This window comes from Streptomyces sp. NPDC050504 (assembly GCF_044458065.1).
Taxonomy (GTDB): Bacteria; Actinomycetota; Actinomycetes; order Streptomycetales; family Streptomycetaceae; genus Streptomyces.
This window is the reverse complement of sequence record NZ_JBITHO010000012.1, coordinates 252,806-309,098: the sequence shown is the minus strand read 5'-3', so window position 1 is coordinate 309,098 and position 56,293 is coordinate 252,806. Positions and strand designations below refer to the sequence as shown.

The 56,293-nt window shown below is 73.0% G+C and carries 49 protein-coding genes (1 of these 49 only partly in view); 19 read left to right on the top strand and 30 right to left on the bottom strand.

The window, feature by feature from the left end; all coding sequences use genetic code 11:
* Window positions 1–1,069: the final stretch of a malto-oligosyltrehalose synthase gene (gene treY / locus ACIBNE_RS36090; RefSeq protein ID WP_399279340.1), read on the top strand. It extends 1,217 nt beyond the left edge of the window; 1,069 of the gene's 2,286 nt are visible here — the last part of the coding sequence; the start codon falls outside the window, past its left edge; it ends in the stop codon at window positions 1,067–1,069.
* 195 nt (window positions 1,070–1,264) lie between these two features.
* Here the strand turns inward: treY and ACIBNE_RS36085 are convergent, their stop codons facing one another.
* Window positions 1,265–2,044, bottom strand: coding sequence for a cytochrome (locus ACIBNE_RS36085; RefSeq protein WP_399279338.1), 780 nt, complete (start codon window positions 2,042–2,044; stop codon window positions 1,265–1,267).
* Window positions 2,045–2,147: 103 nt separating this feature from the next.
* Complete coding sequence (gene glgX, locus ACIBNE_RS36080) at window positions 2,148–4,271, bottom strand: glycogen debranching protein GlgX (RefSeq protein WP_399279336.1); 2,124 nt, start codon at window positions 4,269–4,271, stop codon at window positions 2,148–2,150.
* 207 nt (window positions 4,272–4,478) lie between these two features.
* Between glgX and ACIBNE_RS36075 the strand changes: the two genes are divergently transcribed.
* The 4 genes from ACIBNE_RS36075 (at window position 4,479) to ACIBNE_RS36060 (ending at window position 8,942) form a co-directional block, all read left to right on the top strand.
* Window positions 4,479–5,324 carry a Tat pathway signal sequence domain protein gene (locus ACIBNE_RS36075; protein WP_399279335.1) on the top strand — a complete coding sequence of 282 codons (846 nt, stop codon included), beginning with the start codon at window positions 4,479–4,481 and terminating at the stop codon, window positions 5,322–5,324.
* Window positions 5,325–5,371: 47 nt separating this feature from the next.
* On the top strand, window positions 5,372–6,760 hold the full coding sequence (locus ACIBNE_RS36070) for a copper amine oxidase (RefSeq protein ID WP_399279333.1): 1,389 nt from the start codon (window positions 5,372–5,374) through the stop codon (window positions 6,758–6,760).
* A gap of 123 nt (window positions 6,761–6,883) precedes the next feature.
* Entirely contained in the window at window positions 6,884–8,116 is a 1,233-nt protein-coding gene (locus ACIBNE_RS36065; protein ID WP_399279331.1) for an SAV2148 family HEPN domain-containing protein, read from the top strand.
* A 94-nt stretch (window positions 8,117–8,210) separates the two neighbouring features.
* On the top strand, window positions 8,211–8,942 hold the full coding sequence (locus tag ACIBNE_RS36060) for a 3'-5' exonuclease (RefSeq protein WP_399279329.1): 732 nt from the start codon (window positions 8,211–8,213) through the stop codon (window positions 8,940–8,942).
* 44 nt (window positions 8,943–8,986) lie between these two features.
* On the opposite strand, the gene ACIBNE_RS36055 is transcribed toward ACIBNE_RS36060, so the two are convergent.
* Together ACIBNE_RS36055 and ACIBNE_RS36050 are read right to left on the bottom strand one after the other, a co-directional pair.
* Window positions 8,987–9,814: an alpha/beta fold hydrolase gene (locus ACIBNE_RS36055; RefSeq protein ID WP_399279327.1), complete on the bottom strand. Its 828-nt coding sequence runs from the start codon at window positions 9,812–9,814 to the stop codon at window positions 8,987–8,989.
* Window positions 9,815–9,891: 77 nt separating this feature from the next.
* Entirely contained in the window at window positions 9,892–10,797 is a 906-nt protein-coding gene (locus ACIBNE_RS36050; RefSeq protein ID WP_399279325.1) for a phosphotransferase enzyme family protein, read from the bottom strand.
* A gap of 126 nt (window positions 10,798–10,923) precedes the next feature.
* On the opposite strand from ACIBNE_RS36050, the gene ACIBNE_RS36045 reads away from it, so the two are divergent.
* Genes ACIBNE_RS36045 through ACIBNE_RS36035 form a run of 3 tightly spaced genes read left to right on the top strand, consistent with a single transcriptional unit; the run spans window position 10,924 to window position 14,002 of the window.
* A complete protein-coding gene (locus tag ACIBNE_RS36045) occupies window positions 10,924–11,871 on the top strand; it encodes a carbohydrate ABC transporter permease (protein ID WP_399279323.1) in 948 nt (315 codons plus the stop codon).
* The gene (locus ACIBNE_RS36040; protein WP_399279321.1) at window positions 11,868–12,710 is read left to right on the top strand and encodes a carbohydrate ABC transporter permease; all 843 of its coding nucleotides are present in this window, start codon (window positions 11,868–11,870) and stop codon (window positions 12,708–12,710) included. The genes ACIBNE_RS36045 and ACIBNE_RS36040 overlap by 4 nt, the downstream gene beginning before the upstream one ends.
* Window positions 12,710–14,002: an ABC transporter substrate-binding protein gene (locus ACIBNE_RS36035; RefSeq protein ID WP_399279319.1), complete on the top strand. Its 1,293-nt coding sequence runs from the start codon at window positions 12,710–12,712 to the stop codon at window positions 14,000–14,002. The genes ACIBNE_RS36040 and ACIBNE_RS36035 overlap by 1 nt, the downstream gene beginning before the upstream one ends.
* A 76-nt stretch (window positions 14,003–14,078) precedes the next feature.
* On the opposite strand, the gene ACIBNE_RS36030 is transcribed toward ACIBNE_RS36035, so the two are convergent.
* Both ACIBNE_RS36030 and ACIBNE_RS36025 read right to left on the bottom strand, forming a co-directional pair.
* Window positions 14,079–14,684, bottom strand: a complete 606-nt coding sequence (locus ACIBNE_RS36030; protein WP_399279317.1) for an isochorismatase family protein — start codon at window positions 14,682–14,684, stop codon at window positions 14,079–14,081.
* A 74-nt stretch (window positions 14,685–14,758) separates the two neighbouring features.
* The gene (locus tag ACIBNE_RS36025; RefSeq protein WP_399279316.1) at window positions 14,759–15,709 is read right to left on the bottom strand and encodes an MBL fold metallo-hydrolase; all 951 of its coding nucleotides are present in this window, start codon (window positions 15,707–15,709) and stop codon (window positions 14,759–14,761) included.
* Between the two features lie 180 nt (window positions 15,710–15,889).
* On the opposite strand from ACIBNE_RS36025, the gene ACIBNE_RS36020 reads away from it, so the two are divergent.
* Window positions 15,890–16,603, top strand: a complete 714-nt coding sequence (locus tag ACIBNE_RS36020) for a TetR/AcrR family transcriptional regulator (protein ID WP_399279314.1) — start codon at window positions 15,890–15,892, stop codon at window positions 16,601–16,603.
* Window positions 16,604–16,705: 102 nt separating this feature from the next.
* Entirely contained in the window at window positions 16,706–17,920 is a 1,215-nt protein-coding gene (gene mgt, locus ACIBNE_RS36015) for a macrolide-inactivating glycosyltransferase (protein WP_399279312.1), read from the top strand.
* Window positions 17,921–18,023: 103 nt separating this feature from the next.
* Here the strand turns inward: mgt and ACIBNE_RS36010 are convergent, their stop codons facing one another.
* Window positions 18,024–20,336, bottom strand: a complete 2,313-nt coding sequence (locus ACIBNE_RS36010; RefSeq protein ID WP_399279310.1) for an MMPL family transporter — start codon at window positions 20,334–20,336, stop codon at window positions 18,024–18,026.
* Between the two features lie 383 nt (window positions 20,337–20,719).
* Between ACIBNE_RS36010 and ACIBNE_RS36005 the strand changes: the two genes are divergently transcribed.
* Both ACIBNE_RS36005 and ACIBNE_RS36000 read left to right on the top strand, forming a co-directional pair.
* Window positions 20,720–21,919 (top strand): S8 family peptidase, encoded by a 1,200-nt coding sequence (locus tag ACIBNE_RS36005; protein ID WP_399279308.1) that lies wholly within the window; start codon window positions 20,720–20,722, stop codon window positions 21,917–21,919.
* 117 nt (window positions 21,920–22,036) lie between these two features.
* Window positions 22,037–22,594 carry a DUF1697 domain-containing protein gene (locus ACIBNE_RS36000; RefSeq protein WP_399279306.1) on the top strand — a complete coding sequence of 186 codons (558 nt, stop codon included), beginning with the start codon at window positions 22,037–22,039 and terminating at the stop codon, window positions 22,592–22,594.
* Here ACIBNE_RS36000 and ACIBNE_RS35995 read toward each other — a convergent pair.
* Window positions 22,581–23,390, bottom strand: coding sequence for an aldo/keto reductase (locus tag ACIBNE_RS35995; RefSeq protein WP_399279304.1), 810 nt, complete (start codon window positions 23,388–23,390; stop codon window positions 22,581–22,583). The two genes, ACIBNE_RS36000 and ACIBNE_RS35995, sit on opposite strands and share 14 nt — an antisense overlap.
* 87 nt (window positions 23,391–23,477) lie before the next feature.
* On the opposite strand from ACIBNE_RS35995, the gene ACIBNE_RS35990 reads away from it, so the two are divergent.
* Together ACIBNE_RS35990 and ACIBNE_RS35985 are read left to right on the top strand one after the other, a co-directional pair.
* A complete protein-coding gene (locus ACIBNE_RS35990) occupies window positions 23,478–24,062 on the top strand; it encodes a TIGR03086 family metal-binding protein (RefSeq protein WP_399279302.1) in 585 nt (194 codons plus the stop codon).
* Between the two features lie 78 nt (window positions 24,063–24,140).
* The gene (locus ACIBNE_RS35985) at window positions 24,141–24,794 is read left to right on the top strand and encodes a DsbA family protein (RefSeq protein WP_399279300.1); all 654 of its coding nucleotides are present in this window, start codon (window positions 24,141–24,143) and stop codon (window positions 24,792–24,794) included.
* Window positions 24,795–24,799: 5 nt separating this feature from the next.
* Here the strand turns inward: ACIBNE_RS35985 and ACIBNE_RS35980 are convergent, their stop codons facing one another.
* The 15 genes from ACIBNE_RS35980 to ACIBNE_RS35910 form a co-directional block, all read right to left on the bottom strand.
* Window positions 24,800–25,576: a sirohydrochlorin chelatase gene (locus ACIBNE_RS35980; RefSeq protein ID WP_399279298.1), complete on the bottom strand. Its 777-nt coding sequence runs from the start codon at window positions 25,574–25,576 to the stop codon at window positions 24,800–24,802.
* Window positions 25,577–25,586: 10 nt separating this feature from the next.
* Window positions 25,587–26,486, bottom strand: coding sequence for an ABC transporter permease (locus ACIBNE_RS35975; protein ID WP_399279296.1), 900 nt, complete (start codon window positions 26,484–26,486; stop codon window positions 25,587–25,589).
* A complete protein-coding gene (locus ACIBNE_RS35970; protein ID WP_399279294.1) occupies window positions 26,473–27,273 on the bottom strand; it encodes an ABC transporter ATP-binding protein in 801 nt (266 codons plus the stop codon). Before ACIBNE_RS35970 ends, ACIBNE_RS35975 begins: the two co-directional genes overlap by 14 nt.
* 28 nt (window positions 27,274–27,301) lie before the next feature.
* Window positions 27,302–28,414 (bottom strand): aliphatic sulfonate ABC transporter substrate-binding protein, encoded by a 1,113-nt coding sequence (locus ACIBNE_RS35965; RefSeq protein WP_399279292.1) that lies wholly within the window; start codon window positions 28,412–28,414, stop codon window positions 27,302–27,304.
* A gap of 218 nt (window positions 28,415–28,632) precedes the next feature.
* The gene (locus ACIBNE_RS35960; RefSeq protein ID WP_399279290.1) at window positions 28,633–29,961 is read right to left on the bottom strand and encodes a sulfate adenylyltransferase subunit 1; all 1,329 of its coding nucleotides are present in this window, start codon (window positions 29,959–29,961) and stop codon (window positions 28,633–28,635) included.
* The gene (cysD, locus tag ACIBNE_RS35955; protein ID WP_399279288.1) at window positions 29,962–30,900 is read right to left on the bottom strand and encodes a sulfate adenylyltransferase subunit CysD; all 939 of its coding nucleotides are present in this window, start codon (window positions 30,898–30,900) and stop codon (window positions 29,962–29,964) included.
* Complete coding sequence (gene cysC / locus ACIBNE_RS35950; RefSeq protein ID WP_399279286.1) at window positions 30,897–31,454, bottom strand: adenylyl-sulfate kinase; 558 nt, start codon at window positions 31,452–31,454, stop codon at window positions 30,897–30,899. Before cysC ends, cysD begins: the two co-directional genes overlap by 4 nt.
* Window positions 31,454–32,152, bottom strand: a complete 699-nt coding sequence (locus ACIBNE_RS35945) for a phosphoadenylyl-sulfate reductase (RefSeq protein WP_399279284.1) — start codon at window positions 32,150–32,152, stop codon at window positions 31,454–31,456. Before ACIBNE_RS35945 ends, cysC begins: the two co-directional genes overlap by 1 nt.
* A complete protein-coding gene (locus ACIBNE_RS35940; RefSeq protein ID WP_399279282.1) occupies window positions 32,149–32,328 on the bottom strand; it encodes a hypothetical protein in 180 nt (59 codons plus the stop codon). Before ACIBNE_RS35940 ends, ACIBNE_RS35945 begins: the two co-directional genes overlap by 4 nt.
* Window positions 32,325–34,022, bottom strand: coding sequence for a nitrite/sulfite reductase (locus tag ACIBNE_RS35935; protein WP_399279280.1), 1,698 nt, complete (start codon window positions 34,020–34,022; stop codon window positions 32,325–32,327). The genes ACIBNE_RS35940 and ACIBNE_RS35935 overlap by 4 nt, the downstream gene beginning before the upstream one ends.
* Window positions 34,023–34,148: 126 nt before the next feature.
* Window positions 34,149–34,232 (bottom strand): putative leader peptide, encoded by an 84-nt coding sequence (locus ACIBNE_RS35930; RefSeq protein ID WP_399279402.1) that lies wholly within the window; start codon window positions 34,230–34,232, stop codon window positions 34,149–34,151.
* A 106-nt stretch (window positions 34,233–34,338) separates the two neighbouring features.
* On the bottom strand, window positions 34,339–34,920 hold the full coding sequence (locus ACIBNE_RS35925) for a GNAT family N-acetyltransferase (RefSeq protein WP_399279278.1): 582 nt from the start codon (window positions 34,918–34,920) through the stop codon (window positions 34,339–34,341).
* 13 nt (window positions 34,921–34,933) lie between these two features.
* Entirely contained in the window at window positions 34,934–38,845 is a 3,912-nt protein-coding gene (locus tag ACIBNE_RS35920) for an ATP-binding protein (protein WP_399279276.1), read from the bottom strand.
* Between the two features lie 93 nt (window positions 38,846–38,938).
* On the bottom strand, window positions 38,939–40,165 hold the full coding sequence (locus ACIBNE_RS35915) for a GAF domain-containing protein (protein WP_399279274.1): 1,227 nt from the start codon (window positions 40,163–40,165) through the stop codon (window positions 38,939–38,941).
* 174 nt (window positions 40,166–40,339) lie between these two features.
* Window positions 40,340–41,974 (bottom strand): acyl-CoA dehydrogenase family protein, encoded by a 1,635-nt coding sequence (locus tag ACIBNE_RS35910; protein ID WP_399279272.1) that lies wholly within the window; start codon window positions 41,972–41,974, stop codon window positions 40,340–40,342.
* A 17-nt stretch (window positions 41,975–41,991) separates the two neighbouring features.
* Between ACIBNE_RS35910 and ACIBNE_RS35905 the strand changes: the two genes are divergently transcribed.
* Window positions 41,992–43,140, top strand: a complete 1,149-nt coding sequence (locus ACIBNE_RS35905; protein ID WP_399279270.1) for a YihY/virulence factor BrkB family protein — start codon at window positions 41,992–41,994, stop codon at window positions 43,138–43,140.
* 101 nt (window positions 43,141–43,241) lie between these two features.
* A complete protein-coding gene (locus tag ACIBNE_RS35900; protein WP_399279400.1) occupies window positions 43,242–43,982 on the top strand; it encodes a helix-turn-helix domain-containing protein in 741 nt (246 codons plus the stop codon).
* Here ACIBNE_RS35900 and ACIBNE_RS35895 read toward each other — a convergent pair.
* The 7 genes from ACIBNE_RS35895 to ACIBNE_RS35865 all read right to left on the bottom strand — a co-directional run bounded on the left by ACIBNE_RS35895 (window position 43,865) and on the right by ACIBNE_RS35865 (window position 51,467).
* A complete protein-coding gene (locus ACIBNE_RS35895; protein ID WP_399279267.1) occupies window positions 43,865–44,314 on the bottom strand; it encodes a VOC family protein in 450 nt (149 codons plus the stop codon). The two genes, ACIBNE_RS35900 and ACIBNE_RS35895, sit on opposite strands and share 118 nt — an antisense overlap.
* A gap of 174 nt (window positions 44,315–44,488) precedes the next feature.
* A complete protein-coding gene (locus ACIBNE_RS35890; RefSeq protein ID WP_399279265.1) occupies window positions 44,489–46,222 on the bottom strand; it encodes a hypothetical protein in 1,734 nt (577 codons plus the stop codon).
* A gap of 14 nt (window positions 46,223–46,236) precedes the next feature.
* Window positions 46,237–46,776 carry a hypothetical protein gene (locus ACIBNE_RS35885; protein ID WP_399279263.1) on the bottom strand — a complete coding sequence of 180 codons (540 nt, stop codon included), beginning with the start codon at window positions 46,774–46,776 and terminating at the stop codon, window positions 46,237–46,239.
* A 214-nt stretch (window positions 46,777–46,990) separates the two neighbouring features.
* A complete protein-coding gene (locus ACIBNE_RS35880) occupies window positions 46,991–47,623 on the bottom strand; it encodes an isochorismatase family protein (RefSeq protein ID WP_399279261.1) in 633 nt (210 codons plus the stop codon).
* 19 nt (window positions 47,624–47,642) lie between these two features.
* Window positions 47,643–49,298, bottom strand: coding sequence for a (2,3-dihydroxybenzoyl)adenylate synthase (locus tag ACIBNE_RS35875; protein ID WP_399279259.1), 1,656 nt, complete (start codon window positions 49,296–49,298; stop codon window positions 47,643–47,645).
* Window positions 49,295–50,500, bottom strand: coding sequence for an isochorismate synthase DhbC (gene dhbC, locus ACIBNE_RS35870; RefSeq protein WP_399279257.1), 1,206 nt, complete (start codon window positions 50,498–50,500; stop codon window positions 49,295–49,297). The genes ACIBNE_RS35875 and dhbC overlap by 4 nt, the downstream gene beginning before the upstream one ends.
* A gap of 127 nt (window positions 50,501–50,627) precedes the next feature.
* Entirely contained in the window at window positions 50,628–51,467 is an 840-nt protein-coding gene (locus tag ACIBNE_RS35865) for a 2,3-dihydro-2,3-dihydroxybenzoate dehydrogenase (protein ID WP_399279255.1), read from the bottom strand.
* 224 nt (window positions 51,468–51,691) lie between these two features.
* Here ACIBNE_RS35865 and ACIBNE_RS35860 point away from each other — a divergent pair, with 224 nt between their 5' ends.
* The 3 genes from ACIBNE_RS35860 (at window position 51,692) to ACIBNE_RS35850 (ending at window position 56,135) form a co-directional block, all read left to right on the top strand.
* Entirely contained in the window at window positions 51,692–53,803 is a 2,112-nt protein-coding gene (locus tag ACIBNE_RS35860) for a reprolysin-like metallopeptidase (RefSeq protein WP_399279254.1), read from the top strand.
* 169 nt (window positions 53,804–53,972) lie between these two features.
* A complete protein-coding gene (locus ACIBNE_RS35855) occupies window positions 53,973–54,788 on the top strand; it encodes an ABC transporter ATP-binding protein (protein ID WP_399279252.1) in 816 nt (271 codons plus the stop codon).
* Window positions 54,789–54,791: 3 nt separating this feature from the next.
* Window positions 54,792–56,135 carry an FtsX-like permease family protein gene (locus tag ACIBNE_RS35850; RefSeq protein WP_399279250.1) on the top strand — a complete coding sequence of 448 codons (1,344 nt, stop codon included), beginning with the start codon at window positions 54,792–54,794 and terminating at the stop codon, window positions 56,133–56,135.
* Window positions 56,136–56,293: the final 158 nt, after the last annotated feature.

The following is a 56,293-nucleotide window of genomic DNA, read 5'->3' as shown; positions in this document are numbered from 1 at the left end:
GGTCGACGTGGTCCGCGAACTGGCCCTGACCCACGAGGAGTTCCAGGCGCGCTTCGCGCAGGTGTCGTCGGCGCTGCGGGCGAAGGCGGTGGAGGACACGGCCTTCTACCGGTACGTCCCGCTGGTCTCCGCGACGGAGGTCGGCGGCGATCCCGGGGCTCCCGCGGTGCCCCCCACCGCGTTCCACGCGCACTGCGAGCGGATCGCCAGGGACTGGCCCGCCACCGGGACCGTGCTGTCCACGCACGACACCAAGCGCAGCGCGGACGTCCGGGCGCGGATCTCCGTGCTGTCGCAGTGCCCGGGGCGGTGGGCGAAGGCGCTGCGGGAGCTGGCCGACGTGCCGTCGCCCGATCCCCATCTGGCGTGGTTCGGCTGGCAGACCGCGTTCGGCTTCGGCCTTCCCGATGCCGGGCGGCTGGGGGGCGCGCTGCTGAAGGCCGTGCGGGAGGCGGGGCTGCACACCGGCTGGACCGAGCGGGATCCGGTGTACGAGAGGGCCGTGTCGGACTTCGTCGCGGCGGGGCCCGCGGGGGCGGCGGCGGGTCGATTGGCCGCGCTGGCAAGGGAGTTGGCGCCGCACGTGCGGGCGAACGTCCTGGGGGCGGCGCTGCTGCACCTGACGATGCCGGGGGTGCCTGACCTGTACCAGGGGACAGAGGACGAGTACGCGGCGCTGGTCGACCCGGACAACCGCCGGCCGTTCAGGCCGGGCGACGGCTCCGGCGAGAAGCACCGGCTCACGGTGGCGGCGCTGCGGCTGCGGCGCGAGCGCCCGGGGGCCTTCGGGCCGTCGGGGACGTACGCGCCCCTGTACGCGGAGGGCCCCGCGGCGGGGCACCTGCTCGCGTTCTGCCGCTCGGGGGAGGTGGTGACGGCGGTGACCCGGCTGTCGTTGCGGCTGGCGGAGGCGGGGGGCTGGCGCGGGACGGAGCTGGGGCTGCCGCCGGGGGTGTGGCGCGACGTGCTGGACCCCGGGCGGGAGCTGGCGGGGGGTGCGCGGGTGGGGGCGGAAGAGCTGTTCGGGGGGCGTCCGGTGGCGCTGCTCGGGAGGGTCGCGGAGAGCTAGGGGGGGCGGGCGCAGGCGGGGCGGCGGGGAGCCAGAGGGGCGCGGCGGGGCGGCGGGAGCCAGGGGGCTGGCGCGGCGGGGTGCCGGGGAGCCCCGGGCGCGGCGGGGCGGCGGGGGCCTCGGGCGCGGCGGGGCGGCGGGAGCCCCGGGCGGTGCCGGGTGGCCCGGGGGCCGTGGTTCAGCGGGCGCCGCGGTTCAAGCGGGCGCGGCCCCCGGGCGCACCACCAGCCCCCCGCGCCCCAGCAGCCGCAGCCCCGGCATCGCCTCCAGCAGTGCCCGCAGCCCATGCGCCGCCTCCAGCCTCGCCAGGAGCGCCGCCGGGCAGTCCGCGGGTCCCGCCGGGTGGAAGCGGTACGGGTCCAGGTGGCACGCCACGAAGGCCCCGGCGGGCAGCGTCGCCCCCGCCAGCCGTATCTCCGCCGTGGTGCGCCGCAGCACGTGCCGCACCGGCGGGTCCCTGCGCAGCACGTCGGTCCAGGCCCGGTCCACCAGCGCGGGGTCGGCCCGCAGCGCGCCCCACCGGTGGGGCGCCGCCAGCACCGCGCGGAGGAACGCGGCGAGCGCGCGCTCCCTGGGCGCGGTGCGGGCCGCGCAAGGACCCGCCGCGTCCAGCCTCGCCTGCGCCAGCTCCGCGTAGCCGAGCCCGCAGGCACTGGCCACGGCCCCCGCGGGCAGCCAGCGGCAGAACTCCTCGACGAGGTCGGCGCGCGGGCGGGCCGCGATGCGGCGGGCCAGTACGTACGCCGTCCGCTCGACGGCGGGCGCGAGGCGCTCGGCGGCGGCGCCCGCCGGGTCCGCGCGGTGTCCCTCGCCCCGGCAGAAGCCCCAGGTCGCGGCGGGCCCGCCGGAGAAGCGCGGGTCGGTGAGGGCGAGGGCCACGTCGGCGGGGCGGCTCAGCGTCCAGGCGCCCAGGCGGTGGTCGAAGCGGGGCGGCGCGGGCGGGGCATGGGCCAGGGGCGGCGGTTGCGGGGGCATGCTCCCAGCGGACCACCGGCCGCGGGGCGCCGCAGGAGGCGTACGCCCGAACGGGTGATACGGGTCGGTGGCGGCCCGCTCGCGCGGCGGACGGCCCACGGCGTCACGTCGGGCGTTGCAGCACCGTCAAGGAGCGCGGCACCAGCCGCAGCTCGGTGCCCGCCGCGGCCTTGTGCGGAGTGCCGTCGGGGACGCCCGCCTCCGCGGCCGTGTCCACCACCACCTCCCACTCCCGCCCGTGGTTCATCGGCACCGTGAACCCGATCTCCTCCCCGCTCGCGTTGAACATCAGCAGGAACGAGTCGTCCGTGATCCGCTCCCCCCGCGTCCCCGGCTCCGAGATCGCCCTGCCGTTCAGGAACACCGTCAGGGCCTTCGCGTGGGCGGCCTCCCAGTCCTCCTCCGCCATCTCCTCGCCCTCGGGCGTGAACCACGCGATGTCGGACAGCTCGTCGCGGGTGCCCGCGACCGGGCGGCCGTGGAAGAAGCGGCGGCGCCGGAAGACCGGGTGCTCGGCCCGCAGCCGCACCATCGCGCGCGTGAACTCCAGCAGCTGCCGCGCCCCTTCGTCGTCCTCGTCCGGCCAGTGGACCCAGGAGACCTCGTTGTCCTGGCAGTACGCGTTGTTGTTGCCGCCCTGGGTGCGCCCGAACTCGTCGCCGTGGCCGAGCATCGGCACGCCCTGCGACAGCAGCAGCGTCGCGATGAAGTTGCGCGTCTGGCGGGCCCGCAGGGCCAGTACCCCGGGGTCGTCGCTCTCGCCCTCGGCCCCGCAGTTCCACGACCGGTTGTGGCTCTCGCCGTCCCGGTTGTCCTCGCCGTTGGCCGCGTTGTGCTTCTCGTCGTACGAGACGAGGTCGCGCAGCGTGAAGCCGTCGTGGCACGTCACGAAGTTGATGGAGGCGAGCGGGCGCCGCCCGTCGTCCTGGTAGAGGTCGGAGGAGCCGGTGAGCCGCGAGGCGAACTCCGCGAGCGTGGCGGGCTCGCCGCGCCACAGGTCCCGTACGGTGTCGCGGTACTTGCCGTTCCACTCCGTCCACAGCGGCGGGAAGTTGCCCACCTGGTAGCCGCCCTCGCCGACGTCCCAGGGCTCGGCGATCAGCTTCACCTGGCTCACCACCGGATCCTGCTGCACCAGGTCGAAGAACGACGACAGCCGGTCCACCTCGTGGAACTGCCGGGCCAGCGTGGCCGCCAGGTCGAAGCGGAAGCCGTCGACCCGCATCTCCGTCACCCAGTACCGCAGCGAGTCCATGATCAGCTGGAGGACGTGCGGGGAGCGCATCAGCAGGCTGTTGCCGGTGCCTGTGGTGTCCATGTAGTAGCGCTGGTCGTCCGGCACCAGCCGGTAGTACGAGGCGTTGTCGAGCCCCCGGAAGGAGAGCGTGGGGCCCAGGTGGCTGCCCTCGGCCGTGTGGTTGTAGACCACGTCGAGGATCACCTCGATGCCCGCCTCGTGCAGCGCCCGCACCGCCTGCTTGAACTCCAGCACCTGCTCGCCCCGGTCGCCCCAGGAGGCGTACGCGTTGTGCGGGGCGAAGAAGCCGATGGTGTTGTAGCCCCAGTAGTTGGCGAGCCCGGCGTCGGCCAGCCGGTGGTCGTCGACGAACTGGTGGACGGGCATCAGCTCCAGCGCCGTCACGCCCAGCTCCACCAGGTGCTCGATCACCGCCGGGTGCGCGAGGCCCGCGTACGTGCCGCGCAGTTCGTCGGGCAGACCGGGGTGCAGCATGGTCAGGCCCTTCACGTGGGCCTCGTAGAGCACCGTGTGGTGGTACGGGGTGCGCGGCGGCCGGTCGTCGCCCCAGTCGAAGTACGGGTTGACCACCACCGACGTCATCGTGTGCGGCGCCGAGTCGAAGTCGTTGCGCGCGTCGGGGCGGCCGAAGCGGTACCCGTAGACCGCCTCGCCCCAGTCGACGGTCCCGCTGACGGCGCGCGCGTACGGATCCAGCAGCAGCTTCGACGAGTTGCAGCGGTGGCCGTTCGCCGGGTCGTACTCCCGGTGCGCCCTGAAGCCGTACCGCTGCCCCGGCATGGTCCCGGGCAGATAGGCGTGCCGGACGAACGCGTCGGACTCCCGCAGCTCCACGTTCGTCTCGGAGCCGTCGTCGTGCAGGAGGCAGAGCTCGATTCTGTCGGCGGCCTCGGAGAAGACCGCGAAGTTGGTGCCCGCACCGTCGTAGGTGGCACCGAGGGGGTACGCCTGACCCGGCCAGACCTGCATAGGGAGGACTCTTCCACTTCGCATCCGGGGGAAGGGGGACGTGTGGGGGAAAACGGCGGGTTGGGGACCGGTTGGGGGCTGAGACGGATCGGTATTGATCGACTGGTTTACGGGGAGGGTCCTTGTAGGAGATCCTCCCCGAAAGTGGGGCAACCTCATAGGACTTCGACCCGTCCTACCGAGTGACCACACAGGAGGGGGTTGAACGTGCGCGAACTGATGCGCCGGCACCTGGGGAAGCTGGTGGCGGGCGCGGCCGTCGCGGTGACGGGGACCGCGGCCATGGTGGCGATCACCCTGCCGGGCACGGCAGGAGCCGACGACAACGCCGACGGCCGCCGCGCGGCGGCCGGTTCGGCGCGGGAGGCGGGCCGCGACGCGGGCTCGGACCCCGCGGGGCAGGGCGGGCGGGACGGGAGCGGCGCTCCGCCGCCGCCCGGCACCTTCGCCGCCGCACCCGCCGACGGCGAGGTCGGGACGGGCAGCGATCCGCTCACCGACGGCGAACTGCGCAGGGCCGACCAGATCGCCTTCACGCCCGACGCGCGCACCGCCGCACGCGACGTGGAGGGACAGCGGGGGCCGCAGCGGCTCGGCGTGAACCTCGCCGATCCCGTCGAGGGCGAAGCGGCCACCGTGCGCCGCGCGGACGTCTCGTACTACGACTACGGGACCGACCGGCTCATCACCAAGACGGTCAACCTGACGACCGGCAAGGTCGAGCGGACCGGAAGCCAGAGCGGCGTCCAGCCGTCGGCGCACCGCGACGAGCTGCGCGAGGCCGTCGAACTGATCCTGGCGAGCCCGCTGGGCAAGGGGCTGAAGCAGGACTACCAGGACGCCACCGACAAGCCGCTGACCACACCCGACCAGCTGTGGTTCAACGGCGACATCTACCGCACCTACCGGGAGAAGAACGTGCCGGACCAGCTCGCCAAGTGCGGCGAGCACCGCTGCGTACGGCTGGTCACGAAGGTCAAGAACGGCCCCTGGATCAACGCCAGGAGCCTGATCGTCGACCTCAGTGCCAGGACCGTCGTCCACGTCGGCTGATCCGTTCCCGTTCCCGTTCCTTCCTCGCACAAGGGAGCCTTCCTCTCATGCACGTGAAAAGGGTTTCGCGCGCCCGCAGACGCGGCGCGTTCCTCACGGCGGCGGTCCTGCTGGCCACGGCGGCGGCCGCGTCGGGCGCCACGGCCACGCCCCCGTCCGCCCCCACGCCCCCGACCGCCCCCGCCGCCACGCCCGTCCCGCGGCCCGTGGGCGACGCCGACGCGGCGGAGCGGGCCGCGGCCGCCCGGCAGGCCGCCCTCCCGCCGCCGTGCAGCGCCGCGTACCGCATCCAGCAGACCCTCGACGGCGGCACCACCTGGCGCATGTGCTGGCGCTACGACACCGACTCCGGGCTCGTCCTCGACAACATCACGTACCAGCCCAAGGGCGAGGCCGTCCCGATCCGCGTCCTGAAGAACGCCAGGCTCGGCCAGATCCACGTCCCGTACGACGACGGCAACGCCGAGTACGACGACCTCACCGGCGCAGGGTTCGGCTGGGGCCTGGAGAACCTCGCGCCCGCCGAGTGCCCCGGCGGCACCATCAGGACCGTCAAGGTCCCGGAGCTGGGCAGCGTCAAGGGGCTGTGCGCGACGACCAGGGCGCGCGGCCACGCCTACCGGCTGGCGAGCGACGAGGGCACCAAGGTCTGGCAGTCGCAGGGCAAGGACCTGCTGCTCTACACCGTCAACAAGGTCGCCTGGTACGAGTACATCACCGAGTGGCGGTTCTCCTCCGACGGCACCGTGTCGGCCAACGTCGGCGCCACCGGCAGCCTCGCGCCCGGCGACTACAACGCGGGGGACGGCCGCGGCTGGCCCATCGGCAACGACGGCGCCCGCTCGACGGCCACCAGCCACAGCCACAACGTCTTCTGGCGGCTGAACTTCGCGCTGGACGGCACCCCGAGGGACCGGATCGAGCAGTACGACTCGGTGGTCAGCCCGCCGACCGGCCGGGGCGGGCCCACGACCAGGACGACCCGCACGCCGATCACCAAGGAGGCCGTGGGCGACGCCAAGACCATGCGGTGGTGGCGCGTGGTGAGCGCGACCGGCAAGAACAAGGACGGCCACCGGCGCTCGTACGAACTGGTGCCGGGCGCCTCCAACAAGCACGCGGGCCGCGGCTTCAGCAAGCACGACGTGTTCTTCACCCGCAACCGCGCCTGCGAGAAGTTCGCCTCGAACAACATCGTGGACTGCGGCAGGGGCGCACCGGACAGTGTCGACAAATGGGTCAACGGCGAGGCGCTCGTCGACCCGGTCGTCTGGGTCAACATCGGCTTCCACCACATCGCGCGGGACGAGGACCAGCAGCCCATGCCGGTCCACTGGCAGGGCTTCCAGCTGGCCCCCAGGGACGTCACGCATATGAGCCCGCTCACTCCGCGGGACCTCGCCGGAGAGAACGGGGCGCCGCGCGACCGGAGTTGACCGAGGGAGCCTGTCCAACCTGCTGCACCGCCTCCCGCTCGCGGAGTACCCTTCCTTGATCGTTGATCGGACAGGGTGTCCGAGGGCTTCAAGGGTGTTCCAGACGACGGAGGCGGTGCGCGGGTGAGCTCGGGAGGGCTTGAACTGCCCCCAGGTGACCCGGGTCACGAGGGGGAGTCCGGCGACATCCCGCCCGGAGCGGTCTCCCTCGCGCGACCCATGGAGATCGGGGCGGAGCTGGACTGGAGTGCGGACGCCTGGAGCGAGGTGCGTACGCGCGCCCAACGGGCCGGGCGGGCCTACATCTGGCTGAACCTGGTCGAACAGCGGCTGCGCGCCGTCGTCGCGGCCGTGCTGCGGCCCGTGTACGAGCCGGTGCACGGCGACGACTGGGTGGTCGCGGCCGCGGGCCCCGCGGGGCAGGAGTGGGTGCAGCGCGCGGTGGCCGTGCGCGAGGTGTCCCGCCGCAAGGGCTACCTGCTCGACCCGGCCGACGACAACGTGCTGTCGTTCCTGACGCTGCCGCAGCTGCGCGAGCTGATGGTGCAGCACTGGCCGTGCTTCGAGCCGTACTTCGACGACCGGCGCGAGGTCGAGCTGGCCCTGGACGAGCTGGAGGTCGCGCGGAACGTCGTGTCCCGCAACCGCGCCCTGTCGCAGGCCGTGCTCGACCAGGCCGAGCGGGCGTCGGCCAGGCTCCTGGAGATACTCGGCGGCGGCTCGGGGCCGCCGTCGGGCCACCGGCTGCCCGTCGACGCGGTCGAGGACCTGGTGGGCGACCGGTACGCCGACGTGGTCTCCGTCCACTCCGACCGGGTCAGGCTCCAGCGGCAGCTGCCCGCGGAGGACCTGTTCGGCGGGGCGCGGCGGCTCGACGCGATCGGCATAGGCCTGAACCTGCTGGTGCAGAACTTCTCCGGGCGCAGGCTGGTGCGGCTCGCCGAGTCCGGATGCCGGGTGCGGCTGCTGTTCCTCAACCCGGCGAGCAGCGCCGTGAAGCGGCGGGAGCGGGAGCTGGGCCTGAAGAAGGGCGAGCTGAGCCGCTCGGTGGAGATGAACATCCTGCACACGCGCCGGGTCCGCACGGCGCTGCGCGACCCGGGCGCCTTCGAGATCCACGTCTTCGACGAGACGCCGCGCTTCACCGCGTACCTGGTGGACGGCGACGGCTCGGACGCGGTCGGTGTCGTCCAGTCCTACCTGCGCAGGGCCCGGGGGATGGAGGCCCCCGTACTGGTGCTGCGGGGGGCCAGGCGCGGCGCGCTCCGGCCCGACCAGGGCAGCGAGGTGGGGCTCTTCGAGACGTACCGCGAGGAGTTCGAGTCGGTCTGGACGGACTCGCGGCCGGTGTCGTGAGCCCGGGGCCCGGGGGAGCGGCGGGCCGTGCTGTCAGTGGGGCGTGGGAGGGTGGTCACCACTGGGGGAGAGCACAGAGAAAAGGGGGCCCGGGATGGGCTGGCACGAGGAACCGCTGGTCGGCTTCGACCTGGAGACGACGGGCACGGAGCCGTTGGAGGCGCGCATCGTCACCGCCGCCGTCATCGGCGTCGAGGGCGGTGAGCCCGTGCGGCACCGCGCGTGGCTGGCGGACCCCGGCATAAGGATCCCGGCCCAGGCGTCCGCGATCCACGGCATCAGCAGCGAGCGGGCGGCGGCGGAGGGCCGCCCGGTGCGCGAGGTGGCCGACGAGATCGCCGACGCCCTGGTCGGGTACTGGCGGCAGGGCGTCCCGGTCGTGGCCTACAACGCGGCCTTCGACCTGACGCTGCTCTCCGCCGAGCTGCGCCGGCACGGCCTGCCCTCGCTCGCCGAGCGCCTGGGCGGCGCGGGGACGGGCCCGGTGATCGACCCGTACACCATCGACCGCGCCGTCGACCGGTACCGCAAGGGCAAGCGGACCCTGGAGGCGGTCTGCGGGGAGTACGGCGTGGTGCTCGACGGGGCCCACGAGGCGGGCGCGGACGCCCTGGCCGCGGTCCGCGTCGCCCGCGCGATAGCCGCCCGGCACCCGGAGGTCGCCGCCCTCGCCCCGGGCGAACTGCATGACCGGCAGATCGACTGGTACGCCCAGTGGGCCGAGAACTTCCAGAGCTTCCTGCGGAAGAAGGGCGACCCGGAAGCCGTGGTCGACCCGAGGTGGCCGCTGCGCGCCCTCGCCCCCCGGGTCCCCAGCGCGAGCTGAGTGCCCGTGTCCCGGCCCCGGGAGGGACGTCAGGGGGCCTAGGCCTACTCCGCTCCCACGCCCGCCATGAAGTCCAGCAGCAGGGCGTTCACGCGCTCCGGCTGGTCCAGCGGGAGCCAGTGGCCGGCGTCCGCCACGCGCTCGTAGCGCCACGCGCCCTCGACGTGCTTGCCCGTGCCCGACATGGACTGCTCCGTCAGGAAGCGGTCGTCGGTGCCCCACAGGCCGAGCACCGGGCCCGGCAGCGGCGGCAGGGGCGGGACGTCGCCGAACAGGGCCTCCGCCGGGACGCCCGCGCGGTAGACCGACAGGGCCGAGGTCAGGGCCCCCGGCTCGCGCAGCCGCTCCGTGATCTCGGCCGCGTCCGGGTGCTCGGCCAGCATCTCGCGCAGGTGCGCGAAGTCGTTGCGCGACAGCCAGTCCTCGGCGAGGCCCACGTGCTGGAAGAGGAGCATGTACCAGGACAGCTTGCGCTGCTCCCAGCCCGCCTCCTCCAGCGCCGCCATGTGTCCCACCGACAGGATGCTCAGGGACAGCACCCGCTCGCGCGCCGCGCCCGCGAGCCCCTGGGCGATGCCCGAGCCCCAGTCGTGGCCGACCAGGTGGAACCGGTCGACCCCGAGGTGGCCGAGGAGCTGGAACAGGTCGCCCACGTGCTTGCCCGGGTGGTGCTCCGCGATGCCTTCGGGCTTGTCGGACGCGCCGAAGCCCCGCAGGTCGGGGGCGATCGTGCGGTACCCGGCGGCGTTCAGCGCGGCCACCTGGTGGCGCCACAGCGTGTGGGAGTCGGGGAAGCCGTGCAGCAGCAGTACGGTCGGCCCCTCGCCGCTGACCTGTACCTCCAGCGCCACCTCGGCCAGTTGAACGCGCATTTCAACACCCCATTCGTGACAGGAACGTTCGGGAACGATCTGGCGGGATCGTGAACGTTCAGGACCGTACACGGAGGTCAGAAGGGGTACCAGCGCACCGTGGCGTCACCGTCCCGCAGCGAGGCCACCCTGCGCCGGAACTCCGCCAGGGCCTTGGGGTTCGCGGGCGCGTGCTGGGCCACCCAGGCGCAGCTCGCCGTCTCGCGCGCCCCGCGCAGCACGGCGCACCCCTCCCACTCGCGGACGTCCCAGCCGTACGCGCGGACGAAGGAGTCGTACGCCCTGGGGTCGAGGCCGTAGCGGTCCCGGGAGAGCGCCAGCACCACCAGGTCGTGCTCGCGGAAGTCGGCGGAGAAGGTCTCCAGGTCGACCAGGACCGGGCCGTCGGGGCCGACGTGGACGTTGCGCGGCAGCGCGTCGCCGTGGATCGGGCCGGGCGCCAGGTGCGGGGCGAGCGCGGCGGCGGCCGCCTCGAAGCCGTCCCTGCGCGCCCGCAGGTACTCCGCGTCGGCCGGGTCGATCGCGTCGCCCGCCAGCCGCAGCCAGCGCTCGACCCCGCCGAGCAGTTCCCTGCGCGGCAGTCCGAACGCCGGGGCGGGCAGCGCGTGCACCCGCTTCAACGGCTCCGCCAGATCGCTCGGTTCGGCCGGGCGCACCGCGTCCGGCAGCCGGTGCCAGAGCGTCACCGGGTGCCCGTCGACCAGCCGGGGCGCGGGCTCGGCCGCCCGTACGGCGGGGACGCCGTGCTCCGCGAGCCAGCCCGCGACGGCCAGTTCGCGCTCGGCGCGCGCCAGCAGCTCCCGGCTCCGGCCGACCTTCACGACCAGACCCGAGGCACCGGGGACGCCGGCGGATCCGGTCAGTTTGAACACGGCGTTCTCGCCGAAGGAGAGAAGCGGAGCGTCGGCCGGGAGCCCGGCCGCGGCCAGCACCGCGCGCGCCCGCGCCTCGTCGAAGGGAGCTGGGGCATTCACGTCGTTCATGGGCACAAATTCTTGCATCCGTGCAGGTTGGCTTGACGAACCGGCGGGCCCTCAGCACGATGACGGAGGCCATCGGGGCGGCCAGACCCGCACAGACAGGTCGAACTAAATAAAGGGGTCGTATCCGTGACATTGGAGACTGCGGCGACGCGGTCCGGCGAGCGGGACGGACGGCACGCCGGACGGCGGCCGGGGCGGCGGGGCCGGGCGGACCACGGAGCCTGGTTCCTGGTGCTGCCCGCGCTGATCCCGATCCTGGTGCTCAGCGTCGGCCCGCTGCTGTACGGCATCGCACTGTCCTTCACCGACTCCCAGGCGGGCCGCACCGAGCCCACCGAATGGATCGGCACCCTCAACTTCCAGGACCTGGCCCACGACTCCCTCTTCTGGGAGTCGTTCAGGATCGGCCTGCTCTGGGCGGTCGGCGTGACCGCGCCGCAGTTCCTGCTGGCGCTGGGCCTCGCGCTCCTGCTGAACCAGAACCTCCGCTTCCGCTGGCTGGCCAGGGCGCTCGCGATCGTCCCCTGGGCCATGCCCGAGGTGGTCGTCGGCATCATGTGGCGGCTCGTCTACCACCCCGACGCGGGCGTCCTCAACGAGACCATCAGGGACTTCGGCCTCGGCGAAGGACGCGACTGGCTCACCGGACCGGCCACCGCGCTGTCCGCCGTCATCGTCGTCGGCATCTGGGCCGGAATGCCGCAGACCACCGTCACCCTGCTCGCCGGGCTCCAGAACACCCCGCACGAACTCCACGAGGCCGCGGCCCTCGACGGCGCGGGCGCCTGGCGCCGCTTCCGCACCGTCACCTGGCCCGCGATCAGGCCCGTCGCGCTGGCCGTCACCGCGCTCAACTTCATCTGGAACTTCAACTCCTTCGCCCTGGTGTACGTGCTCACCAACGGCGGACCGGGCGGCCGCACCCGGCTGCCCATGCTCTTCGCGTACGAGGAGGCCTTCCGCTACGGCCAGTTCGGCTACGCCGCCGCGATGGGCTGCGTCATGGTCGCGGTGGTCTCCGTCTTCTTCGCCTTCTTCCTCGTCGGACGCATCAAGGGAGGCGACGGACGATGAGCGCGCTGCGCACCAGCCGGGCCGGACGCGCGGGCCAGTACCTCGCGCTCCTGGGCTACCTGGTCTTCCTGGCCTTCCCCTTCGTCTGGCTGGTCTCCACGGCCTTCAAACCCGCCCGCGAACTGGGCTCGCTGCACCCCACCTGGATCCCGAAGGACCCGACGCTCGACAACTTCCGCCAGGCCTTCGACGAGCAGCCGCTCCTCGAAGCCGCGGGCAACTCCCTGCTCGTGGCGGCCTCCGCGGCCCTGATCGCCGTCGCCGTCGCGACCCCGATGGCGTACGTCATGGCGCGGCACCGCAGCAGGCTCTCGACGGCGGCGACGGGCTGGGTGGTGGTCAGCCAGGCGTTCCCGTTCGTGCTGGTGATCATCCCGCTGTTCCTGGTCCTGAAGAACCTCCACCTCATCAACACGCTGTTCGGCCTGGTCCTGGTGTACGTCGTGTGGTCGCTGCCGTTCGCGCTGTGGATGCTCGTGGGGTACGTGAAGGCCGTGCCGGCCGAACTGGAGGAGGCCGCTGCCGTGGACGGCGCGAGCCAGCTCCGTACGCTCGTCTCCGTCACGGCCCCGCTGCTGGCCCCCGGCATCGTCGCCACCGCGCTCTTCGCCTTCATCACCGCGTGGAACGAGTTCTTCTTCGCGCTCGTCCTGCTCAAGACCCCGGAGAAGCAGACCTTGCCCGTCGTCCTCACCCACTTCATCGGGGCGGAGGGCGTCGCCGACCTCGGACCGCTCGCCGCGGCCGCGTTCCTGGCGACCCTCCCCTCCCTGGTGATCTTCGCGGTCATCCAGAAGCGGATCACCGGCGGGATGCTGGCGGGGGCGGTGAAGAACTGATGCGCAAACAATTCCTCGCGCTGCTCGCGGCGGGCGCGCTGCTGCTCACCGGCTGCTCGGGCGACGACGGCGGGGACGGCGGAGGGAAGGTCGTGCTGCGCTTCCAGTCGCTCGCCTGGCAGAAGGAGTCCGTCGAGGTCAACAAACGGCTGGTGGCGGAGTGGAACGCGGCCAACCCCGACGTCCGGGTCGAGTACGTCCAGGGCAGCTGGGACAGCGTCCACGACCAGCTCCTCACCTCCTTCGAGGGCGGCGAGGCGCCCGACGTCATCCACGACGCGTCCGACGACCTCGCCGACTTCGCGTACGGCGGCTACCTCGCCGACCTGCGCGAACTGCTGCCCGCCCGGCTCAAGAACGACATCCCGGCGCGCAGTTGGGAGACCGCGACCTTCAAGGAGGGCGTGTACGGCGTGCCGTTCCTCCAGGAACCGCGCGTGATCATGGCGAACCGCAAGGTGCTCGGGGAGTCGGGCGTACGGGTCCCCACGGCCGCGGAGCCGTGGAGCTGGGAGGAGTTCCGGCAGGTCGCCAAGGACCTCACGGGCAGGATGGGCAAGGGGAAGCACGCGGTGGCCTGGCCGCTCAAGGAGCCGGTCTCGGTCACCCTCAACCTCGGGCTCTCGGCGGGCGGCAAGCTCTTCCACCGGGGCGGGGACGGCAAGGTGAGGGTGGAGTTCACCGACGCGGACGCGGTCGTGCCCGGCACGGTCCACGACCTGGTGAACACGGACGGCTCGGCGTCCCGCTCCACGCTCGGCATGGGCGGCTCCGACACGCTGCCCGGCTTCTTCGGCGGCAAGTACGCGATGGTGCCGCTCGGCTTCTCGTACCGCCAGCAGATCGTCGAGCAGGCCCCGAAGGGCTTCGACTGGACGGTCCTGCCCGCCCCCGCGGGGAGCGAGGGCCTCGCGCAGGGCGTCAGTCCGCAGACCCTCTCGGTCGCCGAGGACAGCCCGCACAAGGCGGAGGCGGTGCGGTTCATCGACTTCCTGCTCCGGCCCGCGAACATGGTGCGCCTGGCGAAGGGCGACTGGATGCTGCCGACCGGGCGGGCGGCGCTGGAGGACCCGGCGCTGCACACCGAGGAGCTCGGCTGGTCGACGGGCGTGGCGCTGGCCGGTGACCTGCGCCCGGCGCCCGCGCAGTCGGTGCGGGGCTATCCGGAGTGGAAGGACAAGGTGGCGACGCCCGCGCTCCAGGAGTACTACAGCGGGGCGATCGGCCGGGACGAGCTGGAGAAACGGCTGGTGAAGGACGGGAACCGGGTGCTGGCGCGCTACCAGCGCTGAGCGGACGGGCAGGGGACGGTGCCGCGGCCCCCGGAAGGGCCGCGGCACCGTCATCCGCCGTTCAGGGCGGTGGTGTTCACGCCTTCAGGTCGTCGACCTTCGCGGCGACCGTGCCGAACAGGTCGGAGACCGTGGTCAGACCGGCGGTGTGCAGCGCGCTCGCCGGGACGACGGTGCCGTCCGGGCCCTCCAGCGAGCGGGTCGCGGACGCCTCGGCGACGACCGTGGGGCGGTAGCCGAGGTTGAAGGCGCCCTGCGCGGTGAAGAGCACGCACATGTGCGTCATGAAACCGGCGATGATCACGTCGCCGCCGTCGGCGCCGAGGCCCTTGAGGGTCTCTTCGAGGTCCGTGCCGTGGAAGGCGTTCGGGACCTGCTTGACGACGACCTTCTCGCCCTCGATCGGGGCGACCTCGTCGCTGATCGCGCCGATCTCGGCACGGATGTCGTACGGGGTGTCGACGCCGCCGTCGTTCACGACGTGCACGACCGGGGTGCCGGCGGCACGGGCGGCGGCGAGCAGCCGGGCGCCCGCGGCCAGGGCCTCCTCGGCGCCTTCGAGCCGCATGACGCCGGTGCGGTAGGTGTTCTGGTAGTCGACCAGGACGAGCGCCGACTCGCTGAGGCGCGGCAGCTCGTTGGAGAGGCCGATCACGTTGCGCAGGGTGGTGGATGCTGCCATGGGTGGAACCTTCTCAATCGTGGTGGGGCGGGCCCCGGTTGGTGGTGGAACGCCGTGTACGGGCCTGGTGGCCGTTACGACAGGGGCTTGGTGCTGCCGTCGGGGGCCAGGTCGACGAGCTTGTCGGCGACGCCCTGCTCCTCGAACGCCTTGACCAGGGACTTCAGGTCCTCGGAGTAGATGTTCCAGCTGTCGGTGTGGACCGCGACCACCTTGCGGGGGTTGAGGTCCTTGACCACCAGCGCGGCGTTCTTGGAGGTGAGGGTCAGCGGGGCGTTCTTGAGGATCGCCGGGGTGCGGGCGGCGCCGGCGAAGACCACGGCGGTGTCGATGGGCCCGATCTCCTTCTTGACCCGGTCGCCCACCTCCTTGGCGACCTTCACCGACGCGTTGTCGCCGGAGACGTACGTGGTGGGGACGCCCTTGCCGCTGAGCACGAAGCCGGTGACCTCGCCGTCCGCGCCGCGGGACACGCCGTCGGGGCCGTGCAGGGCGGGCACGGCGGTGACCGTGATGGAGCCGGTGGCGGTCTTCAGCTCCCGGGTCTCCCAGTTCTTCATGCCCGTGATGTGGTCGCCGAGCTTCTTCTGGGCGCCGGGCGTGGAGTAGACGGCGGGGATGTCCTTGAGGAGCGCGCGGCCCGAGTCGTCGAGGTTGTCGTCGTGCTGGTGGTGCGAGAGGAGTACGGCGTCGATCTTGCCGATCTTGTCCACGCCGAACGCGGGCGCCTGGATCTTCTCCAGACCGCTCTTGTACTTCTTGGGCTGGTCGAAGGTCGGGTCGAGCAGGATGCGGGCGCCGCCGATCTCCAGGATCGTGGTCGGCCCGCCGACGTGCGTGGCGGTGAACGCGGCGTCCGCGGCCCCGGCCGCCTTCGGGGCGTCCGACGCGGGGGTCTTCTCCGCCCCGGCGGGTGCGGCCTTGTCACCGTCGTCGGAGTCCCCGCCGCAGGCGGCGAGGAGGGCCACGCTCGCGGTGACTGCGACGGCGGCGGAAGCGGCGCGGCGGAACGTCGAACGGTTCATGAGGGTCATACCAGCTCTCTCGCTTGCGGACAACGGTCGGGCAGCTGGGAGGTGGCCTGCCCCCGAGCTGTTTGCAACGCTAACACAATTCGTAAGCGTTGATAACGGCGCTCTGTGATTGCGCGGCCCAGCTCCGGAAAGATCCAGTTCTGATCTGTTAGCGCTGATATCGTGGAAGGCATGTCAACGGCACGAGAGCGCATCCTGGAAGCCACGGCCGAGATGCTCGCCACCAAGGACGCGCTGGCGATCTCGACCCGGGCCATCTGCGACCGGGCCAAGGTCGGCATGCCCGAGATCTACCGCCAGTTCGGCGACAAGGCGGGGCTGCTGACGGCCGTCGCCGACATCGGCTTCGAGCGGTTCCTCGCCAACAAGCGGCGCAACCCCGCCACCGACGACCCGGTCGCCGACCTCCGTACGGCCTGGGACAGCCACGTCGCGTTCGCGCTGCGCAACCCCCACCTCTACCGGCTGATGTTCACGCCGACAGGGGAGTCCAAGCCGCAGGCCATCAAGGAGGCGCAGGCGCTGCTCCACGCGGCCGTCGAGCGCTGCCGCGAGGTCGGCAGGCTGCGGACGACCCCGGAGCTGGCCGGCCAGTCGATCCTCTCCGCGAACGTCGGGGTGTGCCTGATGGCGCTCTCCTTCCCCGAGCTCTTCGGCGGGCTCGACATCTCCCAGTCGGTACGGGACGCGGTGATCGGCAAGGTCACCGGCGACGTGGGGGAGGACGCCAGGATCGGCACCGCCGCCGTCCTCGCCCAGGCGCTGGTCGCCACCCTCGCGGGCACGGGGTCCGTCGACCCGGCCGCCGTCGACCGGCTGGCCCGCGCGCTGCGGCCCGCGGCGGAGGTCCCGGCGGAGGTCCTGGAGGGCGGCCCGGAGTCGTAGCGGCGTTTCCTCCGCGGTGGCGGCGGGCGACGGAATCCCGTCGCCCGCTTCTTTTCGCCCCACTCATTGCACGAGACGTCTCGTCTCGTCTAAGGTGTGATCATGACCGCAACGCCGCGCCCCGCCCACATAGCCATGTTCTCCATCGCCGCCCACGGCCATGTGAACCCCAGCCTCGACCTGATCAGGGAGCTCGTCGCCCGCGGCCACCGCGTCAGCTACGCGATCCCCGCCTCCTTCGCCGAGAAGGTCGCGGCGACCGGCGCGACGCCGGTCGTCTACACCTCCACGCTCCCCACCGACGACGACCCGGACGCCTGGGGCACCGAGCTCATCGACAACATCGAGCCCTTCCTGAAGGACGCGATCCAGGTCCTGCCCCAGCTCGCCGCCGCCTTCGCCGACGACGTCCCCGACCTCGTCCTGCACGACATCACCGCCTACCCCGCGCCCGTCCTCGCGCACCGCTGGGGCGTCCCCGCCCTCTCGCTCTGGCCCAACCTCGTGCCCTGGGAGGGGTACGAGGAGGAGGTCGCCGACCCGATGTACGCCGACCTCAAGGCGTCCGAGCGCGGCAAGGCGTACTACGCGCGCTTCACCGCGTGGCTCACCGGGAACGGCATCGACACCCACCCCGACCCGTTCGTCGGCCGGCCCCGCAAGGCCGTCGTCCTCATCCCCAGGGCGCTCCAGCCCCACGCCGACCGGGTGGACGAGTCCGTGTACCGGTTCGTCGGCGCCTGCCAGGGCGACCGCGCCGAGCAGGGCGAATGGCAGCGGCCCGCCGAGGCCGAGGGCAAGAAGGTGCTGCTGGTCTCCTTCGGCTCCGCCGTCACCAAGCAGCCCGACTTCTACCGGACGTGCATCAAGGCGTTCGGGGGCCTGCCCGACTGGCACGTCGTGCTGAACATCGGCAAGTTCGTCGACCCGGCCGAACTGGGGGAGGTGCCGGGCAACTTCGAGCTGCACGGCTGGCTGCCCCAGGTGTCCGTGCTGAAGCAGGCCGACGCCTTCGTCACGCACGCGGGGGCGGGCGGCAGCCAGGAGGGCCTGGCCACGGCGACGCCCATGGTGGCCGTGCCCGTCATGACCGACGGGTTCGGCAACGCGGACGCGCTCGTCGGGCACGGCGTCGCGCGCCGCGTGGAGCTGACCGGGGTCACCGCCGAGGAACTGCGCACCGCCGTCGTCGAGTTGTCCGCCGACCCCGAGGTGGCGCGCAGGCTCGCGGAGATCCGGGACGCGATGGCGGGGGAGGGCGGCACGCGGCGGGCCGCCGACCTCGTCGAGGCCGAACTGCCCGCCCGTACCGGCTGATCCACCGGCGGTACGCCCTCGGTCACGTACCGCCGCCGTCCGTCCGTACGGCTTCGTACGGACGGACGGCAGCGGTGGGGAGGAGGGTTCCCGCGGGACGGGCTCAGACGCCGATCCGCTGCGGCTCGCCCGTGGCGGGCGGCGCGGGCGGCGCGGTGCGCGGCGCGGGCGACGACTCGTCGTGCGTCATGTCGGGCAGCCACCGCAGCCACTTCGGCAGGTACCAGTTGCGCTCGCCGAGCAGGGCCATCACGGCGGGCAGCAGCACGCCCCTGATGATCGTGGCGTCGATCAGCACGGCCGCCGCCAGGCCCACGCCCATCTGCTTCATGGACTGCATCGACAGCGTGCCGAAGATCGCGAAGACCGCCACCATGATGACCGCGGCGCTGGTCACCACGCCCGCGGTGGTGACGACGCCGTGCGCGACGGCGTCCTTGGTCGTACGGCCCTGGAGCTTGGCCTCGCGGATCCGGGACACCACGAACACGTGGTAGTCCATGCTCAGCCCGAAGAGGATCACGAAGAGGAAGAGCGGCAGCCAGGCGACGATCGCCCCGACGCCCTCGGCCCCGACGAGCGAGGCGCCCCAGCCGTGCTGGAAGACGGCCGTCAGGATGCCGTAGGCGGCGCCCACGGACAGCAGGTTGAGCACGATCGACGTCACCGCGATCGTCAGGGAGCGGAACGAGAGCAGCATCAGCACGAAGGCGAAGACGACCACGAACGCGGCCACCGGCAGCACGGACCTGCTGATCTGGTCGTTGAAGTCCTTGGAGCCCGCGACCTGTCCGCCGATCGGCGCCTCGACCCCCGACACCTTGCCGAGCGTCGCGGGCCGCACCTCGTCGCGCAGCAGTGCCAGGCTCTTCTCCGCCCGCTTCTGGTCGGAGCCGCCGACCAGCGGCACGTCGATGGTCGCGATGTTCTGCGCGGCGTGGACGTGCACGTCGACCGGGCCGCGCGAGGCGCCCGAACCGATCGCCCGCGCCTTGAAGTCGGCGATCGCCCCGGTGACCTCGGGGGACCTGATGTCGTCCGCCTTGACGACCACCTCGGCCGGGTCGGCGCCGCCGGGGAAGGCCTCGTTGAGCCGCTCGTAGGTGCGCACGATCGGCAGCGAGTCCCCGAACTCCTGGTCCAGGGTGAGCTCCTGGGTGTTCATCCCCGCGGCGGGCAGCGCGATCGCGACGAGCGCGCCCGCGGCCACCGCGAGGTACGCCTTCGGCCTGCGCAGCACGCTGCGGAGCACGGCGCCCCAGAGGCGGCTCTCGCCGTTCCCGGAGCCGTTCCCGGAGCTGTTCCCGGAGCCGTTGCGGGCCTTCTTCAGGCGGTTGAGGAACGGCACCCGGCCCTTCTCCACGCGCTCCCCGAGCAGCGAGAGCAGCGCGGGCAGCACGGTCACCGAGCCGACCATGGCCACCGCGACCACCACCAGCGAGGCCAGGCCCATCGCCTCGAACTCCGCGATCCCGGTGAAGAGCATCCCGGCCATCGCCACGCACACCGTCACGCCCGACACGATGATCGCCCGGCCGCTGGTGGCCGCCGCGATCCGCAGCGCGGTCCCCGCGTCGTGCCCCGCGGCCCGCTCCTCGCGCTCGCGCCGCAGGTAGAAGAGGCAGTAGTCGACGCCGACCGCGAGGCCCACCAGCAGCATCACGGAGTTGGCGGTGTCGCTCATCGGCTGGAAGTGGCTGACGACGGCCATCAGACCCATCGTCGCCATGATCGCCGTGAGGGCGAGCGCGACCGGCAGCAGCGCGGCGACCAGCGCGCCGAAGGCGATGAGCAGGATGCCGAACGCGACGGGCACGGCGGAGAACTCGGCCTGCTGGAAGTCGTCGCCGAACGCCTCGTCGAAGGTTTTGTTCATGCTGGCGCTGCCGATCTCCTCGATCCGCAGCCCTGGGTGGCCCTGCTGGACCTTCTCCACGGCCTTCAGGACCGGCTCGATGCGGTCGCCCGCCGTGTCGGGGTCACCGCGCACGTTGAACTGCACCAGCGCGCTCAGCCCGTCCTTGGAGACGGACTTGCTGTCGTAGGGCGACACCACGTCGGAGACCTCGCCGGTCGCCCGCACGGCCGTCATCACGTCGTCGACCGCGTCGCGGAAGTCCGCGGAGTCGGCGCCGGTGCGCGCCCCCTTCCCCTGGATCAGCACCGTCTCGGACGCGGGGTCCGCGAGACCGGCGTCCTCGATGAGCTTCATGGAACGGCTGACCTCGCCGCCCATCTGCTCGCTGTCCTTGACGTCCTGGCGCCCCGCCACCTGGCCGAGGGCCATCGTCACGACGACGAACAGCACCCAGATGCCGACCGCCGCCCAGCGGTGGCGCGCGCTCCAGCCCCCCGCCCTGGCCGCTATGCCCCGGACCTTCCCGTCCGGTGCACCCGACTTGCCCCGATTCCCCATGGCGACCCTGCCCCCTCCGGCGGGACCGCGGCACCGCGCCGCCGTCTCCGTATCGAAGTCTGGGGGCGCGTTCGAGCCATCTCGTCGTGCTCGCCGGTGAACCGGCGGGGTGCCGTCTCCTCCCTGCGTACCGGTGCGGCATCCGGGCGATCACCGGGAAGGAGGAGCGAAGCCCCTTACACGTAAAGCGAGTTGATCACGGTGTCCGAGATGTGAGGCGCTGGCCGATTTCTTATTACGCAGCATTGTTGCGTAAGTCACAGCTGCATGGATCCCTTGATCTGGGCGCGTCAATCGGTCAGGGTTTCGAACCAGTCCCACCGGAGGTTTTCCGCCGGTCGGGCATTCCCCCCACAAAAACAATGACGAGGAGACCCCTCTTCATGGCAACTCACAAGCGTCGCAACCGGATCAAGCTGACCGCCGCGATCACCGCGGTGGCCGCCGCCGCCGGAGTGACCGTCCTCAACACCTCGTTCGCCGGTGCGGCCCCCACGCCGCAGGGCAAGATCTACGGGGCGAACGCCGAAGGCGCCGTCGCTGGCAGCTACATCGTCATGCTCGACGAGAAGGCCGACAAGGCCGAACTGGCGAAGGAGTACGGCGGCAAGCTCCAGCGCACCTACACCTCGGCCATCAACGGCTTCTCCGCCAGCGGCCTCACCGCCGACGAGGCGAAGAAGCTCTCCACCGACCCGGCCGTCGCCAAGGTGGTGCAGAACAAGAAGTTCACCATCGACGCGACCCAGGACGACCCGCCCTCGTGGGGCCTGGACCGCATCGACCAGGCCGACACCGCGGGCGACAAGAAGTACACCTACCCGGACGGCGGCGGCGAGGGCGTCACCGCCTACGTCATCGACACCGGCGTCCGCGTCTCGCACGAGGACTTCGAGGGCCGCGCGGTCTCCGGCTTCGACGCCATCGACAACGACGACGACGCGAACGACGGCAACGGCCACGGCACGCACGTCGCCGGGACCATCGCGGGCGCCGCCCACGGCGTCGCCAAGAAGGCGAAGATCGTCGCGGTGCGCGTGCTGGACGACGGCGGCTCGGGCACCACCGAGCAGGTCGTCGCGGGCATCGACTGGGTCACCAAGAACCACCAGGGCCCCTCCGTCGCCAACATGAGCCTCGGCGGCGGCGTCGACGAGGCCCTGGACGAGGCCGTCCGCAAGGCCATCGCCTCGGGCGTCACCTTCGGCATCGCGGCGGGCAACGAGTCGTCCGACGCCTCCCAGAGCTCGCCCGCGCGCGTCGAGGAGGCCATCACGGTCGCCGCGTCCACCGACGCGGACGCCCAGGCCGACTTCTCCAACTACGGCCCGCTCGTGGACATCTACGCCCCGGGCCAGGACATCACCTCGTCCTGGAACGACAGCGACGGCGGCACCAAGACCATCTCCGGTACGTCGATGGCGACCCCGCACGTCGTCGGCGCCGCGGCGGTCTACCTCGCGGGACACCAGGACGCCACCCCGGACCAGGTCGCCCAGGCCCTGACCGACGGTGCCACGCCCGACAAGATAGGCAACCCGAGCGAGGGCACCCCCAACAAGCTCCTCAAGGTCGTCGAGTAGCACCCGGCCCGCCGGAGCGGCCCGCCAGGGCCTCCTCAGGAACGGCGGCCGCCGCGCCCTCCCCCACGGGGCGCGGCGGCCGCGCCCGTGTTCGACCCGCCCTCTAAGGTGACGGCCATGACGACCACGTACGCGCTGCTGCTGCGCGGCATCAACGTCGGCGGCCACCGCAAGGTGCCCATGGCCGAGCTGCGTTCACTGCTCACCGGGCTCGGGTACGGCGACGTCCGCACCCACCTCCAGAGCGGCAACGCCGCCTTCACCACGGGCCGCGCGGACGAGGCCGGTCTGGAGGCCGCGATCGGCCGGGCGGTCGAGGAGCACTTCGGCTTCGCCGTCGACTGCCTCGTCAGGGACGGGGCGTACCTGCGGGCCGTCGTCGACGCCTGCCCGTTCCCGGCCGCCGACCTGGAGCCCAAGCAGCTCCACGTCACCTACTTCTCCCGGCCCGTCACCGCCGACAGGTTCGCCGCCGTGGACCGCGGGGCCTTCCTGCCCGAGGACTTCGCCCTCGGCGACCGGGCGCTCTACCTCTACGCCCCCGAAGGGCTCGGCCGCTCCAAGCTCGCCGAAGTCCTCGCCCGCCCCGCCCTCAACAAGGGCGTCGTCGCCACCACGCGCAACTGGAACACCGTCACCAAGCTCGTCGAACTGACGGCCGTCAGCCCCGCGTGACCCCGTCGGCCGCGTCCAGCGCCTCGACCTCCTCGGCGGAGAGCCGCAGGCCGGCGGCCGACAGGTTCTCCGCCAGGTGCGCGAGCGAGCCCGTGCCCGGGGTCGGGCAGAGCACGGGGGAGCGGTGCAGCAGCCAGGCCAGGGCCCGGCGCGGATCGTCCAACGCGCCGTTGGCCAGCGGAAACCACGGCAGGAACGCCAGGCCCCTGGCCTCGCACAGCTCCAGCACCGGCTCCGAAGCGCGGTCGACGAGGTTGAACCGGTTCTGCACCGAGGCGACGTCGGTCAGGGCCAGCGCCCGCGTCAACTGGTCCGCGTCGACCGTGTCGAGACCGACGTGCCGGATCTTGCCCTCGCGCCGCAGCTCGTCCAGCGCGCCCAACTGCTCGGCCATCGGCACCCCGGGGTCCAGCCGGTGCAGCTGGTACAGGTCGATCCGGTCCGTGCGCAGCCTGCGCAGGCTGGCCTCGCACATCGCCCGCAGCTGCTCGGGGCGGCCCGCGACGTGCCAGGCGTCGGCGCCGGTCCGCACGACCCCGCCCTTCGTCGCGATCACCAGGTCGGCCGGGTACGGGTGCAGCGCTTCGGCGACCAGCTCCTCCGCGATGCCGGGGCCGTAGTTGTCCGCCGTGTCGATCAGGTTCACGCCCCGCTCCACCGCGCGCCGCAGCACCGCGACCGCGTCCGCGCGCTCCCCGCGCGGACCCCAGTAGCCGGGCCCGGTGAGCTGGGCCGTGCCGAAACCGAGGCGGCGCACGGGCAGGTCGCCGCCGAGCAGAAAGGTCTCCGAGATCATGGAGGGACCGTACAGCTGTTCGTGACGGGGGTCCGCTGTCGCGTTTCTTCAAGCCGGTCCCGCACCTCCGTACCTACGCTGATCAGCATGGAAACCACGCACAAGCACATGGTCGAATGCGCCGCCGAAGCCGCCAGGGTCGCCCGGGGCGTCACGGCGGAGCACCTCGCGGGCACGGCCACGCCCTGCGCCGACTGGGACGTGCGGACCCTGGTGAACCACTGGGTCCTCTACACCTCGTACGGCCTGGAGCGCCGCGCCGCCCGTGTCCAGCTCCCCGACGAGCTGACCGCGCGGGACTTCACCGCGGAGCCCGACTGGGCCGGGGCGTACGCGGCGCAGCTGGACCGTGCCGTCGCCGCCTGGGCCGACCCGGCGGTGTGGGAGGGCGACGTCGACTTCGGCGGCGGGAGCGCGCCGGCCGCGGACGTGGCGGCGATGGTCACCAAGGAGATGGCGGTGCACGGCTGGGACGTCGCGCGGGCGACGGGCCAGGACTTCCACGTGTCGCAGGACGCGGGCGCGTTCGTGCTCGGCGTCGTCCGCGAGCACGGCGACCTCTACCGGCAGTACGGCGGCTTCGCCGCGGAGCGGCCGGCGGGCGAGGGCGCCACGGACTTCGAGCGGGCGCTGGCGGAGTCGGGGCGCGACCTGGGGTGGCGGGCGGCCTGAACGCCACCTGATTGGCCCAGCCGTACACGCGCCCAATGGCCCGTACCCACCGGCCATTGGGGCACTAGCCTCACGGCCATGAGCAACGAAACACCGGCCCCCGCCCCTGCCTCCGCCCCCGCCCCGGCCCCCGCCTCCGTCGACTTCTACTTCGACCCCGCCTGCCCCTTCGCCTGGATCACCTCCCGCTGGATCCTGGAGGTCGAACGGCAGACCGGCCTCGACCTGCGCTTCCGGGTGATGAGCCTGTACCTGCACAACGAGGGCAACGAACTCCCCGACTGGTACCGCGAACTCGTCGACAAGTCGATCGGTCCGGTGCGCGTCGCCGTCGCGGCCGCCCAGCAGCACGGCGACGCGGTCCTGCGCGACCTCTACACCGCGTTCGGCACCCGCATCCACGAACGGGCGGCGACCGACTTCGACCAGGTCGTCGTCGAGGCCCTGGCCGAGCTCGGCCTGCCCGCCGAACTCGCGGGGGCCGCGCACTCCGACGCGTACGACGGACTCCTGCGCCGCAGCCACGAGTCGGGCCAGGACCCGGAGGCGGGCGGCTACGTGGGCACACCGACGATCCACGTGGACGGCACCGTCTGGTTCGGGCCGGTGCTCAATTCCATTCCGCGTGGCGCGGAGGCGGTCCGGCTCTTCGAGAGCTTCCGGGTGCTGGCGAACCACGGCGACTTCTTCGAGCTGAAGCGGACCAGGACGGGGAAGCTCGACTTCGCCTGATCGACTCAGGCGACGGTGACCGTCGACAGCCGCGCCGCCGCGCGCTCCTCGGTCGCCTCGGCGTAGCGCGTCAGGACCAGGCGGGCCAGCTCGGGGGCCGGGCCGATGACGTCCGCGAGGACATCGGCCCCGCCCTCCGCCGCGCCGCGCGCGATGCGGTCCGGCAGGAAACCGGGCGCGATGACGTACGGGGCGACCGCGACGCGCTCCGCGCCCTCGGCGCGCAGCGCCCGTACCGCCTCGTCCGTCCTGGGCAGAGCCGCGGAGGCGAACGCAGGCCGCACGGCGCACCAACCGGTGTGCCGCAGCTCCCGCGCGATTTCAGCGATCACTGCGATCGCCTCCGGGTCGGTGGAGCCCGCCGAGGCCAGGACGAGCCCGGTCCCGCGGCGGTCGGCGGGGGTGAGCCCCGCTCCCGCTTCGGCGAGCCGCCGCTGGAGCGCGGCGAGCAGCAGCGGCGAAGGGCCCAGCACCCCGGCCGTGCCGATGCGCAGCCGGGGCAGGCGCGCCGCCGCCTCGTGGAGCACGGCCGGGATGTCGGCCTTGGCGTGGAAGGCGCGGGTCAGCAGCAGGGGGAGGGCGATGACGTCCTGCTCTCCCTCCGCCGCCAAGCGCTCCAACACCCTCGGTACGGAGGGGGCGTTGAAGTCCAGGAACCCCGTCTCCACGCGCAGTCCGGGGCGCAGCGCCCGCACGCGCCGCACGAGGGCGTGCACGGTCGCGGCGTGCCGCGGGTCGCGGCTGCCGTGGGCGATGACGAGAAGTACGGGGCCTTGGTTCATCGTGGCGCGCTCAGCTCTTCACCAGGAGACCGCGGCTGCGCAGGATCCACCGCTCCAGCGGACTGAAGATCAGCAGATCGATGGCGATGCCGACGATCAGGATGAGGAAGATGGCGAGGAAGACGCCCGCCATGTCGAAGTTGTTCCGGCCGTTCTCCAGCAACTGCCCGAGTCCCAGGCCCAGATCGGGTGAGGACGCGATGATCTCGGCGGCCATCAGCGAGCGCCAGGAGAACGCCCAGCCCTGCTTGAGCCCCGCCACGTAGCCGGGCAGCGCGGCCGGCATCACGATGTGCCAGGTGCCCCGCAGCCCGGTCGCGCCGAGCGTGCGGCCCGCCCGCAGGAAGAGCGGTGGCACCTGGTCGACGCCGGACACCAGGCCGTTGGCGATCGAGGGGACCGCGCCCAGCAGGATGACCGCGTACATCATCGAGTTGTTGAGGCCGAGCCAGATCACCGCGGGCGGCACCCAGGCCACCGAGGGCAGCGACTGGAGCCCGGAGAGGATCGGTCCGATCGCCGCCCGGACGAACGGCACCCGGGCCACCAGCAGCCCCAGCGGCGTGCCGATCGCGAGCGCCAGCAGGAAGCCGAGCAGACCGCGCGAGACGCTGGTCCAGACGACTTCGATCAGGGTGCCCTGCATCCACATCTCGGACAGGCTGTCCCACACCGCGGACGGTGAGGGCAGCTTGCTCGGGTCGGTGACCTCCGCCCAGACCAGCACCTGCCAGACGGCGAGCACCAGTGCGACGGCGGTCAGCGGCGGCAGGACCTTCTTGAGCAGCACCTCGCGGACCGGGGTGCGGTGCGACTGCACCGCGTCCAGCGCGTCGAGCCCGGCTTCGAGCCCCGCGAGGTCCTCGGCACCACCGGTCTTGCGTACTTCGGTGGTCTCAGTGCTGGCCATGTCGGCGGATCTCCCCACGCAGTTGTTCGGTGATCTCGACGGAGAGTTCCGCCACGGCGGAGTCCTCGATCCGGCGCGGCTGCGGGATGTCCACCCGCCACTCGTGCGCCACCCGGCCGGGCCGCGAGGAGAGCAGCACGACCCGCTCGGCGAGCCGCACCGCCTCGCGGACGTTGTGGGTGACGAACAGGACGGAGACGTTCGTCTCGGCCCAGATCCGGGTCAGCTCGCCGTGCAGCACGTCCCGGGTGATGGCGTCCAGCGCCGCGAACGGCTCGTCCATCAGCAGCAGTTGGCTGTCCTGGGCGAGCGCGCGGGCCAGCGCCACGCGCTGGCGCATGCCGCCCGACAGCTCGTGCACCCGCTTGCCGTACGAGCCGCCGAGCCGCACCAGTTCGAGCAGCCGCTCCGCCTCGCCGCGCCGCTCGGCCTTCGCCACGCCGCGCAGCCGCAGCGCCAGCTCGATGTTCTTGCCCGCGGTGAGCCACGGGAACAGCGCGTGCTCCTGGAACATCAGGGCGGGCCGCCCGCCGGGGGTCTCGATGGACCCCGCGGACGGGCGGTCGAGCCCGGCGACCAGGTTGAGCAGCGTGGACTTTCCGCAGCCCGATGCGCCCAGGAGGGTGACGAACTCACCGGGCGCGACATCGAGCGAGATGTCGTCCAGGACGAGCTGCGACCCGGCGGGGCCGGGGAAGGACTTGGAGACGTGCGCGATGCGGGCGGCGTGGCCGGTCCCGGACGCCGCGCTCCCCTCGATCTGGTCCTCGGTCAGGGTGGAAGCCATGATCGTCACCTCCTGGGATCCGGGACGGTTACTTGACGCCGAGACCGGCGTCGGCGACCGCGGGCTTGTTCTCGGCCTTCAGCACCTTGTTGAGCGGCTTCAGGTCGTAGATGCCGTTCAGGTCGGGCTCCTTGAGCAGCCCGGCCTTGACCGCGTGGTCGGCCTGCGCCTGGAGCGTGGCCGCCAGCGGGTCGTCGGTGAACTGGATGGACTTCCACGCCGGGTCGATGATCTCCGGCTTCAGCTCCTTGCCGGTCAGCGCCTTCAGCTTGGCGTTGGCCGAGGCCTTCGCCCTGTCGGGGTTGGCGTTGATCCACGCGTTGGTCTTCACCGAGCCGCGCAGCACCGCCTCGACGACGTCCGGGTGCTCCTTGAGGAACTTCTGCGACACGATGATGTTGGTGATCACGAACTTCTTGTCGGGCCACAGGTCCGACTCGTTCAGCAGCACCTTGGCGCCCTCGCTGACCAGCTTGGACGCGGTCGGCTCCGGCACCCACGCGCCGTCCAGGGAACCGGACTTGTAGGCGTCGGGCGTCACCTTGTTGTCCGAGCGGACCACCGAGACGTCGCCCTTGCCGGACTGGGAGTCGACCTTCCAGCCCTTCTCCGCGATCCAGTTGAGGAACGCGACGTCCTGGGTGTTGCCGAGCTGCGGGGTGGCGATCTTCTTGCCCTTGAGGTCGTCCAGGGTCTTGATCTTGTCCGGGTTGACCACGAGCCGCACGCCGCCCGACGCCGAACCGGCCAGGATGCGCAGGCTCTTGCCCTGGGACTTGGTGTAGCCGTTGATCGAGGGGGAGGGGCCGATGAAGCCGATGTCGATCGACCCGGCGTTCAGCGCCTCGATCTCGGAGGGGCCCGCGTTGAAGGTGGTGGACTTCAGCTGGGTGCCGCCCAGCTCCTTCTGGATGAGGCCCTCCTGGTCGCCGACGAGCGCGGTGGCGTGCGTCAGGTTGGGGAAGTAGCCGAGCCTGACGGTGTCGGCGGAGAGCTTCTTGCCCTCGGCGGCCACCTTGCCCTTCTCGTCGTCCTTCTTCTCCGAGCCGTAGCCGCAGGCGGCGAGGGCACCGACGAGCAGGGGCAGTGCGGCGGCCGCGGCGACGGAGCGGCGCAGGGTGGCGCGGGGCGTGGCAGGCACGGGAGGTGTTCCTCTCGGTGGCCCGGCTCTCACGCCGTCAGGGCGTGGCCGGGGGAGCGTCGGGTCTTCGGCGGTACGGGGTGCGGGGGGTGTGGGCGCGCGAGCGGTGCGCGTACGTCAGCGCGCACATCGCGCCACCCCTCCGTTGCCCGCGCCGAGGAAGCCGCTGCCGATGCGGCCGCCCTCCTTGGCGAAGGTCGCGTAGACGTCGAAGGCCATCAGAAGTCCCAGCCTTCCTCGTCCTCGACGGTCGTGGTCTTCGTGGTGGCGAAGGACTCGCCCGCCATGCCGGCCGCCAGCGTGGTGCCGTCCGCCGGGTCGATCAGCAGGAAGGAGCCGGTGCGCCGCGAGTCGGCGTACGCGTCGAGCGCCAGCGGCTCGGCGGTGCGGACCTTCACCCGGCCGATGTCGTTGGCCACCAGCCGCCCCGGCTCGGGGTGCTGCGAGAGGTCGTCCAGCGTGAGCCGGGACGGGATCTCCTTCACGATCGCCTTGACCGTGCGGGTGGTGTGCTTCAGCAGCACCCGCTGGCCGACGGTGAGCGGCGTGTCGGCCACGTGGCAGACCGTCGCCTCGACGTCCTGGCTGGTCGCGGGCGCGTCGCCGCTCGGCACGAGCAGGTCGCCGCGCGAGACGTCGACGTCGTCCTCCAGCAGGAGCGTCACCGACTGCGGGGTCCAGGCGACGTCCACGGACTCGCCCAGCGCGTCGATCCCGGCGATCTTCGAGGTACGGCCCGACGGCAGCACCGTCACGGACTCGCCGACCCGGAACGTGCCCGCCGCGATCTGCCCCGCGTAGCCCCGGTAGTCGGGGTGCTCGGCGCTCTGCGGGCGGATCACGTACTGGACGGGGAAGCGCGCGTGGCAGGTCGCCAGGTCGTGGCTGACCGGCACGGTCTCCAGGTGTTCGAGCACGGTGGGGCCGCCGTACCAGTCCATGTTGGCGGACGGGTCGACCACGTTGTCCCCGGCGAGCGCCGAGATCGGGATCGCGGTGATCTCCGGCACGCCCAACTCGGAAGCGTACGTGGTGAATTCCTCGGCGATCTCCGCGAAGACCGACTCGCGGTAGTCCACCAGGTCCATCTTGTTGACCGCGAGCACCACGTGCGGCACGCGCAGCAGCGCGGCCACCGCGGCGTGCCTGCGGGTCTGCTCGACCACGCCGTTGCGCGCGTCGACCAGGACCACGGCCAGCTCGGCGGTGGAGGCGCCGGTCACCATGTTGCGGGTGTACTGCACGTGGCCCGGCGTGTCGGCCAGGATGAAGCGGCGCCGCGCGGTGGCGAAGTAGCGGTACGCCACGTCGATGGTGATGCCCTGCTCGCGCTCGGCGCGCAGCCCGTCGGTCAGCAGCGCGAGGTCCGGGGCCTCCTGGCCGCGCCGCGCGGACGCCGCCTCGACGGCCTCCAGCTGGTCGGTGAGCACGGACTTGGAGTCGTGCAGCAGCCGGCCCACCAGCGTGGACTTGCCGTCGTCGACGGACCCGGCGGTGGCGAAGCGCAGCAGGGTGGTGGCGCTCGACTGCTCGGTGGTGCTGGTCATTTAGAAGTACCCCTCGCGCTTGCGGTCTTCCATCGCGGCCTCGGACATCTTGTCGTCCGCCCGGGTCGCGCCCCGCTCGGTGAGCCGGGACGCGGCGATCTCCGCGATCACCGCGTCGAGCGTGGTGGCGTCGGAGTCGACGGCGCCGGTGCAGGACATGTCGCCGACCGTGCGGTAGCGGATCAGCCGGGTCTCGGTCGGCTCGGACTCCTTGGGGCCGCCCCACTCGCCGGCCGTCAGCCACATGCCGTCGCGCTTGAACACCTCGCGCTCGTGCGCGAAGTAGATGCCGGGGAGCTCGATCCCCTCGCGCTCGATGTACTGCCAGACGTCGAGCTCGGTCCAGTTGGAGAGCGGGAAGACCCGTACGTGCTCACCGGGCGCGTGCCGGCCGTTGTACAGCTGCCACAGCTCGGGGCGCTGGCGGCGCGGGTCCCACTGGGAGAACTCGTCGCGCAGCGAGAACACCCGCTCCTTGGCGCGGGCCTTCTCCTCGTCGCGGCGCCCGCCGCCGAACACCGCGTCGAACTTCTCGGCCTGGATCTTCTCGGTGAGCGGCACCGTCTGGAGCGGGTTGCGGGTCCCGTCGGGCCGCTCGCGCAGCGTGCCCGCGTCGATGTACTCCTGCACGGACGCGACGTGCAGCCGCAGCCCGTGCCGCTCGACCGTGCGGTCGCGGTACTCGATGACCTCGGGGAAGTTGTGCCCGGTGTCGACGTGCAACAGCGAGAACGGCACCGGCGCGGGCGCGAACGCCTTGAGCGCCAGGTGCAGCATGACGATGGAGTCCTTGCCGCCGGAGAAGAGGATCACCGGCCGCTCGAACTCGCCCGCCACCTCGCGGAAGATGTGCACGGCCTCCGATTCGAGGGCGTCCAGGTGGCTGAGCGCGTAGGGGCTGTCGGTGCCCTCGTGCACGGTGGTGGCCGTGGTGGTCACAGCGAACCCCTCTCGGTCAGGAGCGCGTACAGCGCGTCCGCGGACTCGGCGACGGTCTGCCGGTGCGACTCGATCCGCAGGTCCGGGGCCTTCGGGGCCTCGTACGGGTCGTCGACGCCGGTCAGTCCGCTGATCTCGCCCGCCGCCTGCTTGGCGTACAGACCCTTCACGTCGCGCTCGGAGCACACCTCGACCGGGGTCGCGACGTGCACCTCCAGATAGGCGGTGCCCTGCTTGGCGTGGCGCTCGCGCACCGCGTCGCGGCTGTCGGCGTACGGGGCGATGACCGGCACCAGCACGAGCACGCCGTTGGACGCCAGCAGTTCGGCGACGAAGCCGATGCGCTGCACGTTGGTGTGGCGGTCCGCGCGGTCGAAGCCGAGGCCCGCCGAGAGGAACTCGCGGATCTCGTCGCCGTCGAGCACCTCGACCCGGTGGCCCTCGTCCTTCAGCCGCCCGGCCAGCTCGTACGCGATGGTGGTCTTCCCCGCGCTCGGCAGCCCGGTGAGCCAGATGGTGGCCCCAGTCACGTTCTTCACTCCCAGATCCGTCATCAGCCGTGCAGCCCGCACTCGGTCTTGTTGCGGCCCGCCCAGCGGCCCGCGCGGGCGTCCTCGCCCTCCTCGACGCGGCGCGTGCAGGGGGCGCAGCCGATCGACGGATAGCCGTCCATCAGCAGCATGTTGGTGATCACCCCGTGCTCCGCGACGTACGCGTCCACGTCGCCCTGCGTCCAGCGGGCGATCGGCGACACCTTGACCTTGCGCCGCCTGGCGTCCCAGCCCACGACCGGGGTGTTCGCCCGGGTCGGGGACTCGTCGCGGCGCAGGCCCGTGGCCCAAGCCGCGTAGTCCTTGAGGCCGTCCTCCAGGGGCTTGACCTTGCGCAGCGCGCAGCAGAGGTCGGGGTCCCTGTCGTGCAGCTCCGGGCCGTACTCGGCGTCCTGCTCCGCGACGGTCTGCCACGGCAGCAGCGTGACGACGTTGACGTCCATCACGGCGGCGACCGCGTCGCGGGTCCCGATGGTCTCGGGGAAGTGGTAGCCCGTGTCCAGGAAGACCACGTCCACGCCGGGCCTGGCGCGGGACGCGAGGTGCGCCACGACCGCGTCCTCCATGGAGGAGGTGACGCAGAAGCGCGCGCCGAAGGTGTCGGTGGCCCACCGCAGGATCTCCAGCGCGGGTGCGTCCTCCAGCTCCCGCCCGGCGCGCTCGGCCAGCTCCTTCAGTTCTTCGTCCTGAGCAACCGTCATATCTCTTCGCCTCCGCCTGGGTCGCGCTGAACTCCCCGGGCGAGCAGCCCGAGGAACTTCAGCTGGAATGCGCGGTTGCAGGCCGCGCATTCCCAGGCGCCGTGACCGGTCTCGTTGGGGCGCAGGTCCTCGTCGCCGCAGTACGGGCAGTGGAAGGGGGCGGCGCGCTCGCTCACGACAGGGCCTCCTCGCTCGCGCGGGCCGCCCAGGTCGCGAAGCGCTCGCCGTCCTCGCGCTCGGCGCGGAAGCGCTTCAGCACGCGCTCCACGTAGTCGGGGAGTTCGTCGGCGGTGACCTTCAGGCCGCGCACCTTGCGGCCGAACCCGGCCTGGAGGCCGAGCGCGCCGCCGAGGTGCACCTGGTAGCCCTCGACCTGGTTGCCCTCGTCGTCCAGGACCAACTGCCCCTTGAGGCCGATGTCCGCGACCTGGATGCGGGCGCAGGCGTTCGGGCAGCCGTTGATGTTGATGGTGAGCGGTTCGTCGAAGTCCGGTACGCGGCGCTCCAGTTCGTCGATGAGCGAGGCGCCGCGCGCCTTGGTCTCGACGATGGCGAGCTTGCAGTACTCGATGCCGGTGCACGCCATCGTGCCGCGCCTGAACGGCGACGCGTTCACCTTGAGGTCGAGCGCTTCGAGGCCGGAGACCAGCGATTCCAGCCGGTCCTCGGCGACGTCCAGCACGATCATCTTCTGCTCGGTCGTGGTGCGCAGCCGGCCCGAGCCGTGCGCCGCCGCCAGGTCCGCGATCTTGGTGAGCGTGGCGCCGTCGACCCGGCCGACGCGCGGCGCGAACCCGACGTAGAAGAGCCCGTCCTTCTGCCGGTGCACCCCGAGGTGGTCGCGCCAGACCTCGGCGGGCTGCTCGGGCGCGGGCCCGTCGACCAGCGTGTACTTCAGGTACTCGGTCTCCAGGACCTCGCGGAACCTCTCCGGGCCCCAGTCGGCGACCAGGAACTTCAGCCGGGCGCGGTTGCGCAGCCGCCGGTAGCCGTAGTCCCGGAAGATCCCGATGACGCCGCCGAAGACGTCGGGCACCTCCTCCACCGGCACCCAGGCGCCGAGCCGCACGCCCAGCTTGGGGTTGGTGGACAGGCCGCCGCCGACCCAGAGGTCGAAGCCGGGGCCGTGCTCGGGGTGGACGACGCCGACGAAGGCGATGTCGTTGATCTCGTGCGCCACGTCGAGCTGCGGCGAGCCGGAGATCGCGGTCTTGAACTTGCGCGGCAGGTTGGAGTAGTCCGGGTTGCCGATGAAGCGGCGCTGGATCTCGTCGATGGCGGGCGTGCCGTCGACGATCTCGTTCTCGGCGATGCCCGCGACCGGCGAGCCGAGGACGGTACGGGGCGTGTCGCCGCAGGCCTCGGTGGTGGAGAGGCCGACCGCTTCGAGCCGCCGCCAGATCTCCGGCACGTCCTCGATGCGGATCCAGTGGTACTGCACGTTCTGCCGGTCGGTGAGGTCGGCGGTGCCCCGGGCGAACTCCTCGGAGATCTCGCCGATCACCCGCAGCTGCTCGGTGGTGAGCCGGCCGCCGTCGATCCGCACCCGCAGCATGAAGTACTCGTCGTCCAGCTCCTCCGGCGCCAGGATCGCGGTCTTGCCGCCGTCGATCCCGGGCTTGCGCTGGGTGTAGAGCCCCCACCAGCGCATCCGGCCGCGCAGGTCGTTGGGGTCGATCGAGTCGAATCCGCGCTTCGAGTAGATCGTCTCAATGCGTGTCCGCACGTTGAGACCGTCGTCGTCCTTCTTGAACTGCTCGTTGCCGTTCAGCGGGGTGAAGTGCCCCGCGGCCCACTGTCCTTCGCCACGGTGGCGTCCGGCCTTGCGGCGGGGCGTGGTTGCGGCAGGCTGTTCCGGGGTGGCGGCCATGGAGGTACGTCCTTCGGGACTGCAGGAGGGCGGCTCTGACCTGCACACTCGCGGAAAAGGGCGTGGCGGTGCGCAGGGAGGGAGGAAGGTGGGGACGGTACGGGACCGATCGGCGGTGCTGTGCTGTCAGCTCGCCGGACAGATGGCGCTGGACATGCGGCCGAGGTCGACGTGCCGTCGACTCACCAAGGCATTTCCAGTTCGATCCATGGCGGAAGCGTGGCACGTGGAGTTCTGGCCAGTCCACCACTATCCAAAATGTGGACCACACCGTCCCGAAGGGTGAAACGGTGTGGTCCGGATCACGTTCGGACGGTCAGGCTCCGGGCCACGGTCCGGGCGTCGCCAGCTCCGGCTCCTCCTCGCTCTTCGTGTCGAAGAGCCGGAAACCGCGCCGCTCGTAGTTGGCCATGGCGTGCTCCCCGTCCTTGGAGCAGGTGTGCACCCAGACGCGTCGCGTCGACTCGCGCCCCGGCCAGCGCTCCGCGAGGTCCCAGGCGCGGGCGGTGCCGTACGAGAGGAGGTGCCCGCCGATCCGGCGCCCCCGGAAGGCCGGAATCAGCCCGAAGTACATGATCTCCACGGTCCCGTCGTCCTGCGGGTCCAGCTCCACGTACCCGGCGGGGGTGCCCCGCCAGTACGCCACCCAGGTCTCCACACCGGGCCGCTCCAGCACCTTCCGCCACTCGTCGTGCGTCAGCGAGAGCCGGTCGTGCCACTGGATGTCGCCGCCCACGGAGGCGTACAGGAACCGGCTGAACTCGGGGGAGGGGACCTCGGCCCGGACGATCCGCAGCTCGTCGCCCTCGGGCGCGGGGGAGGGGCGCAGGTCGCCGGGGGAGGTCTGCTCCAGCGACCAGGTGGTCACGGTGATGGTGCGGTTGGTGCGGTTGCTCATGTGCGACAGGGAATCATGGAGCGGCGGGGGGCCGCGCGAGGGGGATGAGGGGGAGGGCGTCGCGGACGGCCCGCACGGGGTCGACGGTGGGGATGCCGAGCCGGGTGAGCCAGGAGTGGACGCGGCGGACGGGCTCGTGCATGGTGTGGGCGCGGTCCAGGAGGTCGCTGAAGGTGACGTGGTCGGAGGCCGTCAGCAGCAGTGTGCGCCGACCCGACAGCAGCGTCAGCGCGTTCGGGTAGGAGAGCCCTTCCGGCAGCCGGGAGCACGACAGCTCGATGCCCCAGTCGGTCAGCCTGGCCGCGATCTCCTCCGGATCGGCGAACAGGTTCCGCGCGGCGGCCAGGACGTGCGCGAACGGGAACGGGTCTGCCGTCGTCACTCCGTGCCAGTCGAGCGGACCCCCTTCCTGGAACAGCGTGGCGTCGAGCGGGTGCTCCACCGTCGGCCCGCGCAGCGGAACGTCGATGCCGTAGGCGCCCAGCCGCGCCGTGACGTCGCGCAGGGGCATGCCCAGGCGCGCGGCCGCCGCCAGCGGGTGCGCGTACGGCACGGGGTGCCCGGGGCGCAGCGGCGGGTCGAGGGACACGAAGGGGTCCGGGCGACCGGCCAGCAGCTCCGAGTCGTACGGCTCGGGGGCATCGGGAAACGGCTCGGGCGGCACGAACCCCAGCTCCGCGAAGCGCGCCATGGCCTCGGCCGGAGTGACGCGCCACTGCTCGGCGGCGGCCAGGACGTGGCCCGGCGGCACGGGGGCCGACCGGGAGAGCCACTGCCCGGGGGCGCCGGGTTTTTCGTGGAGCGGTCCGGAGAACTCCGGACGGGGACGCTCGGGCAGCCCGTTGCCGCTCGCCACCAGGCCGCAGCGCTCCAACCGTGCGACCAGTTCGGGCACGGGGATTCCCGCCTCGGCGGAGAGGGAAGCGAGCTGACCCGGATGGACGGTCGCCCCGGGGGCGAACCACGGGCAGGGCGACCCCGTCAGGTAGTCGAGGAGGAAGCGGTCCCGCTCGACGGCGGCAGCGGTCGCGCAGACGTCCTCCCGCACTTCCCCGCCCGCCTCGCGCAGCCGGGCGACGACGTCGGCGACCGCCGTGCCGGTCCACGCGGCGTCCCGCACGATGGCGGAGACGTCGGGCACGCCGAGCGCCATCCGTACGTCACTGAGGGCGAGATGGCCGTTCGCCGGGGGGACGGAGGCGTCGGGGAACGCTTCGGGAGGCAGTGCGGGAAGCCCCAGCAGCGCCGCACGCGAGGCGACCTCACGGGGCGTCCGGCCCAGGTCGAGAGCGCAGTCGAGCACATCCAGTCCGGATCCGTCGTCCCCGCGGTCCCAGCGCGTGCCCGACAGCGAGGTGAGGAGGGTCTGGTCCGAGGGGAGCGCGGGAAGAACCGGACCCACCGCGTCCAACTCCGGGCACAATTCGGCCAGTTCCGACAGCGCGGGATGCGGCCGGTGCGCCAGTTGCCGCCAGAGCAGGATGTGGTCGGGAACGGAGAAGTCGTGGAGGGGCGGTCCCGACCGATGTCGCGTCGGGCGGTACGTGGGGTGGAGTTTCGGCCGGGCGAGCAGCAGGTCCGCGGGCAGGACCCCCGTGCGCGCGATGCGGAACAGCTCGGCATCGTGGCGCAGCGTGCGGTCCTTCGTGATGCACTCGATCGCGATCAGGTCCGCCAGCGGCGCGTTGTCTTCGGCGATCTCGCACAGCCAACCGAAGTCGAGCAGCCCCCCGCCGTGCGCGACCAAGTGCCCCACGGCCCCCGCCAGCAGGCCGTGCAGCGTCCCGCGCAGGTCGTCCAGGACCTCCGTCCGGTCCGCGGACAGCCGCTCCGGCGCGAAAGCGCCCGACAGGTTCACGACCGCGCCGGCCAGCCCCGACCCCGCGGGCGTCAGCACTCCGCCGCGCGTCGACGGGCGGACGACCAGGCCGTCCACGAGCAGTCCGCCGCCGCCCTCGCACCAGACGACCTGCGTTCCTTCGGGCGCGTCCGGCCAGGGCAGCAGCTGGCGGTGCGCGTTCAGCCCGAACCACTCGCCGGGCGGCCGTTCCCTCGGGCGCAGCGTGCCCGGCTCCCACGTCGCGCACCTCCCGCCGTGCCGCGCCTCCGTGGGGAACTCCGCGATGCCGAGCAGCCGTGCCAGCACGTCGGGAGAGGACCAGCCCTCCTCCACTTCGCGCAAGTACAGCCGCACCACCGTCCCCGGCGCCTCTCCGCGCTCCGCCTTCCGCGCGATCCGGAACAGGTGTCCCGGCCCGAAGACCGCCGCCTCCAGCACCGGACCCGGCATCCCGTCCCGCCCCATCCGGCACGTCGTCACGCGGATCTCGTCCGCCAGCATGAAGTAGCTCAACACGCCTATGCCGAAACGGCTGTTGGGGTGGAGCGTGACGGGCGGGTCGAGGCGCTCCCACTCCGCCCGCTCCTCCCGGAAGTCCTGCTGCTCCGCGAACCGCGCCCCCGCGTTCGAGAACACCCCCCGCAGCTCCGCCTCGCCCATCCCGATGCCGTCGTCACGGCACTCCAGGTACTCGCGGCCGTCCTCGTCCGTCTCCTGGACGAACGAGACGCGGCCCTCGTACGCGTACGACGCGCCCGGCGACGTACGGTCCAGGTACTCCGTCCTCGCCCTGCGGTACCGGCACGCGTCCAGCGCGTTCTGGTACAGCTCGCGCACCGCCAGGTCCCGGTCCTTGTAGAGCTGCACGCCCATCAGCAGCTCCCGCACCCGCCGCTCGTCCAGCCGGAAGCCCGCCCAGCCGGTGAACGTGCCCTCCGCCGGGCCGACCCCGTCCGCGGAGAGCCGGTCGGGCAGCGGCGGCATCGGGTGGTTGACGCGCGAGCGGGCCGTCCGGCTCACCGCGTGCAGCAGCTCGTCCGCGCGCACCACGTACGCCCGCAGCCCCTCGACCACCGCCTCGTGCGCGCACCGTGCCCGCAGGACGGGCAGTTCGGACGTGCCGCCCCAGCTCGACTCCGCCAGCGTCCGGCGCAGGCCGTCCAGGTCCACCGGGTTCGGGATGCCCAGGTGGTCCGCCACGACGTCCGGCAGCGCGGTCGCCTCGACGGACGCCGCGTACGCCAGCGCGGCCAGCAGCACCAGGCGTTGCTCGCGCACGCGCTGGTGGCCGGGACCGCGCAGCCGCTCGTCCGCCGCGAGCCCCTCCAGGAACTCCGCGTTGCACACGTCGGGGCCCCGTCGCAGCCCGTTCAGCAGCCTGCTCACCCGGGAGGGCGCCAGCACCTCGCCCAGCGCGGCGGCCGGATCGCCGACCGCGCCGAGCAGTTCGGTGACCGCGGGGACGTCCGCGTAGCCCCCGTGCCGGGCCAGCCAGCGGTGGAACAGCCACCAGCCGATCGCCGCCCCGCCCTCGGGGCGCAGCAGCGCGCGCTGGACGAGCAGCCTGTGCTCGTCGGCGTACGCCTCGAAGGAGACCCGCTCCCGGCCCGCGCCCGGCACGGGGCCCAGGCGCCACGGTTCGACGGCCGCGTGCGCCACGGCGCACCGCAGCGTCTGGACGCGGTACAGGAAGGGCAGGAGCGCGAGGAGGGCGGCCTCGGCCGGGTAGAGGTCCGGCGCGCGGTCCCGGTCGGGCTCGCCCAGCACCCACTCGACGCGCTCCGCGAAGCGCGCCGCGAACTGCGGTTCCTGCCAGGGGTCTTCGGCGAGCCGCCCCTCGGCCTCGTCACGGAGAGCGGCGAGCCGCGCGGCCGCCCGCGCCGCGCGCTGCCGCCAGGGGGCCGTGTCCCGGCCCGCCGGAACGTGCTGCCACACGCCCGAGTCCCGCACCGACTCGATCCAGACGTCGGCGGGTTCGTGCCCCTCGGGCGCGCACCCCACGTTCAGCTGGTGGACGGGACCGGAGATCTGGACGAGCGAGTGCACCGTACTGTCGCTGACGGCATTGCTGTTGGACTGCTCCACGGCGCCTCGCTCCCGGTCAAAGACGTCCCCGCGCCGCCCCTGTGCGCGGAGCAAAAGGATAGGGAACGCCCCCCGGCCCGGGGTCCGGCTTCGTCAGACTCCGAAGTCCCCGACCACCTCGACCTCGACCCCCTCCAGGAAGCGGTAGGGGCGGTGCGTCAGGACGCCCGTGAAGTTCCGCCGCAGCCGCGACATCTCGGCCCGCACGGTCACCGTCCGCGTCGGATCGCCGAACAGCTGCTGCGCCAGCTGCGCCGCCGTGCGCCCGCCGGGGTGCGACGCCAGGACGTACAGCAGCTCGGCGTGGCGCGGCGTGAGGTCCTGGGTCCAGCTGCCCGTGCGGCCCGTCACCGTCACCGTCGCCCCGGGGGAACGGCGCAGGTCCAGCGTGACGCGCTGCGGCGCCCGCTCGGGAGGGGCGGACTCAGCGGGGCGCAGCAGCCAGCCGCCCGGCAGCGGCTCCACCTCGCAGCTGCCCAGCGTCGGCAGCCACACCCGGCCGGCCCCCAGCGTCTTGGGCAGTGCGAGCCGACCGCCCGGCGGCATGCCGATCACCGCGGCGGGCCAGCCCCTGGTGTCCACCGCGAGCGCCCGCCCCGACAGCCGGGCCAGCACCGGCGCGGCCACGGTCCGCAGCCGTTCCAGCTCCACGAAGTGCTCGTTGCGCAGCTCCGCCTCGGCCAGCCGGGTCACCGAGCGGACCAGGGCGAGCGTCGCCGGGTGCATCGTCGTCGGCGGGCCGCTCACGTCCACGACCCCGAGCACCCGCCCGTCGCGCGGATCGGTCACCGGCGCGCCCGCGCACGTCCACGCGTGGTGCGTGGCGACGAAGTGCTCGGCGGAGTGCACCTGCACGGGGCGGCCCGCCACCAGCGGCGTGCCGATGCCGTTCGTGCCGACGACGCTCTCGCTCCAGTCGGCGCCCGGCGCGAAGCCGTGCGCGTCGGCCTTCCGCAGCACCGCGGAATGGCCCTCGCGCCACAGCACGCGCCCGTCGGTGTCCGCGACGACCATGATGTGCTGCACGGCGTCCGCGATCTCCACCAGGCCCTCGCGCAGCAGGGGCAGCACGTCCCGCAGCGGCGAGAGCCTGCGCCGCTCCTCCAGCTCGGCGAGCGAGAGCATGCCCGCCCTGCGGTCGCGGTCCGGGTCGATGCCGCGCCGCAGCATGCGCTCCCAGGACTCGCCGATGTCGGCGCGCGGCTCGACGCGGGGGCGCTCGCCCGCCAGCGTGGCGTCGCGCATCCCCCGCAGCAGCCGGGCGGCCTCGGCCGTGTCCATCGACCCGAGACGCGCCATGTCGAGCGGTGTGTTCCGCATGGGGGCCTCCCTTCGACCCGAACAGCTGACCCGGTCTTGCAACCCTCTGCAACCCTCGCGGACAGTCGTGCGGCTGTACGAGGGTGGCAACACGCCGGTTCGCCGGCATGCGTAGGGGGTGGTGCCGTGTCGGCGCAGCACCACCCCCGACTTGCGCCCGGGGACCCGGACCCGTCAGAGGGCGACCCGCGCCCGCTCCACCACCGCCCCCAGATCGAGCGTGGCAGGAAGCGTACCGAAGGCCCCGCCCCAGTCCCCGCCGAGCCGTGACGCGCAGAACGCGTCCGCCACCTGTGACGGCGCGAAGCGCACCAGCAGCGAGCCCTGGAGCACCAGCGCCATGCGCTCGACCAGCCGCCGCGCCCGCGCCTCGATCCCCGACAGGTCGGCCAGCTCCGTCAGCAGGTCCTTCACCGCGCCGTCGAGACGGTGGTCGGCGCCCCGCGCCAGGCCGACCTCCCGCAGGAACGCGTCCAGCGCGCCCGGCTCCCGCTGGAGCGCCCGCAGCACGTCCAGCGCCTGGACGTTGCCCGAGCCCTCCCAGATGGAGTTGAGCGGCGCCTCGCGCAGCAGCCTGGGCATCCCCGACTCCTCCACGTAGCCGTTGCCCCCCAGACACTCCAGCGCCTCGCCCGCCAGCGGCGTGCACCGCTTGGTCACCCAGTACTTCGCGGCGGGCACCGCGAGCCGCAGCAGCGCCCGCTCCCCTTCGGTGCCCGCGTCGCAGGCCGCCGCCAGCCGCACCGCCAGGACCGTCGCGGCCTCCGACTCCAGCGCCAGATCGGCCAGCACGTTGCGCATCAGCGGCTTCTCGATGAGCACCCCGCCGAACGCGCTGCGGTGCGCGGCGTGGTGCACCGCCTGCGCCACCGCCTGGCGCATCAGCGCCGCCGAGCCCAGCACGCAGTCCAGCCGGGTCGCCGCCACCATCTCGATGATGGTGCGCACCCCGCGCCCCTCGTCGCCGACCCGGCGCGCCCACGTCCCGTCGAACTCCACCTCGCTGGAGGCGTTCGACCTGTTGCCGAGCTTGTCCTTGAGGCGCTGGATCGCGAAGGCGTTGCGCGAACCGTCGGGAAGCACCCGGGGCACCAGGAAGCAGGTCAGACCGCCCGGAGCCTGGGCGAGCACCAGGAAACCGTCGGACATCGGTGCGGAACAGAACCACTTGTGCCCGGTCAGCACGTACTCGCCGGCCGCCCCGAGCGGCACGGCCGCCGTGGTGTTCGCCCGTACGTCGCTGCCGCCCTGCTTCTCCGTCATGCCCATTCCGAAGAGCACCCCGGGCTTCTCGGCGGCGGGCCGCAGCCCCGGCTCGTACACCTGGGACGTGAGCCTGGGCTCCCACTCGGCGGCGAGCGCCGGGTCGGCGCGCAGCGCGGGCACCGCCGCGTGCGTCATCGACAGCGGGCAGCCGTGCCCGCCCTCGACCTGCGTCCACACCAGGAAGCCCGCCGCCCTGCGGACGTGCCCGCCGGGCCTGCCCCAGGCGTTCGTGAGGCCCGCCGCCACGGCCTTGCCGAGCAGGCGGTGCCAGGAGGGATGGAAGTCGACCTCGTCGATCCGGTTCCCGTAGCGGTCGTGCGTGCGGAGTTCCGGCGGGTTCCCGTTGGCCAGGAACCCCCACTCCTGGGCCTGGGCGGAACCGGCGGACGCGCCGAGCAGGGAGAGCTCGTCCCGCGCCCCCGCGAGGAGTTCGGGGGCCAGGTGCCGCTCGACCGCCTCGCTCAGCACGCGGTCCGCGGCGAAGACGTCGTATCCCACCAGGGGAGGTACCTGGTTGGTCACTGTGTGGGTGGTGGCTGCCATGCCGATACGGTAAAGAGGTGCAGGCAGCAAATGAAACACCCGAGCGGCCTCCGGGCCGACTCCACCGGGCCCGAGTCCTCTACCGCAACGTCTCCAAGCGGAAGATGGCCTGGCTGCTGCTGAAGGACACGGTCAATTCGTGCATCGAGTACCGCATCCTGGGCCTCGCGGCCGAGGCGGCGTTCTTCACGCTGCTCTCGCTGCCGCCGCTGCTCCTCAGCCTGATCGGCCTCCTCGGCCACGTCGACGCGTGGACCAGCGCGGGCACCGTCGCCTCCATCGAGGAGAACATCCTCAGGGCGGCGGAAACGGTCCTCTCCGACCGGGGCGTCAACGACTTCGCCAGACCCCTGCTCGACGACGTCACGCACGGCGCGAGTCCCGACATCATCTCCATCGGCTTCGTGATCGCCCTGTGGTCCGGGTCCCGGGCGGTGAACGTCTTCATCGACACCATCACCGTGATGTACGGCCTCGACGGCCACCGGGGCATCGTCAAGACCCGGCTGCTGGCGTTCCTGCTCTATCTGATCGCGCTGGTGATCGGGGCCGTGGTGCTGCCGCTGCTCGTCATCGGGCCCGACCAGCTGGTGGCCTGGGTGCCCTGGGGCACGGACGTCGTCGCGGTCCTCTACTGGCCCGTCGTCATCCTGCTCTCGGTCGCCTTCCTCACCACGCTCTACCACGTGTCGGTGCCGGTGCGCTCGCCGTGGATCGAGGACGTGCCGGGCTCGCTGGTGGCGCTCGGGATGTGGGCGCTGGGCAGCGTCCTGCTGCGGGTCTACCTCACGAGCACGGTCGAGGGCCCGACGATCTACGGATCGCTCGCCGCGCCCATCGCCGTGCTGCTGTGGATCGGCATCTCCGCCTTCGCGGTCCTGGTGGGCGCCGCGGTGAACGCGGCGATCGACCGGGTCTGGCCCTCGGTCGCCACGGCCGCGGCCCGCGCCGCGAACGACCTCGTGCGCACCGCGCACGCCGCCGAGATAGTGGCCCGCGCGGAGGCGGCGAAGGCGGCGGAGGTGCCGGGCGATGCCTACGACCCGGACGACGCGGACATGCCGTCGGAGTTCCCCGAGCGCTGGTCCAAGTTCCTGCCGCCGGACGACGTCACGGCGCGGCTGCGGCACACCCGCAAGGCGGGGCAGCACGGGGAGCGGGAGTAGCGGGGACCGGACCCGTCCCCGCTGGACGGCGCCGCCGGGCGCGGGCCGCCTACCCTGGACGCGTGTACCAGGAGCGGGCGTCCGGGCTCGGCGGCGCCGTCATGTGGACCAAGGCGGGCGCGGGCGGCACGCCCGTGCTGCCCGACGGCTGCATGGACGTCATCTGGGCCGAAGGGCGGCTCTTCGTCGCCGGGCCCGACACCCGCGCGCACGCCGCGCCGCGGAGCGCGGAGCGGTTCGTCGGCATCCGGTTCGCGCCCGGCACGGCCCCCGCGCTGCTCGGCGTCCCCGCCCACGAACTGCGTGACCTGCGGGTGGACCTGGACGAGCTGTGGCCCGCCGCACAGGCGCACGCGCTGGCGGGCCGCGTCGGCACGGCCGCCGACCCCGTGGCGGCCCTGGAGGCGCTGATGCTGCGCCGGGCGGCCGACGCGCCGCGCCCCGACCCCGTGCTGCGCGCCGTCGCCGCCGCGCTCGCCGGGGGCGGGGCCGTGGGCGAGGTCGCGGACGCGGTGGGCCTGGGCGCCCGGCAGCTGCACCGCCGCTCGCTCGTCGCGTTCGGCTACGGCCCCAAGACGCTGGCGCGGATCCTGCGCCTCCAGCGCGCGCTCGAACTCGTACGGGCGGGAGTGCCGTACGCCGGTGCCGCGGTCGCCGCCGGCTGCACCGACCAGCCGCACCTGGCCCGCGAGATGCGCGCGCTCACGGGCCTGACGCTCACCGCCTACGCGTCCGGCGCGTCGTCCGGTGCGTCGGGCGCTGTGTCGGCAGGCGCGTCGGCCGGGGGGTTGGCCGCGAACAGCGAGACCCCGATCCCGTCCGGGTCGAGCACCACCGCGTAACGCTGCCCCCACACCGCGTCCCACGGCTTCAGGTGGCTGCGGTGGCCCGCGGCGACCAGCTCGTCGTGGACCGCGTCCACTTCGGCGGGCGACGCGCAGGCGAAGGCCAGGCCCGTCCGCTCGCCGCCCGTCGGCGGCGTCCAGCCGGGGTCGAACGAGCGCATCACCTCCTCGGTGTCCCACAGCACCCGCAGCCCGCCGGGCAGCGCGGCCTCCACGTGCGGGCCCGCGTCCCCTGCGGCGGGGACGTCGAGGCCGAGGAGCCGGTAGAAGTCGAGGGAGGCCGCCATGTCGGCGGTGACGATTCCGATGGAGTCGAAGCGTGGTTTCATGCGGGCACCGTAGGCGGGCCACGGGGCCGGGGTCTTGTACGGATCGGACACGGCGGGCAGGGGTGGGCCCGGCCCCCCCGGCCCCGGTCCCCCCCCCGGCCCCGGGTGTGCCGAAGGGCCCGGCCGGGTGCGACCGGCCGGGCCCTTCGTGGTGCGGCCGGAGCCGCGGGCCCGTCAGGCCCCGCGTCCCCTGCGGTACGCGACCCAGCCGAGGGCGAGCAGTCCCGCGGACGCGCCGGCCAGCGGCAGCGCCGTGGAGGCGCCCGTGGCGGCGAGGCTGCCACCGCTGCCGTACGCGTCCCGCGCACCGCTCCCGCCCACGGAACCCCCGCCCACGGACCCCCCATCCGTGGTGCCCCCGACGGAGCCCCCCGATGCGCCGGAGGTCCCGCTGGTCCCGGTGGCGCCCGTGGAGCCGTCCGTGGAGCCCGAGGTCCCGGACGTGTCCGAGCCGCCCGACGTGCCCGGCGAACCGGTGGAGCCGGGGCTGCCCGTCGAGCCGCCGGACTGCTGCCCGCCGTCGCTCCCCGAGCCCGTGTCCCCGTCACCGGCCGCCGCGACCTTGAGGGTCGCCGCCGCGCTGTGCGCCGTGCCCGCCTCGTTGGCGAACTCCGCGCGGAAGCGGTGCCCGTCCCGGTCGGCCTTCGCCGTGAAGGTGTACGCGGCGGCCGACTCGCCCGCCGCGTACGCCCAGGTGCGCCCGCCGTCCTTGCTCGACTGCCAGCGCACGGTCGGCGCGGGCGTGCCCGTCGCCGCCGCGGTGAACGTCACGGACTCGCCGTCCTTCACCGACCGGTCCTCGGGCTGCCCCGTGACCTTCGGGGCGGTGCGCCGCTCCAGCCGGGTCACCCTGCCCTGCGCCGGGTTGGTGACGTAGACGGCGTCGCCGCCCGGCTGGACCGCGACGCTCGCCGCGCCCAACTGCCCGTGGTTGCCGGGCAGCGGGACCGGCGCGACGGCCTGGGCGAAGTCCCCCGTGCCGTACACCGTCAGCGCGCCCGTGTTGTCGTCGCCCCCGGTGCCCGAGCCGCCGTCCTGCCAGACGACGTAGGCGCGGTGCGAGGCGCGGTCGAAGGCGGCGTCCTTCGCGTAGTCCCCGCCCTGGATGGTCTTCTTCAGGCCCAGCGCCGCGTCGAAGACGTACACCGCCTTCTGCACGCCCACCCAGACCGCGCCGGTCTCCGGGTCCGCCTCGACGAAGCCCGAGCCGTTCTCGGACGGCGCGAGCTCCACGGACGCGGTGACGGTGAACGACGCGGTGTCCACCTTGGAGAGCCGACGGCCCGTGAAGTCCGCGAACCACACGGTGTTGCGGGCCGCGTCGACCGCGAACCGCCCGCCGCCCGGCAGCGTCAGGCCGCGCACCGGGGCTCCGGTGGCCGCGTCGACCTCCGTGAGCTTGGCCCCCTGCGCCACCAGCACCGTGCCCGGCGTGACTCCGGGGCCGATGTCGGTGATCGAACTCCCGGTCAGCCAGACCCCCTTGACGGCGGCGTCGCCGTCCTTGGCGGTGCCGACGCCGCGCAGCGGGTAGTGCAGCAGGACGCCGTCGCCCGGCAGCGGGCCCGCGATGCGGGCGACGGCGGAGGGCCGCAGCGCGCCCGTGGAGCCCGGCGCCTGGGCGACCAGGCCGCGGACCCTGCCCGTGGCGGGGTCCAGGACGTGCAGCCCGCGCTCGTCCGCCTCGGTGTCGGGGTTGTCGTCCGAACCGACGTACAGCTTCCCCGACTCGGGGTGGAGCAGCACGTCGCGCGGCTTGCCCGCCGCGCCGAACTCCGCGGCCACGCCGTACGATTCGGCGCCCCGCTCCGGCCCCCCGTCGGCCAGGGCGGGGGCGCCGGACGCGGCGAGCGCGAAGGTGGCCGCCGCGAGGGCGGCCACCCGCCCGGCTCTTGCCGAGTCACTCATGAACGAGTCGCCTCTTACTGGAAGTTGACGGGAACGTGGACGTCGTACTTGCGGTTGCCCGCGTTCATGTGGTCGGCGCGCGTGACGATCGCGCACTCCACGGTGTCGCCGCAGATCTTGCCGCCGCCGAGGTCGGCCTTGACGTGGATCCGCACGCTGAAGGAGCCGCCGGGGCCGTACTTGGAGGTGTTGGGAAGGGTGCCGCCGCCCAGGTTGGAGACCCAGTGCGAGGCGCTGGTGGTGCCCGACTGGTCCTGGCCGCCGAGGCAGGGGGTGGGCTTGTTGGCACCGGGCGCGCCGTTGACCACGCAGAGGCCGACGTAGATGCCCTGGCCGGGGTTGAAGCCGCTGCCGGTGACGGTGATGTTCTGCCCGGCGGCCGTCACCGAGTCGGGGGCGGTGACCGAGAGGTTGTAGGTGGCGCCGCCGTCGGTGACCGTGCGGGTCGCGGTCGCCGCGGAGGCGGAGGAGGCGAGGGAGAGGGTGAGGCCGGCGGCCGCGAGGGCGGCGACCGTGGCGCGGGTGGCGGTGCGGGTGGTGAGGAACGTACGCATGAGAAGCACCCCTTCGTTATTAGGTAAGGCTTACCTAACTTTAATGAAGAGGTGCTTGTCAACGGCAACCAGCGCATTTCCGAAGGGAGTTGATCAGGGCCGGGCCGGGCCGTTTCCGGGCATGCCTGTGGGCCGGTGGACACCGTAGATCCACCGGCCGCACGGCGCCGCCCCGCTCAAGGCGGCCGTCTCGGGTTGTCGGCGCGCGAAGGGGTCAGTTCCCGCCGAGCGCCCGCTCGGTCGTCGTCACCACGGCGCACTTGCCCGCGGCCCAGCGCAGCGCCATCGCGTGGTCGTCCGCCGAGAAGTCGGCGACCGCGTCGGCCACCAGGAACGCCTGGACGTCCTGCATCCACGCGTCGCACGCCGTCATCATGACCCCGATGTGCGCGTACACGCCGGTGATGACCAGCTGGTCGCGGCCCTGCTCGCGCAGCTGCTCCAGCAGGTCGGTGCGGACGAAGCCGCTGTACTTCCACTTGGTCAGCACGGTGTCCGAAGGGCCGGGCGCCACCTCGTCGGCGATCGCCTCGGCGACCGGGTCGGCGGGCAGCCCCGGGCCCCAGAAGTCCTGCTGGAGGCCGCGCTCCGCGGGGCTCTGGCCGCCGGGCTGCGCGGTGTACACCACCGGGATGCCCAGCTCCTCGGCCCGCTTCTTCAACAGGGCGACGTTGGCGAGGAGTTCGGTGACCGGGGACGCCGAGCGGTCGAACGCCGAGAGGAAGTAGTTCTGGAGGTCGTGCACGAGCAGCACGGCGCGGGACGGGTCGACGGTCCAGTCGACGCGGTTCGCCGGAAGCTCCGCGGCGAGCGGCATGGGATAGGGCGCGATGGCGGGCAGGGCCATGGTGGAGTGCTGCTCCGTTTCAGTTCTCGGTGGTGGCGGGCTGGTCGCCGCGGGCCGCGGCGGCCCTGAGGTCCTTCTTGGAGATCTTGCCGACGCCGGTCTGCGGGAAGGCCGTCACGAACTCCACGCGGTCGGGCACCTTGAAGGCGGCGAGGCCCCGGCCGCGCACGAACTTCTTCACGTCGACCGCCCGCAGCGGCTCGGCGCCCTCCCGCAGGATGACGTAGGCGCAGGTGCGCTCGCCCAGGTACTCGTCCGGCTCGGCGACCACGTTCGCGTCGTGCACCGAGGGGTGGGCGAGCAGGTGGTTCTCGACCTCCTCGGCCGCGATCTTCTCGCCGCCCCGGTTGATCTGGTCCTTGGCCCGGCCCTCGACGACCAGGTGGCCGCTCCCGGTGAGCCGCACGATGTCGCCGGTCCGGTAGAAGCCGTCGGCGGTGAACGAACGCGCGTTGTGCTCCGGCGCGTTCCAGTAGCCGCGGATGGTGTACGGGCCCCGGGTCAGCAGGTGGCCCGTCGCGCCGGCCGGCAGGTCGTTGTCCTCGTCGTCGACGACCCTGATCTCGTCGTCCGGGGAGATCGGCCGCCCCTGCGTGGTGACGATCGTCTCCTCGGGGTCGTCCAGGCGCGTGTAGTTGACCAGGCCCTCGGCCATCCCGAAGACCTGCTGGAGGGTGCAGCCGAGCGCGGGCCGCACCCGGCGCGCCGCCTCCTCGCTGAACTTCGCGCCGCCGACCAGCAGCACGTCGAGGCTGCTCAGGTCGTACGGGGTCGAGGCCGCGGCCTCCGTCCACACCAGCGCCAGCGGCGGCACCAGGCCCGTGATGGTCACGCCCTCGTGCTCGATCAGCGGGAACGCGCTGTCCGGGCTGGGCGCGGGGGCGAGCACGACGCGTCCGCCCGCGTACAGCGTGCCCAGCGAACCGGGCGAGGACAGCGGGAAGTTGTGCGCGGCGGGCAGCGCCACGAGGTACACGCTGTCCGCGTCGACCCCGCAGATCTCGTTGGAGCCCCACAGCGAGTAGATGTAGTCGTCGTGGGTGCGCGGGATCAGCTTCGGCACGCCCGTGCTGCCGCCGGACAGCTGGAGGAACGCCAGGTCGCCGGGGGCGGGACCGGTCAGCTCCACCGGCTCGGCGGGCACGTCGGCCAGCGCCTCCTGGCCCTCGCGGGGCTCGCCGCCGGTCACGAACACGTGCCGCAGGGAGGGCACCTGCTCACTGACCCGGGACGCCAGCTCCCGGTAGTCGAACCCGCCGTGCCGCGCCGCGATCACGTACGCGGCGGCGCCGGTGAACTCGCAGAAGTAGCGGATCTCCGTCTCGCGGTGCGCGGGCAGCGCGAAGACCGGCAGCGCGCCGATCCGGAACAGCGCGAAGACCACCTCGAAGAACTCGGCCACGTTGGGCAGCTGTACGACGACCTTGTCGCCCGCGCCGATGCCCCGGGCGGCGAACCCGGCCGCCATCCGGTCGGCGCGCGCGTCCAGTTCGCCGTACGTCCAGCGCCGCGACTCGCCGTCGGGGCCGCCCGTCGGGTCCACGACCGCGGTGCGGTCCGGGTGGGCCGCGGCGCGCTCGCGGAGCATCCCGCCGAAGGTCTCGCCGCGCCACCAGCCCGCCGCGCGGTAGCGCTCGGCGAACTCGGCGGGGTAGCCGGGGGTCTCGGTGCTCACAGGCTGGCTCCCACGGCGCTCAGGAAGGTGCGGAACTTCGCGGCGGTCTCCGCGGTCTCGGCCTCGGGCTGCGAGGCCGAGACGATGCCCGCCCCCGCGTACAGCCGCAGGGACCGCTCCTCGGCCTCGGCGCAGCGGATCGTCACGACCCACTCGCCGTCGCCGTCGGCGTCGCCCCAGCCGACCATGCCGGTGAAGAAGCCCCGGTCGAACGGCTCGGTCTCGGCGATGACGCGGCGCGCCAGGTCGGTGGGGGTGCCGCAGACGGCGGGCGTCGGGTGCAGCGCGCAGGCCAGCTCCAGCGCGGAGGTCGCGGGGGAGGCGAGGGTGCCGGTGACGGTGGTCGACAGGTGCCACATGGTGGCGGTGCGGATCAGGGTCGGCTTCGCGGGCACGGTCAGCTCGGAGCAGTGCGGGGCGAGCGCCTGGTGCACGGCGTCCACCACCACGGCGTGCTCGTGCAGGTCCTTCGCCGACTCCAGGAGCGCGGCGGCGCGGCGGACGTCCTCGGCGAGGTCGGCGGAGCGCGGTGTGGAGCCGGCCAGCGGGTTGGCCACGACGCGGCCGCCCCGGCGCGAGACCAGCAGCTCGGGGCTGGCGCCCAGCAGGGTGCGGTCCTCGGAGGTGGGCAGCGCGAAGGTGTAGCCCGCGGGGTCGCGGCGCGCCAGGCGCTCCAGCATCCCCTGGACGTCCAGCGGCTCGGGCGAGCTGACCTCCAGGGTCCTGGCCAGCACGACCTTGCTGAACTCCCCGGCCCACATCCGGTCGACCGCGGCGGCCACCCCGGCCTCGTACCCGGCGGGCTCGGGCACCTGGCGGACGGTCAGGTCCGCGGCGTCCGGTGCCGCGGCGGGCAGCGCGACCAGCGGGTCGGCGGTGAGCGGCGGCGCGGTGCGGACCGTCTCGGGTATCGCGAGCGCGGCGGGCGCGGTGTGGTCGAAGGGGACGGCCCCGACGACCACGGGTGCGGGCTGCCCCGCGGCGCGGGCCGCTTCGAGGGCCGCCGCGACGCGCTCGTGCAGCGGCCGCTCGTCGTGCGGGACCTCGGCCCTGACGCCGTGCGCGAGCAGCGTGCGCGTCGGGGTCGCGAGGAACCTGGCGCCCGGGGTGTAGGCGTCCAGCAGCGAGGTGGCCGCGCCGATCGCCGGGTGGGCCGGGTCGGCCGCGGTGACGTGCGTGGCGACCTGGGATGCCGTCGTCACGATGGCTCCGTTTCTCATGGGTGCGTGAGTGAAGGGGTGTTCGGGACGGGGTGTGCTCGGGTGCTCGGGACGGGACGGGACGGGCCCGGGAGGCGTGGGGCGTGCGGGCGGGGCCGGGGGCGCCGGGTCAGCGGAGCGTGGCGCCGCCGTCGACGTACAGCTCCTGCATCGTGATGTGGCGCGCGCGGTCGGACGCGAGGAAGACCACGGAGTCGGCGATGTCCTGCGGATCGGCGATCCTGCCGAGCGGGATGCCGGTGCGGTACGTGGCGAGGTCGCCGTCGATGACGCGCTGCGGGGCCTGCTCGTCGGTCCACAGGGAGCGCTGCATCGCGGTGTCGGTCGAGCCGGGCGCGACGACGTTGCAGCGGATGCCGTACGGGGCGAGCTCCAGGCCCAGGCACTTGGTGAACGCGGCGGCGGCGGCCTTGGACGCGGCGTAGGCGGCCATGTTGGCGCGCGGGACGCCCGCCGCGTTGGAGCCGACGGTGACGATGCAGCCGGACGCCCGCTCGGTCATGCCCGCGCCCACCGCGCGCGAGGTGTGGAAGACGCCGGTGCTGTTCACGGCGAAGGTGAAGGCCCAGTCCTCGTCGGAGAGTTCCACGGTGGGGCCGGGGCGGAGGACTCCCGCGACGTTCACCAGGACGTCGATCGGGCCGAGGTCGGCCTCTGCCTTGGCGACGGTGTCGTCGACGGACCGCCGGTCGGTGACGTCCATCGCGTAGGCGGTGATGCCGGGGTGCTCGGCGGCCAGGCCCTCGATGCCGTCGGTGCGCAGGTCGGTGGCGGCGACGCGGGCGCCGAGCGCGGCGAAGGAGGTGGCGACCGAGGCGCCGATGCCCTGTCCGGCGCCGGTCACCAGCACCGTACGGCCGGAGAACTCGGCGGAGCCGTCCCGCGGCGCGCGGTCCGACGGGCGTCCCGGTGTCCGTTCCGATGGCTGTCCCGGTATGTGCTCCGGCATGAGCGACCTCCCCTGTCGTTAGGTGAGCCTAACCTAACTCGAAGCGGGCGCCCAGCGTCGCCCGCCCGTTGATCGTCCGCTTGCTTAGGGTAGCCTCACCTCACGCAAACGTCGCCCCCCTCATTTCGTACTTTCATGCCCGAATCCGATCTTCGTATCGTCTGTCCGCGTGACGGGGGGTCAAGAGCGGTGATCCCGCGCCCCGGGCGAGGAACCCTCCCGGCATGACCCGTTACAGACGTACGAGTGCGGTGGCGCTGGGCGCGGTGGTGCTGGGCGCCGCCGGCTTCGCTCCACAGATCTCGTCAGCAGCCGCATCGGCCCCGCAGCACCTGAGACCGGCCCAGGACTCGCGCACCGTCCAGCTCCTCGCCCCCGACGCCGAGGACGCGGGCAGCGCGGCCCCGGGCGACGCGGGCGACGCGGCGGAGGAGTTCGGCGCGGAGTACGTCCGCTCCCACACCGCCCGCATCCGCTCCGACGCGCTCGACGTCCTGTGCAAGCCCAACGCCGGGCGCGAGATCTCCTTCACGCTCTTCGACGACGTCGTCGTCCAGGCCGTCGAAGAGGGCCGGTCGGTCACCGACGGGCGCCTCGTGTGGCAGGGCACCGTCGCTGGAGCCGTCGGCCAGGACGTCCTCATCGCCCTGGAGGGCGGCTGCGACGGCACGGCCGCCAACGAGTACCTGAGCGCCCAGTTCCTGCTCGGCGGCGACGCGTACGCCATCGAGCCGATCAGCCCGGGACGGGTGAGGATCAGTCAGCTCACCCCGCTGACCGACGAGGACGAGTCCGGCCTCACCCCGCCGCCCGCGGGAATCGTGCCTCCCCCCGCGGGCGCCCCGCGCACCAAGGCCGCCGCAGGGGCCAAGCCGCCCTGCAAGAACGGCAAGAACACCGCCCTCATCGACGTCCTCGTCGGCTACACCCCCGGCGCCCTGAAGGAGGCGGGCGGCGAGAAGCAGATCCGCAGCCGCGTCGCCCAGGCCGTCGCGCTCACCAACAACGCCTTCGCCAACAGCGGCACCAAGGCCCGCGTCCGCCTCGTGCGCACCGTGCCCGTCAAGGTCGCCGCCGCGCAGGACGCCGTCACCAACACCCTGCTCAAGTCCATCGCCGACCCGCGCGACGGGGCCATGGACGAGCTGCACACCCTGCGCGACTCCACCGGCGCCGACCTCGTCTCGGTGATCGCCGCCGGCCGCGCCGCGGGCGGCCTCGGCTACGCCCCCAGGTCACCGGGCCCCTCCACCGCCAACTACGGCTTCTCGGTCACCGGCCAGAGCGCGATCGACCGCTTCTCCTTCGGCCACGAGCTCGGCCACAACCTCGGCGCCTCGCACGACCGCACCACCCAGCCCGACCAGCCGCCGCCCTACGGCGCCAACGGCTACTTCCCCAAGTCCGGCGACTGGTCGTCCCTCATGGCGTACGAGTCCGGCTGCCGCAAGTCCACCAACGGCCGCTGCAACCGCATCAACTACTTCTCCAACGCCCACATGAAGTACCGCGGCGAACCCCTCGGCGTCCCGCTCGGCAGCTCCAACGAGTCCGACACCTCCGACGTCCTGAGCGGCACCGCCAAGGCCATCGCCGCCTACCGCCCCTCGAAGATCAGCGACGCGCTCTGCTCGGTCTCCTACGGCGCCAAGCCCAAGGGCTCCGGCACCGTCAAGCCGGGACAGCCCGGCCCCTACCCGGCCGACGCCACGTCCGTCTTCACCGCCGAGGCCGTCAAGGGCTACGTCTTCGACCACTGGCTCCTGAACGGCAAGCGCGCCAAGGGCACCGCGTCCGGCATCACGCCGCCCGCGGGCAGCGACCACACCCTGATCGCGGTCTTCCGCAAGGGCACCACGCCCACCTCGACGGTGACCACGAACAAGACCGGCAGCGGCACCGTCAAGAAGGCCCCGGCCACGCGCGGCACCGAACTCGAAGGCGCCGACCTGCTCTACGAGGCCGTCCCCGCGCCCGGCTGGGACTTCTCCGGCTGGCGCCTGGACGGCAGCTACGCGGGCGACGACGACACGGTCGCGCTCGACGTCGGCACCAACGACATGGTCCTGACCGCGGAGTTCGAGAAGCGCAGGTTCACGCTGGAACTGTGCGCCGAGGGCGGCCAGGGCACCATCAAGACCTCGGAGCCCGGACCGTACTCGCAGGGCGACGTCGTCGAGGTCACCGCCACGCCCAAGCCCGGCTACGCCTTCGCCGACTGGCTGCTGGACGGCAAGCCCTACGGCGGCGACGAAGAGCGCGCCAAGGGCGAGACGGCCGTCTCCTTCGAGGACGGCAGCCACACCCTCACGGCGGTGTTCCGACCGGTCGGCTGACCGGAACCCACCGCAGGACCGGCAGGTAAACCCGACCGGGGGGTGCACTCAAGTACACCCCCCGGTCGGGTGCTTACGGCCATCGGCACGGCCGCCGACGATCCGTAGCGTCGTTCCCGTCAGCAGGACACGGCACACCACGTGCACACCGGCCCGGGAGTGGATCAGGATGTTCGGTCGCGACAGCAACAGGCGCAGCAGGAAGCACCCGCGCGGCCGCAGCGCCGGCGAGGCCCTGCGGCTCGTGTCGGTCAGCAAGGTCCACGGCGAGGGGGAGAGCGCCGTCACCGCGCTGGACGACGTCACCCTCAGCCTCCCCTCGGGGAGCTTCACCGCCGTCATGGGCCCCTCGGGCTCCGGCAAGTCGACCCTCCTCCAGTGCGCGGCGGGCCTCGACCGCCCCGACCGGGGCCAGGTCCTGGTCGACGGCGAGGAGATGACCGGCGGCAGCGAGGCCGCGCTCACCAAGTTCCGCAGGGAACGCATCGGCTTCGTCTTCCAGCAGTACAACCTCCTGCCCACCCTCACCGTCGCGCAGAACACCACCCTCCCGCTGCGCCTCGCCGGCCGCCGCGTCGACCGCGCCCGCACCGAGCGCATCCTCGCCGAGGTCGGCCTCGGCGACCGCCTCGGCCACCGGCCCGACCAGCTCTCCGGCGGCCAGCGCCAGCGCGTCGCCATCGCCCGCGCCCTGGTCACCGAGCCCGGCGTGGTCTTCGCCGACGAGCCGACCGGCGCGCTCGACACCCGCAGCGCCCGCGACGTGCTGCGCCTGCTCCAGGACTCGGTACGGGTCCACGGCACGACCGTCGTCATGGTCACCCACGACCCCGTCGCCGCCTCCTACGCCGACGCCGTGCTCTTCCTCGCCGACGGCCGCCTCGCCGGACAGCTCCTCGCCCCCAGCGCCGAGGCCGTCGCCGAGCGCATGACGCACCTCGGCGACACGGCCGCCACCCGCGACGACGCGCTGCTGGGGGTGTGAGCGGTGTTCACCCTCGCCCTGCGCTCCCTCGCCAAGCGCCCGGGACGCGCGCTCGCCACGCTGCTCTCCGCCTCCCTGGGCGCCGCGATCATCATGACGTTCAACTCGCTGTTCGACACGGCCGGCGCCCCAGGCGTGGACGACACCAGCGCCGAGACCCTGACGACCACCGCGTCCGTGGTCGGCGGCTACGGCACCCTGCTGGTCTTCTTCGCCGTCGCCTCCACCCTCACCGTCAACGTCCGCCAGCGCGCGGCGGAGATCGACCTGCTGCGGTGCAGCGGGGCGACGCCCGCACAGGTCAAGCGGATGGTCGTCGGCGAGGCCGCCGTCATCGGCCTGCTCGGCGCGCTGCTGGCGGCCGGACCCGCGATGCTGGGCGGCGCCGTGCTCCTCGACCTGTTCCAGGACAGCGGCCAGGTCGCGGGGAACGTCGACCACGCCTTCGGGCCCGTCGCCCTGTTCAGCGGCGTCGGCGTCACGCTCCTCGCCTCGGTCGGCGCCGCCTTCCTCGCGGTCCGCCGCGCCACCAGGGCCGCCGCGGGACAGGGGGCCGGGAAGCCGCGCGGCAAGGGCCGCACGTACGCCGGGTGCGCGGCGCTCGTCGCGGGCGCGGGCAGCATCCTCACCACGTTCGCCGTCGACCCCTCCCAGGAGATGCTGATGGCCTACCCCGCGTACGGCTCGATCCTGCTCTCCGTGGGCTTCGCGGTCCTCGCGCCGAGCGCGCTGGGCGGCGCGCTGGCCCGCCTCCAGGGGCCGCTCACCGCCCTGACCGGGGCGAGCGTCTACCTGACCGTGCGCAACGTCCGGCGGCGCACCGCCGAACTGGCCGCCGTCCTCATGCCGCTGATCATCTTCACCGGCGTCGCCACCGCGACCCTCTCCATGCAGGCCGTGGAGTCCGACGCGGTCAAGGCGTCCGGCCTCGCCAAGTCGATCGACGCCAAGAACCTCGAAACGCTCAACCTCGTGGTCGTCGGCATCGTCGCCGCGTTCTGCTGCATCATGCTCGTCAACAGCCTGTACGCGGCGACCTCCTACCGGGGCCGCGAGTTCGGCCAGCAGCGCCTCGCCGGGGCCACCCCCGGCCAGGTCCTGCGGACCGTCGGCTGCGAGTCCCTGCTCGTGATCGTGACCGGCGTCGCGCTGGGCACGGTCGCCGGACTCGCCGGGGCGATCCCCTTCACCGTGGTCCGCACCGACCACGTCATGCCCGGACAGGGCCCCGGCATCTGGCTCGGGACCGCGGCGGTGGCAGCGGCGGCGGTGCTGCTCACGACGCTCGGCACGGCGCGGCGGACGCTGCGCACGCCCGCGGTGGAGGCGGTGGCGGTCGCGGCCTGAGGGACCGTACGAAGACCCGCGTACGAGGGAGGGGGGGGGCGGGGCGCCCGCCCCCCCCCCCCCCCCGGCGGGGGGGCGCCCCCCCCCCCCGCCCCCGGGCCGGGGGCGGGCGGCCCCCCCCCCCCCCCCGCCCGGGCGGGCCCCCCCCCCCCCCCCCG

Coding starts and splice junctions, on each gene's coding strand:
- ACIBNE_RS36070 (WP_399279333.1), top strand. CDS start 5,372: ATGCACGTGAAAAGGGTTTCGCGCGCCCGCAGACGCGGCGCGTTCCTC.
- ACIBNE_RS35885 (WP_399279263.1), bottom strand. CDS start 46,776: ATGCGTACGTTCCTCACCACCCGCACCGCCACCCGCGCCACGGTCGCC.
- ACIBNE_RS35890 (WP_399279265.1), bottom strand. CDS start 46,222: ATGAGTGACTCGGCAAGAGCCGGGCGGGTGGCCGCCCTCGCGGCGGCC.
- ACIBNE_RS35975 (WP_399279296.1), bottom strand. CDS start 26,486: ATGGCCAGCACTGAGACCACCGAAGTACGCAAGACCGGTGGTGCCGAG.
- ACIBNE_RS36060 (WP_399279329.1), top strand. CDS start 8,211: ATGGGCTGGCACGAGGAACCGCTGGTCGGCTTCGACCTGGAGACGACG.
- ACIBNE_RS36050 (WP_399279325.1), bottom strand. CDS start 10,797: ATGAACGACGTGAATGCCCCAGCTCCCTTCGACGAGGCGCGGGCGCGC.
- ACIBNE_RS36035 (WP_399279319.1), top strand. CDS start 12,710: ATGCGCAAACAATTCCTCGCGCTGCTCGCGGCGGGCGCGCTGCTGCTC.
- ACIBNE_RS35985 (WP_399279300.1), top strand. CDS start 24,141: ATGAGCAACGAAACACCGGCCCCCGCCCCTGCCTCCGCCCCCGCCCCG.
- ACIBNE_RS35900 (WP_399279400.1), top strand. CDS start 43,242: ATGTGGACCAAGGCGGGCGCGGGCGGCACGCCCGTGCTGCCCGACGGC.
- ACIBNE_RS35855 (WP_399279252.1), top strand. CDS start 53,973: ATGTTCGGTCGCGACAGCAACAGGCGCAGCAGGAAGCACCCGCGCGGC.
- ACIBNE_RS35925 (WP_399279278.1), bottom strand. CDS start 34,920: ATGAGCAACCGCACCAACCGCACCATCACCGTGACCACCTGGTCGCTG.
- ACIBNE_RS35935 (WP_399279280.1), bottom strand. CDS start 34,022: ATGGCCGCCACCCCGGAACAGCCTGCCGCAACCACGCCCCGCCGCAAG.
- mgt (WP_399279312.1), top strand. CDS start 16,706: ATGACCGCAACGCCGCGCCCCGCCCACATAGCCATGTTCTCCATCGCC.
- ACIBNE_RS35995 (WP_399279304.1), bottom strand. CDS start 23,390: ATGATCTCGGAGACCTTTCTGCTCGGCGGCGACCTGCCCGTGCGCCGC.
- ACIBNE_RS36010 (WP_399279310.1), bottom strand. CDS start 20,336: ATGGGGAATCGGGGCAAGTCGGGTGCACCGGACGGGAAGGTCCGGGGC.
- ACIBNE_RS36085 (WP_399279338.1), bottom strand. CDS start 2,044: ATGCCCCCGCAACCGCCGCCCCTGGCCCATGCCCCGCCCGCGCCGCCC.
- ACIBNE_RS35860 (WP_399279254.1), top strand. CDS start 51,692: ATGACCCGTTACAGACGTACGAGTGCGGTGGCGCTGGGCGCGGTGGTG.
- ACIBNE_RS36020 (WP_399279314.1), top strand. CDS start 15,890: ATGTCAACGGCACGAGAGCGCATCCTGGAAGCCACGGCCGAGATGCTC.
- ACIBNE_RS36030 (WP_399279317.1), bottom strand. CDS start 14,684: ATGGCAGCATCCACCACCCTGCGCAACGTGATCGGCCTCTCCAACGAG.
- ACIBNE_RS35990 (WP_399279302.1), top strand. CDS start 23,478: ATGGAAACCACGCACAAGCACATGGTCGAATGCGCCGCCGAAGCCGCC.
- ACIBNE_RS35960 (WP_399279290.1), bottom strand. CDS start 29,961: ATGACCAGCACCACCGAGCAGTCGAGCGCCACCACCCTGCTGCGCTTC.
- ACIBNE_RS35880 (WP_399279261.1), bottom strand. CDS start 47,623: ATGGCCCTGCCCGCCATCGCGCCCTATCCCATGCCGCTCGCCGCGGAG.
- ACIBNE_RS35895 (WP_399279267.1), bottom strand. CDS start 44,314: ATGAAACCACGCTTCGACTCCATCGGAATCGTCACCGCCGACATGGCG.
- ACIBNE_RS36000 (WP_399279306.1), top strand. CDS start 22,037: ATGACGACCACGTACGCGCTGCTGCTGCGCGGCATCAACGTCGGCGGC.
- ACIBNE_RS36005 (WP_399279308.1), top strand. CDS start 20,720: ATGGCAACTCACAAGCGTCGCAACCGGATCAAGCTGACCGCCGCGATC.
- ACIBNE_RS35865 (WP_399279255.1), bottom strand. CDS start 51,467: ATGCCGGAGCACATACCGGGACAGCCATCGGAACGGACACCGGGACGC.
- ACIBNE_RS35915 (WP_399279274.1), bottom strand. CDS start 40,165: ATGCGGAACACACCGCTCGACATGGCGCGTCTCGGGTCGATGGACACG.
- ACIBNE_RS35930 (WP_399279402.1), bottom strand. CDS start 34,232: ATGGATCGAACTGGAAATGCCTTGGTGAGTCGACGGCACGTCGACCTC.
- ACIBNE_RS36025 (WP_399279316.1), bottom strand. CDS start 15,709: ATGAACCGTTCGACGTTCCGCCGCGCCGCTTCCGCCGCCGTCGCAGTC.
- ACIBNE_RS35945 (WP_399279284.1), bottom strand. CDS start 32,152: ATGACGGTTGCTCAGGACGAAGAACTGAAGGAGCTGGCCGAGCGCGCC.
- cysC (WP_399279286.1), bottom strand. CDS start 31,454: ATGACGGATCTGGGAGTGAAGAACGTGACTGGGGCCACCATCTGGCTC.
- ACIBNE_RS36040 (WP_399279321.1), top strand. CDS start 11,868: ATGAGCGCGCTGCGCACCAGCCGGGCCGGACGCGCGGGCCAGTACCTC.
- ACIBNE_RS35970 (WP_399279294.1), bottom strand. CDS start 27,273: ATGGCTTCCACCCTGACCGAGGACCAGATCGAGGGGAGCGCGGCGTCC.
- ACIBNE_RS35980 (WP_399279298.1), bottom strand. CDS start 25,576: ATGAACCAAGGCCCCGTACTTCTCGTCATCGCCCACGGCAGCCGCGAC.
- glgX (WP_399279336.1), bottom strand. CDS start 4,271: ATGCAGGTCTGGCCGGGTCAGGCGTACCCCCTCGGTGCCACCTACGAC.
- ACIBNE_RS35910 (WP_399279272.1), bottom strand. CDS start 41,974: ATGGCAGCCACCACCCACACAGTGACCAACCAGGTACCTCCCCTGGTG.
- ACIBNE_RS36055 (WP_399279327.1), bottom strand. CDS start 9,814: ATGCGCGTTCAACTGGCCGAGGTGGCGCTGGAGGTACAGGTCAGCGGC.